This is a genomic window from Pseudomonas sp. NCCP-436, from assembly GCF_019656335.1.
GTDB lineage: Bacteria > Pseudomonadota > Gammaproteobacteria > Pseudomonadales > Pseudomonadaceae > Aquipseudomonas.
Window position 1 is genome coordinate 115,042 of sequence record NZ_BPLZ01000008.1, and the last position, 55,618, is coordinate 170,659.

At 62.3% G+C, this 55,618-nt stretch carries 54 protein-coding genes (2 of these 54 running past the window's edge); 25 read left to right on the forward strand and 29 right to left on the reverse strand.

The genetic code is table 11. The annotated features are described in order from the left end of the window. Window positions 1–760, reverse strand: the start of a protein-coding gene (gene dnaG, locus NCCP436_RS10715; RefSeq protein ID WP_220803989.1) for a DNA primase. It extends 1,211 nt beyond the left edge of the window; the window shows 760 of its 1,971 coding nt (coding positions 1–760); the start codon lies at window positions 758–760; its stop codon lies beyond the left edge, outside the window. Window positions 761–905: 145 nt separating this feature from the next. Further along, window positions 906–1,121 carry a 30S ribosomal protein S21 gene (gene rpsU / locus NCCP436_RS10720; protein WP_003290642.1) on the reverse strand — a complete coding sequence of 72 codons (216 nt, stop codon included), beginning with the start codon at window positions 1,119–1,121 and terminating at the stop codon, window positions 906–908. A 199-nt stretch (window positions 1,122–1,320) separates the two neighbouring features. On the opposite strand from rpsU, the gene tsaD reads away from it, so the two are divergent. Next, window positions 1,321–2,346, forward strand: coding sequence for a tRNA (adenosine(37)-N6)-threonylcarbamoyltransferase complex transferase subunit TsaD (tsaD, locus tag NCCP436_RS10725; RefSeq protein WP_220803990.1), 1,026 nt, complete (start codon window positions 1,321–1,323; stop codon window positions 2,344–2,346). Here tsaD and plsY read toward each other — a convergent pair. After that, entirely contained in the window at window positions 2,339–2,911 is a 573-nt protein-coding gene (plsY, locus tag NCCP436_RS10730; RefSeq protein WP_220803991.1) for a glycerol-3-phosphate 1-O-acyltransferase PlsY, read from the reverse strand. The genes tsaD and plsY overlap by 8 nt on opposite strands. A 74-nt stretch (window positions 2,912–2,985) precedes the next feature. Between plsY and folB the strand changes: the two genes are divergently transcribed. Next, complete coding sequence (gene folB, locus NCCP436_RS10735) at window positions 2,986–3,342, forward strand: dihydroneopterin aldolase (protein WP_220803992.1); 357 nt, start codon at window positions 2,986–2,988, stop codon at window positions 3,340–3,342. Then, window positions 3,333–3,863, forward strand: coding sequence for a 2-amino-4-hydroxy-6-hydroxymethyldihydropteridine diphosphokinase (folK, locus tag NCCP436_RS10740; protein WP_220803993.1), 531 nt, complete (start codon window positions 3,333–3,335; stop codon window positions 3,861–3,863). Before folB ends, folK begins: the two co-directional genes overlap by 10 nt. Here the strand turns inward: folK and NCCP436_RS10745 are convergent. From NCCP436_RS10745 to NCCP436_RS10795, 11 genes are all read right to left on the reverse strand, one after another. Beyond that, complete coding sequence (locus NCCP436_RS10745) at window positions 3,860–5,119, reverse strand: multifunctional CCA addition/repair protein (RefSeq protein ID WP_220803994.1); 1,260 nt, start codon at window positions 5,117–5,119, stop codon at window positions 3,860–3,862. The genes folK and NCCP436_RS10745 overlap by 4 nt on opposite strands. 74 nt (window positions 5,120–5,193) lie before the next feature. Continuing rightward, window positions 5,194–6,756 (reverse strand): SpoVR family protein, encoded by a 1,563-nt coding sequence (locus NCCP436_RS10750; RefSeq protein ID WP_220804043.1) that lies wholly within the window; start codon window positions 6,754–6,756, stop codon window positions 5,194–5,196. A 16-nt stretch (window positions 6,757–6,772) separates the two neighbouring features. Further along, window positions 6,773–8,044, reverse strand: coding sequence for a YeaH/YhbH family protein (locus tag NCCP436_RS10755; RefSeq protein ID WP_220803995.1), 1,272 nt, complete (start codon window positions 8,042–8,044; stop codon window positions 6,773–6,775). A gap of 216 nt (window positions 8,045–8,260) precedes the next feature. Next, window positions 8,261–10,183 (reverse strand): PrkA family serine protein kinase, encoded by a 1,923-nt coding sequence (locus tag NCCP436_RS10760; protein WP_220803996.1) that lies wholly within the window; start codon window positions 10,181–10,183, stop codon window positions 8,261–8,263. A 279-nt stretch (window positions 10,184–10,462) separates the two neighbouring features. After that, window positions 10,463–10,792, reverse strand: coding sequence for a thiosulfate sulfurtransferase GlpE (gene glpE / locus NCCP436_RS10765; RefSeq protein ID WP_220803997.1), 330 nt, complete (start codon window positions 10,790–10,792; stop codon window positions 10,463–10,465). A gap of 40 nt (window positions 10,793–10,832) precedes the next feature. Then, window positions 10,833–11,651 carry a symmetrical bis(5'-nucleosyl)-tetraphosphatase gene (locus NCCP436_RS10770; RefSeq protein ID WP_220803998.1) on the reverse strand — a complete coding sequence of 273 codons (819 nt, stop codon included), beginning with the start codon at window positions 11,649–11,651 and terminating at the stop codon, window positions 10,833–10,835. After that, on the reverse strand, window positions 11,651–12,031 hold the full coding sequence (apaG, locus tag NCCP436_RS10775) for a Co2+/Mg2+ efflux protein ApaG (RefSeq protein WP_220803999.1): 381 nt from the start codon (window positions 12,029–12,031) through the stop codon (window positions 11,651–11,653). Before apaG ends, NCCP436_RS10770 begins: the two co-directional genes overlap by 1 nt. Window positions 12,032–12,058: 27 nt before the next feature. Next, on the reverse strand, window positions 12,059–12,868 hold the full coding sequence (rsmA, locus tag NCCP436_RS10780; RefSeq protein WP_220804000.1) for a 16S rRNA (adenine(1518)-N(6)/adenine(1519)-N(6))-dimethyltransferase RsmA: 810 nt from the start codon (window positions 12,866–12,868) through the stop codon (window positions 12,059–12,061). 104 nt (window positions 12,869–12,972) lie between these two features. Continuing rightward, window positions 12,973–13,968, reverse strand: a complete 996-nt coding sequence (gene pdxA, locus NCCP436_RS10785; RefSeq protein WP_220804001.1) for a 4-hydroxythreonine-4-phosphate dehydrogenase PdxA — start codon at window positions 13,966–13,968, stop codon at window positions 12,973–12,975. Window positions 13,969–14,142: 174 nt separating this feature from the next. After that, complete coding sequence (gene surA / locus NCCP436_RS10790) at window positions 14,143–15,435, reverse strand: peptidylprolyl isomerase SurA (RefSeq protein ID WP_220804002.1); 1,293 nt, start codon at window positions 15,433–15,435, stop codon at window positions 14,143–14,145. Beyond that, complete coding sequence (locus NCCP436_RS10795) at window positions 15,416–18,208, reverse strand: LPS-assembly protein LptD (protein ID WP_220804003.1); 2,793 nt, start codon at window positions 18,206–18,208, stop codon at window positions 15,416–15,418. The genes surA and NCCP436_RS10795 overlap by 20 nt, the downstream gene beginning before the upstream one ends. Before the next feature lie 123 nt (window positions 18,209–18,331). Between NCCP436_RS10795 and NCCP436_RS10800 the strand changes: the two genes are divergently transcribed. Genes NCCP436_RS10800 through NCCP436_RS10810 form a run of 3 tightly spaced genes read left to right on the forward strand, consistent with a single transcriptional unit; the run spans window position 18,332 to window position 20,786 of the window. Next, window positions 18,332–19,357, forward strand: a complete 1,026-nt coding sequence (locus tag NCCP436_RS10800; RefSeq protein WP_220804004.1) for an aminoglycoside phosphotransferase family protein — start codon at window positions 18,332–18,334, stop codon at window positions 19,355–19,357. Next, a complete protein-coding gene (gene murU / locus NCCP436_RS10805; RefSeq protein ID WP_220804005.1) occupies window positions 19,354–20,028 on the forward strand; it encodes an N-acetylmuramate alpha-1-phosphate uridylyltransferase MurU in 675 nt (224 codons plus the stop codon). Before NCCP436_RS10800 ends, murU begins: the two co-directional genes overlap by 4 nt. After that, window positions 20,025–20,786: a DnaJ domain-containing protein gene (locus NCCP436_RS10810; RefSeq protein WP_220804006.1), complete on the forward strand. Its 762-nt coding sequence runs from the start codon at window positions 20,025–20,027 to the stop codon at window positions 20,784–20,786. The genes murU and NCCP436_RS10810 overlap by 4 nt, the downstream gene beginning before the upstream one ends. Here the strand turns inward: NCCP436_RS10810 and NCCP436_RS10815 are convergent. Then, complete coding sequence (locus NCCP436_RS10815) at window positions 20,783–21,760, reverse strand: alpha/beta hydrolase family protein (protein ID WP_220804007.1); 978 nt, start codon at window positions 21,758–21,760, stop codon at window positions 20,783–20,785. The two genes, NCCP436_RS10810 and NCCP436_RS10815, sit on opposite strands and share 4 nt — an antisense overlap. Window positions 21,761–21,873: 113 nt before the next feature. Between NCCP436_RS10815 and NCCP436_RS10820 the strand changes: the two genes are divergently transcribed. The 10 genes from NCCP436_RS10820 (at window position 21,874) to trpE (ending at window position 33,867) form a co-directional block, all read left to right on the forward strand. Further along, window positions 21,874–24,276 (forward strand): PAS domain S-box protein, encoded by a 2,403-nt coding sequence (locus NCCP436_RS10820; protein WP_220804008.1) that lies wholly within the window; start codon window positions 21,874–21,876, stop codon window positions 24,274–24,276. Then, a complete protein-coding gene (locus NCCP436_RS10825; RefSeq protein ID WP_220804009.1) occupies window positions 24,273–24,902 on the forward strand; it encodes a response regulator transcription factor in 630 nt (209 codons plus the stop codon). Before NCCP436_RS10820 ends, NCCP436_RS10825 begins: the two co-directional genes overlap by 4 nt. A gap of 171 nt (window positions 24,903–25,073) precedes the next feature. Continuing rightward, window positions 25,074–26,171 (forward strand): ABC transporter ATP-binding protein, encoded by a 1,098-nt coding sequence (locus NCCP436_RS10830; RefSeq protein ID WP_220804010.1) that lies wholly within the window; start codon window positions 25,074–25,076, stop codon window positions 26,169–26,171. A 52-nt stretch (window positions 26,172–26,223) separates the two neighbouring features. Continuing rightward, the gene (locus tag NCCP436_RS10835; protein ID WP_375709486.1) at window positions 26,224–27,255 is read left to right on the forward strand and encodes an ABC transporter substrate-binding protein; all 1,032 of its coding nucleotides are present in this window, start codon (window positions 26,224–26,226) and stop codon (window positions 27,253–27,255) included. 65 nt (window positions 27,256–27,320) lie between these two features. Next, complete coding sequence (locus NCCP436_RS10840) at window positions 27,321–28,568, forward strand: ABC transporter permease (protein WP_220804011.1); 1,248 nt, start codon at window positions 27,321–27,323, stop codon at window positions 28,566–28,568. 82 nt (window positions 28,569–28,650) lie between these two features. Continuing rightward, the gene (locus NCCP436_RS10845; protein ID WP_220804012.1) at window positions 28,651–29,478 is read left to right on the forward strand and encodes an ABC transporter permease; all 828 of its coding nucleotides are present in this window, start codon (window positions 28,651–28,653) and stop codon (window positions 29,476–29,478) included. A 46-nt stretch (window positions 29,479–29,524) separates the two neighbouring features. After that, complete coding sequence (locus NCCP436_RS10850) at window positions 29,525–30,565, forward strand: ABC transporter substrate-binding protein (RefSeq protein WP_259651484.1); 1,041 nt, start codon at window positions 29,525–29,527, stop codon at window positions 30,563–30,565. A 218-nt stretch (window positions 30,566–30,783) separates the two neighbouring features. After that, window positions 30,784–31,458, forward strand: a complete 675-nt coding sequence (rpe, locus tag NCCP436_RS10855) for a ribulose-phosphate 3-epimerase (protein ID WP_220804013.1) — start codon at window positions 30,784–30,786, stop codon at window positions 31,456–31,458. Next, window positions 31,455–32,135: a phosphoglycolate phosphatase gene (locus NCCP436_RS10860; RefSeq protein ID WP_220804014.1), complete on the forward strand. Its 681-nt coding sequence runs from the start codon at window positions 31,455–31,457 to the stop codon at window positions 32,133–32,135. The genes rpe and NCCP436_RS10860 overlap by 4 nt, the downstream gene beginning before the upstream one ends. A 253-nt stretch (window positions 32,136–32,388) precedes the next feature. After that, the gene (gene trpE, locus NCCP436_RS10865; protein ID WP_220804015.1) at window positions 32,389–33,867 is read left to right on the forward strand and encodes an anthranilate synthase component I; all 1,479 of its coding nucleotides are present in this window, start codon (window positions 32,389–32,391) and stop codon (window positions 33,865–33,867) included. Window positions 33,868–34,048: 181 nt separating this feature from the next. On the opposite strand, the gene NCCP436_RS10870 is transcribed toward trpE, so the two are convergent. From NCCP436_RS10870 to NCCP436_RS10890, 5 genes are read right to left on the reverse strand one after another with little or no spacing between them, the layout of a single operon-like run. Continuing rightward, window positions 34,049–35,776: a biotin carboxylase N-terminal domain-containing protein gene (locus NCCP436_RS10870; protein WP_220804016.1), complete on the reverse strand. Its 1,728-nt coding sequence runs from the start codon at window positions 35,774–35,776 to the stop codon at window positions 34,049–34,051. Further along, on the reverse strand, window positions 35,773–37,386 hold the full coding sequence (locus NCCP436_RS10875; RefSeq protein WP_220804017.1) for a 5-oxoprolinase/urea amidolyase family protein: 1,614 nt from the start codon (window positions 37,384–37,386) through the stop codon (window positions 35,773–35,775). The genes NCCP436_RS10870 and NCCP436_RS10875 overlap by 4 nt, the downstream gene beginning before the upstream one ends. A gap of 9 nt (window positions 37,387–37,395) precedes the next feature. Next, window positions 37,396–38,202 carry a putative hydro-lyase gene (locus NCCP436_RS10880; protein WP_220804018.1) on the reverse strand — a complete coding sequence of 269 codons (807 nt, stop codon included), beginning with the start codon at window positions 38,200–38,202 and terminating at the stop codon, window positions 37,396–37,398. Beyond that, the gene (locus NCCP436_RS10885; RefSeq protein ID WP_220804019.1) at window positions 38,199–38,969 is read right to left on the reverse strand and encodes a LamB/YcsF family protein; all 771 of its coding nucleotides are present in this window, start codon (window positions 38,967–38,969) and stop codon (window positions 38,199–38,201) included. The genes NCCP436_RS10880 and NCCP436_RS10885 overlap by 4 nt, the downstream gene beginning before the upstream one ends. Before the next feature lie 16 nt (window positions 38,970–38,985). Then, a complete protein-coding gene (locus NCCP436_RS10890; protein WP_220804020.1) occupies window positions 38,986–40,221 on the reverse strand; it encodes an NRAMP family divalent metal transporter in 1,236 nt (411 codons plus the stop codon). Between the two features lie 281 nt (window positions 40,222–40,502). Between NCCP436_RS10890 and NCCP436_RS10895 the strand changes: the two genes are divergently transcribed. The 4 genes from NCCP436_RS10895 (at window position 40,503) to trpC (ending at window position 43,906) form a co-directional block, all read left to right on the forward strand. Next, a complete protein-coding gene (locus NCCP436_RS10895; RefSeq protein WP_220804021.1) occupies window positions 40,503–41,165 on the forward strand; it encodes a GntR family transcriptional regulator in 663 nt (220 codons plus the stop codon). A 304-nt stretch (window positions 41,166–41,469) separates the two neighbouring features. After that, window positions 41,470–42,066 carry an aminodeoxychorismate/anthranilate synthase component II gene (locus NCCP436_RS10900; protein WP_220804022.1) on the forward strand — a complete coding sequence of 199 codons (597 nt, stop codon included), beginning with the start codon at window positions 41,470–41,472 and terminating at the stop codon, window positions 42,064–42,066. Continuing rightward, window positions 42,063–43,109: an anthranilate phosphoribosyltransferase gene (gene trpD / locus NCCP436_RS10905; protein ID WP_220804023.1), complete on the forward strand. Its 1,047-nt coding sequence runs from the start codon at window positions 42,063–42,065 to the stop codon at window positions 43,107–43,109. The genes NCCP436_RS10900 and trpD overlap by 4 nt, the downstream gene beginning before the upstream one ends. Beyond that, window positions 43,106–43,906, forward strand: coding sequence for an indole-3-glycerol phosphate synthase TrpC (gene trpC, locus NCCP436_RS10910; RefSeq protein ID WP_220804024.1), 801 nt, complete (start codon window positions 43,106–43,108; stop codon window positions 43,904–43,906). The genes trpD and trpC overlap by 4 nt, the downstream gene beginning before the upstream one ends. 52 nt (window positions 43,907–43,958) lie before the next feature. On the opposite strand, the gene crp is transcribed toward trpC, so the two are convergent. Next, the gene (crp, locus tag NCCP436_RS10915; RefSeq protein ID WP_220804025.1) at window positions 43,959–44,603 is read right to left on the reverse strand and encodes a cAMP-activated global transcriptional regulator CRP; all 645 of its coding nucleotides are present in this window, start codon (window positions 44,601–44,603) and stop codon (window positions 43,959–43,961) included. A 233-nt stretch (window positions 44,604–44,836) separates the two neighbouring features. Between crp and NCCP436_RS10920 the strand changes: the two genes are divergently transcribed. Next, window positions 44,837–45,259, forward strand: a complete 423-nt coding sequence (locus NCCP436_RS10920) for an OsmC family protein (RefSeq protein WP_220804026.1) — start codon at window positions 44,837–44,839, stop codon at window positions 45,257–45,259. A 48-nt stretch (window positions 45,260–45,307) separates the two neighbouring features. On the opposite strand, the gene coq7 is transcribed toward NCCP436_RS10920, so the two are convergent. Further along, entirely contained in the window at window positions 45,308–45,955 is a 648-nt protein-coding gene (coq7, locus tag NCCP436_RS10925) for a 2-polyprenyl-3-methyl-6-methoxy-1,4-benzoquinone monooxygenase (RefSeq protein ID WP_220804027.1), read from the reverse strand. Between the two features lie 208 nt (window positions 45,956–46,163). Between coq7 and NCCP436_RS10930 the strand changes: the two genes are divergently transcribed. Then, window positions 46,164–47,645, forward strand: coding sequence for an AAA family ATPase (locus NCCP436_RS10930; protein ID WP_220804028.1), 1,482 nt, complete (start codon window positions 46,164–46,166; stop codon window positions 47,643–47,645). A 6-nt stretch (window positions 47,646–47,651) separates the two neighbouring features. Here NCCP436_RS10930 and NCCP436_RS10935 read toward each other — a convergent pair whose 3' ends face one another. From NCCP436_RS10935 to hemJ, 5 genes are all read right to left on the reverse strand, one after another. Next, a complete protein-coding gene (locus tag NCCP436_RS10935) occupies window positions 47,652–48,440 on the reverse strand; it encodes an SDR family oxidoreductase (protein ID WP_220804029.1) in 789 nt (262 codons plus the stop codon). A 23-nt stretch (window positions 48,441–48,463) separates the two neighbouring features. After that, complete coding sequence (locus tag NCCP436_RS10940) at window positions 48,464–49,411, reverse strand: DUF805 domain-containing protein (protein ID WP_220804030.1); 948 nt, start codon at window positions 49,409–49,411, stop codon at window positions 48,464–48,466. 127 nt (window positions 49,412–49,538) lie between these two features. Continuing rightward, entirely contained in the window at window positions 49,539–50,801 is a 1,263-nt protein-coding gene (locus NCCP436_RS10945) for an alanine racemase (RefSeq protein ID WP_220804031.1), read from the reverse strand. After that, complete coding sequence (locus tag NCCP436_RS10950; RefSeq protein ID WP_220804032.1) at window positions 50,798–51,760, reverse strand: nitronate monooxygenase family protein; 963 nt, start codon at window positions 51,758–51,760, stop codon at window positions 50,798–50,800. Before NCCP436_RS10950 ends, NCCP436_RS10945 begins: the two co-directional genes overlap by 4 nt. Window positions 51,761–51,770: 10 nt before the next feature. Further along, a complete protein-coding gene (gene hemJ / locus NCCP436_RS10955; protein ID WP_220804033.1) occupies window positions 51,771–52,199 on the reverse strand; it encodes a protoporphyrinogen oxidase HemJ in 429 nt (142 codons plus the stop codon). Window positions 52,200–52,399: 200 nt separating this feature from the next. Here hemJ and NCCP436_RS10960 point away from each other — a divergent pair, with 200 nt between their 5' ends. The 3 genes from NCCP436_RS10960 to erpA all read left to right on the forward strand — a co-directional run bounded on the left by NCCP436_RS10960 (window position 52,400) and on the right by erpA (window position 53,967). Beyond that, entirely contained in the window at window positions 52,400–53,143 is a 744-nt protein-coding gene (locus tag NCCP436_RS10960) for a DUF6776 family protein (protein ID WP_220804034.1), read from the forward strand. Then, window positions 53,133–53,543, forward strand: a complete 411-nt coding sequence (locus NCCP436_RS10965) for a polymer-forming cytoskeletal protein (RefSeq protein ID WP_220804035.1) — start codon at window positions 53,133–53,135, stop codon at window positions 53,541–53,543. Before NCCP436_RS10960 ends, NCCP436_RS10965 begins: the two co-directional genes overlap by 11 nt. A gap of 73 nt (window positions 53,544–53,616) precedes the next feature. Beyond that, a complete protein-coding gene (gene erpA / locus NCCP436_RS10970) occupies window positions 53,617–53,967 on the forward strand; it encodes an iron-sulfur cluster insertion protein ErpA (RefSeq protein WP_220804036.1) in 351 nt (116 codons plus the stop codon). 56 nt (window positions 53,968–54,023) lie between these two features. Here the strand turns inward: erpA and NCCP436_RS10975 are convergent, their stop codons facing one another. Continuing rightward, window positions 54,024–55,115 (reverse strand): anhydro-N-acetylmuramic acid kinase, encoded by a 1,092-nt coding sequence (locus NCCP436_RS10975; protein ID WP_220804037.1) that lies wholly within the window; start codon window positions 55,113–55,115, stop codon window positions 54,024–54,026. A gap of 3 nt (window positions 55,116–55,118) precedes the next feature. Next, on the reverse strand, window positions 55,119–55,618 hold the 3' portion of the coding sequence (locus NCCP436_RS10980) for a peptidoglycan DD-metalloendopeptidase family protein (protein ID WP_220804038.1). The gene runs 940 nt beyond the window's last position; the window shows 500 of its 1,440 coding nt (coding positions 941–1,440); its start codon lies off the right edge, out of view; its stop codon occupies window positions 55,119–55,121.

Sequence of the window (55,618 nt, forward strand, 5' to 3'; positions counted from 1 at the left end):
GCGCCTCATATAGGCCGTAGAGTTCCTGACCCTTGTGGAATACCGGGGTTTCCGGTGAGTTGAGGTACTTGGGTTTGTCATCGCCTAGCACTCGTCCGCCGAAGGCGATCACCCGTCCGCGGCTGTCGCGGATGGGGAACATGATGCGGTCGCGAAAGCGGTCGTAGCGCCTGCCGGTCTCGGCGTTTTCGATCAGCAGGCCGGCATCGATCATCACTTTCTGTTGCAGGGCGTCGGTACCCAGTTGCTTGAGCAGGTTGTCCCAGCCGGGCGGGGCGAAACCGAGGCCGAAGTCGCGAGCGATTTCCCCGCTCAGGCCGCGGCGCTTGAGATAGTCTACGGCGTATTTGCGCTGCGGGTGGTTTCTCAGAGCCTGGCGGTAGTGCTCGGCGGCGGCGTTGAGCAGCGGGTAGAGTGGCGAGTCGACCGGTTGTCGTGGTTTGTGGCCGCGACCGCTTTCCTCGCGGGGTACCTCCATGCCGGCGCGCTTGGCCAGTTCCTCGATTGCCTGGGGGAACTCCAGTTGGTCGTAATCCATTACGAAGCCGAGGGCGTTGCCGCCGGCTCCGCAGCCGAAGCAGTAGTAGAACTGCTTGTCGGGACTGACGGTGAAGGAGGGGGTCTTTTCCTTGTGGAAAGGGCAGCAGGCGCTGTAGTTCTTGCCGGTTTTCTTCAGTTGGATGCGCGAACTTACCACATCGACGATGTCGGTGCGGTTGAGCAGGTCATCAATGAAGGATTGCGGGATCAGGCCGGCCATAGCTGCTCAGCATAGCGCCCGGCGCAAGGGCAGGGCTAGAAGTTGCAAATGCAGAAAACTCCGCCTGCTCGCCGAGCGGCGAGGCGGAGTTCCGGAAATGCAATGCCCGGCCAAAGCCGGGCATTTGGGCGCTGCCTGTACGGGATCAGTACAGACGAACGCTGCGGCGTTGCTCGCGCTGAACTTTCTTGGCGTGACGCTTCACAGCGGCAGCAGCCTTGCGCTTACGCTCAGCGGTCGGCTTCTCGTAGAATTCACGGCTGCGAACTTCAGCCAGTACACCGGCTTTTTCGCAGGAGCGCTTGAAACGACGCAGGGCTACGTCGAAGGGTTCGTTCTCTTTAACTTTGACGGCTGGCATCCAGGTCGTACCTTCATCAATTACCGGGGTGAACGCGTTCCCGGCAGAAGGCTCGGGTTGCGTCGACTTTTAAGGGTTGCGGATGTTACCCGGTCGAGGCGAGGAATGCAAAGCCCCCTGGTCGAAAAGCGCTGGCCGGGCGGTTGGGGGGGGCTTATCATGCGCCCCTCTGTTCTAGCTGGTGAACCAAGGCTGCTGCATGCTCGTACTGGGACTGGAAACTTCCTGCGACGAAACCGGCGTCGCGCTCTATGACAGTGAACGCGGCCTGCTGGCCGATGCGCTGTTCAGCCAGATCGATCTGCATCGTGTGTATGGCGGGGTGGTGCCGGAGCTTGCTTCGCGCGATCACGTCAAGCGTATGCTGCCGCTGATCCGGCAGGTGCTGGATGAGGCCTGCTGCACGCCCGGCGATATCGATGCGCTGGCCTATACCGCCGGCCCTGGCCTGGTCGGCGCGCTGCTGGTCGGTGCCTCCTGCGCACAGGCCCTGGCGTTTGCCTGGGGTGTGCCGGCGGTGGGCGTGCATCACATGGAAGGGCATCTGCTGGCGCCGATGCTGGAGGAACAACCACCGACGTTCCCTTTCGTTGCGTTGCTGGTGTCCGGTGGTCATACCCAACTGGTGCGGGTCGACGGCATCGGCCGTTATCAGTTGCTCGGTGAATCGCTGGACGATGCCGCCGGTGAGGCTTTCGACAAGACCGCCAAGCTGATGGGGCTGAACTATCCCGGAGGCCCCGAGATCGCCCGGCTGGCCGAGCAGGGCTCTGCTGGCCGCTTCGTATTCCCGCGGCCGATGACGGATCGGCCCGGCCTGGACTTCAGCTTCAGTGGGCTGAAGACCTTCGCTCTCAACACCTGGCTGCAGTGCCGTGAGGTCGGCGACGACCTCGAACAGGCCCGTTGCGACATCGCTCTGGCCTTTCAGCAGGCGGTGGTCGAGACTCTCACCATCAAGTGCCGTCGAGCGCTGAAGCAGACCGGTCTGAACAGCCTGGTGATCGCTGGCGGGGTGAGTGCCAACAAGTCCCTGCGTGAGCAGTTGGAGCGCATGCTTGGCGAGCTGAATGGTGAGGTGTTCTACGCCCGGCCGCGCTTTTGTACCGACAACGGTGCGATGATCGCCTATGCCGGCTGCCAGCGTCTGTTGGCCGGGCAGCATGAGGATCTGGCGATCAAGGTGCAGGCGCGCTGGCCGATGGAGTCGCTGCCTGCTATTTGAAGCGGCGCTCGCGGCCAGCCAGCAGATCCTGCAGGTTGTTACGGTGGCGCCAGACAATCAGCCCGGTGAGCATGCAGACCGGCAGCAATGCTGCCGGCTGCTGCCAGGCCAGCATTGGCAGAGTCAGCGGTGTGGCGATCAGTGATGCCAGTGAGCTGGTGCGGGTGAGCAGGAAGATCAATGCCCAGGTGGCCAGGGCGAGCAGCGCGGCCGGTGGGTAGAGTCCGAGCAGCATACCGGCGGCAGTGGCCACGCCTTTGCCGCCACGGAAGCGGAAGTACAGCGGGTAGAGGTGGCCGACTACAGCGGCCAGTCCAATCCAGGCCTGCTGCTGCAGGCTGAAGTCGAGCAGTTTGGTGGCCAGCACTGGCAACAGGCCCTTGAGCAGGTCGCCAAGCAGGGTCATTACGGCCAGCTTGCGGCCAGCGACCCGCAGCATATTGGTAGCGCCGGGATTGCCCGAGCCGCTGGTACGTGGATCCGGCCCGCCGGCAAGGCGGCTGAGCAGGATGGCAAAGGACAGCGAACCGAGCAGGTAGGCGAGGATTGCCAGAAGCCAGAACATGGCGGTTATTCCAGGGCATGGGGTAGCCCGATTCTAACGAGGTGTTGCGCCCTTGTCGTGGCGCGGAGACAGTGGTGGACAGAGTATTTATCGAGGGGCTTGAGGTCGACACGGTGATCGGTGCCTATGACTGGGAGCGGAACATCCGCCAGTGTCTGGTGCTCGACTTGCAAATGGCCTGGGACAACCGTCCGGCCGCTGCGCGGGACGACCTGGCGCAGGCGCTCGACTATGCCAGTGTGTCCTCGCGAATCCAGGCGTTTGCCGCCGAGTCGCATTTCATTCTGGTGGAAACCTTTGCCGAGCGACTGGTGCAGACGCTGATGGAGGAGTTTCACATTCCCTGGATCCGCCTGAAACTGACCAAGCCGGGGGCGGTGCCGGCGGCGCGTGGTGGAGTCGGCGTGGAGATCGAACGCGGATGTCTCTGACTCGGGTATACCTCGGTCTTGGCAGCAATACCGAGCGGGAGGCCCATTTGACGGCAGGCCTTGAGGCGCTGGCGCAAATCCTTGAGCACATGCAGTGTTCGCCGGTGTTCGAGAGCCATGCGGTGGGCATACGCAGCAGCCATTTCTTCAATCTGGTGGTGGTCGGCGAGACACATCTGCCGCTACTGGAACTGGATCGGCGGTTGAAGTTCATCGAGGCTGACAACGGCCGCTATGCACCGGATCGCAAGGGGCTGCCGCTGGACATCGACGTACTGCTGTATGGCGAGACGGTAGGACATTTCAACGGACTGGTGCTGCCGCGTGCGGAAATCCTGAAGAACGCCTTCGTGCTTTGGCCGCTGTCATTGTTGGCACCGGAGCTGCCTCATCCGGTGGACGGGCGAACCTTCGCCGAGCTGTGGCGCAGTGCGCAGATCGACCAGCAACTGTGGCCGGTGGCCTTCCAGTGGCGGGGTCTTGAGCTGACGCCGCAGGAGTTGCTGCGCCCTTCCGCCTAGAGGCCCGGCCCCGAAGGCACGATTGACTCCTGCGACAGCTCCTGGCGGTAGATCTTGAGTGCCTTCAGACGTTCGCGGTTGAGTGCCTCACCGAGTTCCGCACCCTTGAAGCCTTTTTCCAGCAGGGGCCTGACCGGCACCTGGCGAGTAGCCTCGGCTGCGCCAAGCAGATAGGCAGCCTGTGGATAATCACGCTGCTCAAGGCCGAGTCGGCCGCGAGCGTCCATCTCGCAGGCTGCAACAAATTCGGCAAAGCGCTGCGGACGGCGGAACACGTCAAATCGTTGCAGCAGCTCCAGCAGGGTTGACGGGCGCAGTTCCAGCGCGCGGTGAGCATGGGTGTGGAATTCCCCGACCAGCAGAGCCAGTTCGGCGCACTCGCGGGGGGGCTTGCAGCGTTCGTTGACCGCCTTGATCAGCGGCACGCCGCGTTGCTCGTGGGCGATATGCCGGGGCCACTGATCCGCAGGCGTCAGCCCCTTGCCGAGGTCATGCAGCAGGCAGGCCCAGCGCACGTTCAGCGGCTGCTCGTGTTCGGCGCACTGCTGCAGCACGGCCAGTACGTGGATGCCGCTGTCGATTTCCGGGTGGTGCGCGGCTGGCTGTGGCACGCCGAACAGTGCATCGAGTTCCGGCAACAGGGCGGCCAGTGCGCCACAGTCGCGCAGAACCCGGATAAACACATCCGGCCGTGGCTCCATCAGCGCGCGGGAGATTTCCTTCCAGCTGCGCTCGGGGGTGAGGTGCGCCAGTTCGCCGGATTCGGCCAGTTGACGCATCAGTGCCAGGGTTTCTGCTGCGACGGTAAAACCTAGTGGAGCGTAGCGGGCGGCGAAGCGGGCCACCCGCAGTACGCGCAGGGGGTCTTCGGCAAAGGCCGGGGAAACGTGGCGAAGAATACGCGCCTCAAGATCCCGCTGGCCGCCGTAAGGGTCGATCAGGTTGCCGGCGTCATCCTCGGCCATGGCGTTGACCGTCAGGTCTCGCCGCCGCAAGTCCTCTTCCAGGGTGACCTCGGGGCTGGCATGGAAGGTAAAGCCGCCGTAGCCGTGGCCACTTTTGCGCTCGGTACGGGCCAGGGCATATTCCTCGCCGCTCTGCGGATGCAGGAACACCGGGAAGTCGGTACCCACCGGGCGGTAGCCCAGCTCAAGCATCTGCCCGGCGCTGGCGCCCACCACCACCCAGTCCACTTCGCTAACGCTGCGCCCCAGCAGGCGATCACGTACCGCACCGCCGACCTTGTAGATTTGCATGTCTGATCCTCCACGAAGTGCAGAGGATACCGGAGAACGTCTGATCCGGGCTGGCAGTTCTTGCCGGTTGAGACTCAGATGGGCGGCAGGTAGCGGCCGGGAGGAAGTGCCTCGTCGCCGCCATCGGCAGACGGACGCGGCGGAACGTGTTGAGTGCTGATCAACTGGTCGCCGCGGCAAACCTGCAGGTGGATGTCGAAGCCCCATAGACGGTGCAAGTGCTTGAGTACCTCGCCGGTGGATTCGCCCAATGGCTTGCGGTCGTGCTGCTGGTGGCGCAGGGTCAGCGAGCGATCACCACGGCGATCGATGCTCCAGATCTGCACGTTGGGTTCGCGGTTGCCCAGGTTGTATTGCGCTGCGAGCAGTTCCCGGATGGTGCGGTAACCGGACTCGTCATGGATAGCCGGCACAAGCAGATCGTCCTGCTGGTCGTCGTCGAGGATGCTGAACAGCTTGAGGTCGCGGATTACCTTGGGCGAGAGAAACTGCAGAATGAAGCTCTCGTCCTTGAAGCTGCTCATGGCGAACTTGAGGGTGCTCAGCCAGTCGCTACCGGCAATGTCCGGGAACCAGCGGTGATCTTCCTCGGTAGGCGACTCGCAGATGCGGCGGATGTCGCGGTACATGGCAAAGCCCAGGGCGTAGGGGTTGATGCCGCTGTAGTAGGGGCTGTCGAACGGCGGCTGGTAGACCACGCTGGTGTGCGACTGGAGGAATTCCATCATGAAACCGTCGGTGACCAGCCCTTCGTCGTACAGGTCGTTCATCAGGGTGTAGTGCCAGAAAGTGGCCCAGCCTTCGTTCATCACCTGGGTCTGGCGCTGTGGATAGAAGTACTGGGCGATCTTGCGCACGATGCGGATCACCTCGCGCTGCCAGGGCTCGAGCAGTGGCGCGTGCTTCTCCAGAAAGTAAAGGATGTTTTCCTGGGGTTCGGCGGGCCAGCGCTTGTTGTCCTGCTCGTGGCCTTTTTCGGAGGGCCTGGGAATGGTGCGCCAGAGGTCGTTGATCTGCCGCTGCAGGTGCTCCTCGCGCTCCTTCTGGCGTCGCCGCTCCTCTTCGGCGGAAATCGGATATGGCCGCTTGTAGCGGTCGACACCGTAGTTCATCAGGGCGTGGCAGGAGTCCAGCAGCTCCTCCACCGCATCGATGCCGTAACGCTCCTCGCACTGCATGATGTACTGTTTGGCGAACACCAGATAGTCGATGATGGAACTGGCGTCGGTCCAGGTACGGAACAGGTAGTTGCCCTTGAAGAAGCTGTTGTGGCCATAGCAGGCATGGGCGATCACCAGGGCCTGCATGCACATGGTGTTCTCCTCCATGAGATAGGCGATGCACGGATCGGAGTTGATCACGATCTCGTAGGCTAGGCCCATCTGCCCGCGCTTGTAGCCTTTCTCAGTGGCGAGAAAGTGCTTGCCGTATGACCAGTGGTGATAGCCCAGCGGCATGCCGACGGAGGCGTAGGCATCCATCATCTGCTCGGCGGTGATTACCTCGATCTGGTTCGGGTAGGTATCCAGCGCATAGCGCTCGGCCAGGCGGGCGATCTCGCGGTCGTAGGCGCGGATCAGCTCGAACGTCCATTCCGAACCGGTGGACAGCGGTTGGCGCTTCTTGGCGGGCGTCATGCTCATGGTCGGATCCTCAGCTAGACAGGCGGCGCTGGAACAGTTCGCGGAACACCGGGTAGATATCCGCTGCCGAGACCAGTTGCTGCTGCGCGAAGCTGTCGGCGAAGGCTGCGGCCACCTGTTCGTATTCGTACCACAGTGCCTGGTGTTCCCGTGGGGTGATCTCGACGTAGGTGAAGTACTGCACGAAGGGCATGATCTGATTGACCAGGATGTCCCTGCACAGTGGAGAGTCGTCGTTCCAGTTGTCGCCGTCGGAGGCCTGGGCGGCGTATATGTTCCACTCATTGACCGGATAGCGCTCAGCCATGATCTCCTGCATCAGCTTCAGGGCGCTGGAGACGATGGTGCCCCCTGTCTCGCGGGAGTAGAAGAACTCCTCTTCGTCCACTTCCTTGGCACTGGTGTGGTGGCGGATGAACACCACCTCGATCTTGTCGTAGTTGCGCCTGAGAAACAGGTACAGAAGTATGAAGAAGCGTTTGGCGATGTCCTTGGTGGACTGGGTCATGGAGCCGGAGACGTCCATCAGGCAGAACATCACTGCCTTGGAACTGGGGTTTGGCTGCTTGACCAGCAGGTTGTACTTGAGGTCGAAGGTGTCTAGGAAGGGCACTCGATGGATGCGTGCGCTGAGCCGCTCGATTTCCTCCTGAGTTGCCTGGATATCGGCGAAGTTGTCCGGCTCCTCGCGCCTGAGCCGCTCCAGCTCGGTTTTGGCCTCGCGCAATTTGGCGCGACTGGAGCCGGACAGGGCGATGCGCCGGGCGTGGGCCGAGCGCAGGGTGCGGATGATATTGATGCGCGACGGGTTGCCTTCGTTGCTGATGCCGGCGCGTACCGTCTTGAAGGTGTCGGCGCCAGTGAGGTGGCGCTTGACCAGGTTGGGCAGCTCCAGATCCTCGAACATGAAGTCGAGAAACTCTTCCTGGGTGATCTGAAAGACGAACTCGTCCATCCCTTCGCCGCTGTTGCTGGCATTGCCACTGCCGCGCCCGGCACCACCACCCTGCGGACGCGGGATGCGTTCGCCGGCGGTGAACTCGCGGTTGCCCGGGTGAATGATGGTCTGCCGGCCGCCGCGGCCGTGATGCAGCACCGGCTCGTCGATGTCGCGGCCGGGAATACTGATCTGCTCGCCGTGTTCCATATCGGTGATGGAGCGCCGGCTGACGGCTTCCTCCACGGCTTTCTTGATGTGTTCACGGTAACGCCGCAGGAAGCGCTGGCGGTTCACCGTGCTCTTGTTTTTGCCATTTGGGCGTCGGTCGATCACGTAGCTCATGACGTCTCCTTCGGCCCCGTTCAAACTCTGCTGCGCGTCGGCCCTGCTGTGTTAAAAACAGGCTCGGACTGCTCATTTACAGCTCGTAAACTCCGCGTCCTCGTCTGTTTTTGCCTTGCATGGCTCTAGCTCGCGAGACTTTGAACAGGTTCTTGCCTGCCCATGGTTACGGGCAGGCAGCGAATGACCCAGCGTGCGTTCAGCGCCGGGCAGGATCTACTGCGACTTGCGAACCCGCAGGTACCACTCCGACAGCAGGCGTACCTGCTTCTCGGTGTAGCCCCGCTCGACCATTCGCCTGACAAAGTCATTGTGTTTCTGCTGTTCCTCCTTGCTGCCCTTGGCATTGAAGCTGATGACCGGGAGCAGATCCTCGGTGTTGGAGAACATCTTCTTCTCGATGACCACACGCAGTTTCTCGTAGCTGAGCCAGCTGGGGTTCTTGCCGTTGTTGTTGGCGCGTGCGCGCAGCACGAAGTTGACGATCTCGTTGCGGAAGTCCTTGGGATTGCTGATGCCGGCGGGTTTCTCGATCTTCTCCAGTTCCTCGTTGAGGGCTACACGGTTGAGAATTTCGCCAGTTTCCGGGTCACGGTATTCCTGATCCTGGATCCAGAAATCGGCGTACAGCACATAGCGGTCGAAGATGTTCTGGCCGTATTCGCTATAGGACTCCAGGTAGGCGGTCTGGATTTCCTTGCCGATGAACTCGATATAGCGCGGCGCCAGGTATTCCTTGAGGTAGCGCAGATAGCGCTCGCGCAGCTCGGCGGGGAATTGCTCCTGTTCGATCTGCTGCTCCAGCACGTAGAGCAGGTGTACCGGGTTGGCGGCAATCTCGTGCGGATCGAAGTTGAAAACCTTGGAGAGAATCTTGAAGGCGAAGCGGGTCGACAGACCGTTCATGCCCTCGTCGACGCCGGCGGAGTCGCGGTATTCCTGGATCGACTTGGCCTTGGGGTCCGTGTCCTTGAGGTTCTCGCCGTCATAGACGCGCATCTTCGAGTAGATGTTGGAGTTTTCCGGCTCCTTCAGCCGCGACAGCACGGAAAACTGGGCGAGCATGCGCAGGGTGTCCGGAGCGCAGTGGGCACGTGACAGCGAGCTGTTGGTCAGCAGCTTGTCGTAGATTTTCACTTCATCCGTTACGCGCAGGCAGTAGGGTACCTTGACGATGTAGATGCGGTCGATGAAGGCCTCGTTGTTCTTGTTGTTGCGGAAGGTGTGCCACTCCGACTCGTTGGAGTGGGCAAGGAGGATGCCGTTGAAGGGAATCGCGCCAAGACCCTCGGTGCTGTTGTAGTTGCCCTCCTGGGTGGCAGTCAGCAGCGGGTGAAGCACCTTGATTGGCGCCTTGAACATCTCGACGAACTCCATCAGCCCCTGGTTGGCGCGGCACAGCGCGCCGGAGTAGCTGTAGGCGTCGGCGTCGTTCTGCGGAAACTCCTCCAGCTTGCGGATATCCACCTTGCCGACCAGGGCGGAGATGTCCTGGTTGTTCTCGTCGCCCGGCTCGGTCTTGGCTACGGCGATCTGGTTCAGAACCGAGGGGTAGAGCTTGACTACCCGGAACTGGCTGATGTCGCCACCGAACTCCTGCAGACGCTTGGTGGCCCAGGGCGACATGATCGAACTGAGGTAGCGACGCGGGATGCCGTAGTCCTCCTCGAGGATGGTGCCGTCCTCGTCGGCGTTGAACAGCCCCAGCGGTGACTCGAATACCGGCGAGCCCTTGATGGCATAGAACGGTACCTTCTCCATCAGCTGCTTGAGCTTCTCGGCCAGTGAGGACTTGCCGCCGCCTACCGGGCCGAGCAGGTAGAGGATCTGTTTCTTCTCTTCCAGGCCCTGGGCGGCATGGCGGAAGTAGGCGACGATCTGGTCGATGCATTCTTCCATGCCGTGGAAGTCGGCGAAGGCCGGGTAGCGGCGGATCACCTTGTTGGAAAAGATGCGTGACAGACGGGGATCGGCGGAGGTGTCCACCAGCTCCGGCTCGCCGATGGCCATCAGCAGGCGCTCGGCTGCGCTGGCGTAGGTGCTGCGATCCTGCTTGCACAATTCGAGGTACTCCTGCAGGGAGTATTCCTCCTGACGGGTCGCCTCGAAACGTTGCTGGAAGTGGCTGAAAATGCTCATGACTTCACCTCGCTCGATGCTGTAAGCCGGCTCGGGGTCGGTGGGCAGGTGCCGGGTTGCCCCGGCTCCAGAAAAGTCGGGAAAATCCCCCAGAAACCCTAAAGGTCGTAACCGATGGCCCGATGCCGGTTGGCCGGCTCTACTTTGAGTGGGATGGCCTGAGTAACAGAATAGTTCGTTCTGCCGTAGGTCAAGGGGCGGGCAACGATGTCCGGATGTTACCGGGGCCCGGCAACAGGCGGCAGGCCAGGGCGGGCGCGGCCTGCCGAGGGAGGGAAATTATTCTTCGGGACTCTGCTCTGTATCCTGTGGATAGAGCGTGCGCCAGAGTTCGAAGCCGCCATCCAGGCTGTAGACCTCGGAGAAGCCCTGGCCGGCCAGGTAGGCCGCCGCGCCCTGGCTGGAATTGCCGTGGTAGCAGGAGACGATCAGTGGGGCATCGAGATCGGCATGAGTGATGAAGTCATGCAGCGAGTGGTTGTCCAGATGCCGCGAGCCGATGATGTGCCCATTGGCAAAGCTGTGAGGGTCGCGGATGTCGACGACCACTGCGCCGCTGGCGCGCAGCACCTGTGCCTGTTGCGGGGAGATACGCTTGAAGTCGCTCATGTTCGGGCTCTTTGCTTGATGGTTGGAGAGGCTGTCGCCTCTACTCCTTGGGACAGGTACAGCGGTAGTAGGCACCGCTGTCGACATCCAGCAGCGTCATCGCGCCCCCCCAGACACAGCCGGTGTCGAGGGCGTACAGACCGGGTTCGCTGCAGTTGCCTTCGAGCGCCGCCCAGTGGCCGAAAATGATCTTCTCGCCGCGCATCCGGCGTTGCGGGTGGCTGAACCAGGGGGCAAAACCGGGAGGGGCGCTACCGGCGCCTTCCTTGCTCTTCAGATCCAGAGTGCCGTCGGCGGTGCAAAAACGCATGCGGGTGAAGTAATTGGTGATGACCCGCAGGCGTTCGATGCCCTGCAGATCCCTGGTCCAGCGCGCCGGTTCGTTGCCGTACATGCCGTCGAGGAACTGCGGCAGTAGGCTGTCGTCACGCAGTACCTGCTCCACTTCGGCGGCCCGGCGCAATGCCTTGGCCAGCGTCCACTGCGGGGGTATGCCGGCGTGCACCAGGGTCACCTGACGTTCGGCGTCGTGATGCACCAGCTTTTGCCGGCGCAGCCAGTCGATCAGTTGTGGACGATCCGGTGCCTCGAGAATCTCGCGCAGGGTATCGCCCTTGCGCAGACGCCCGGCGTTGTGGGCCACGGCCAGCAGGTGCAGGTCGTGATTGCCCAGTACGGTCGTTACCGCGTGGCGGATGGAGAACAAAAAGCGCAGTGTCTCCAGTGACTGCGGGCCACGATTGACCAGATCGCCGACCAGCCAGAGCTGATCGTGACTCGGATCGAAAGCCACCTGCTCAAGCAGGCATTTGAGCGGTCTGAGGCAGCCCTGCAGGTCGCCTACTGCATAGACCGCCATTAGTGCAGCGCTCCCGGCACGGCAAGGCGGAAAGGCGCGATGGGCGCCTCGAAGCGTGTGCCGTCCTCGGCCAGCATCTGATAGCTGCCCTGCATGATGCCTACCGGTGTGGTCATGACCGTACCGCTGGTGTAGGTGTGGCTTTCCCCCGGAGCGATATGTGGTTGCTGACCGATTACCCCGGCACCGCGGACTTCCTGAACCTGGCCGTCGCCATCGGTGATGATCCAGTGACGCGACAGCAACTGCGCTGAAAGCTCGCCGCTGTTGAGGATGCTGACGGTATAGGCGAAGGCGTAGCGACTCTGCTCTGGCTGCGATTGCGCGGCCAGGTACTGCGGAGTGACGCTGACGAGGATCTGGTAGCGGGGGTCGGACATGCGAGAACTCGTACTGGTGAGGGCGGGTCAGTCCCGCGCAGTTTGCAGGTGCAGGGCCAGCTGATCTGCCAGGCGGACGAAGGCCGCCAGATCCAGCTGTTCCGGCCGCAGGCTGCCGTCGACGCCGGCAGCCTCGATGGCTTCGCCCGGCAGCAGTTGTCTGAGCGTGTTGCGCAGGGTCTTGCGGCGCTGGTTGAAGGCCTCGCGCACCACTCGCTCAAGCAGCCGGTGATCCTTGGCCGGATGCGGCAGGGTCTCGTGTGGTACCAGACGCACGATGGCCGAGTCCACCTTGGGTGGCGGGTTGAAGGCACCAGGGCCGACATTGAACAGGTGTTCCACCCGGCAGTGGTACTGCACCATGATCGACAGCCGTCCCCAGTCACCACCGCCCGGGCCGGCAGCCAGTCGTTCGACAACTTCCTTCTGCAGCATGAAGTGCATGTCGCGGATCAGCGGGGCGTTGTCCAGCAGGTGGAAGATCAGTGGGGTGGAGATGTTGTAGGGCAGGTTGCCAACCACGCGTAGGCTGCGTGGCACGGCCTCGAGTCGGGCAAAGTCGAACTTCAGCGCATCGCCCTGGTTCAGGCGAAAGCGGGGGTTGTCGCCGAAGCGGGTCATGAGGATGGGGATGAGGTCGAGGTCAAGCTCAATCACATCCAGTGCTGCACCGCTGGCCAACAGCCCTTCTGTCAGGGCGCCCTGGCCCGGACCGATCTCCAGCAGGCGTTCGCCTTCCCGGGCGCGGATGGCGCGCAGTATGCGGTCGATCACTCCTGCATCGTGCAGGAAGTTCTGGCCGAAGCGCTTGCGCGCACGGTGTTGGTACTCGGACATGAGCTGCTCCGGGCAACGCCTCGCATGGGCGCGAGGCGGATATAAAGGGAAGTCGTGCAGTTTACCAGCGAATCACGCTGCAGGCGCACCCGGACGCAGGTGGTTCAGACGCTTCGGTTGGCTGCCATCTGGTAGGCGGTTTCCAGCGCTACCTGCAGACTGCCGGTGTCCACCTGGCCACTGCCTGCCAGATCCAGCGCCGTGCCGTGATCCACCGAGGTACGGATTATCGGCAGCCCCAGGGTCACGTTCAGTGCAGCGCCGAATCCCTTGAACTTCAGCACCGGCAGGCCCTGATCGTGATACATGGCCAGCACCGCATCGGCCTGATCCAGGTGTTTGGGGGTGAACAGGGTATCGGCCGGCAGTGGACCGGTCAGATTCAGCCCCGCATCACGCAGGCGCGCCAGCGCCGGTTCGATGATCTCCATCTCCTCGCGCCCGAGGTGGCCGCCTTCGCCTGCATGAGGGTTGAGACCGCAAACCAGTATGCGCGGCTCGGCAATGCCGAATTTGTCGCGCAGATCCTCATGAAGGATGCGTGTAACACGCTCAAGACGTTCGCCGGTGATGGCCGCAGGCACCTGGCTCAGTGGCAGGTGGGTGGTGACAAGTGCCACGCGCAGGCCACGGGTTGCCAGCATCATCACGACCTGCTCGGTGCCGGTCAGCTCGGCAAGAAATTCGGTATGGCCGGAGAAGGGGATGCCGCCCTCGTTGATCACACCCTTGTGCACCGGGGCGGTGATCATGCCGGCGAAAGTGTCGTCCAGACAGCCCCGGGCAGCACGTTCGAGGGTCTGCAGCACGTAGCCGGCATTGGCCGGATTCAGTCGTCCCGGTTCGGCTGCTTCTGTCAGCGGCGTATCCCAGACGTAGAGGCAACCGGCGTCTGCCGGAGTCTCCGGCCAGGCGCCGGGGCCGACCTCGATCAGGTGGATCTGAAGGCCTAGCAGCGCTGCGCGTTCGGCCAGCAGAGGGCGGCTGGCAATCGCCACCAGTGCCTCGGGTTGTGCCTGGCGCGCCAGCAGCAGGCAGAGATCCGGGCCGATACCGGCAGGTTCACCTGGTGTCAGGGCAAAGAGTCGTGATGCGGGCATGGGCAGTCTCGCGATAGGGCGGGGTGCACAGTGTACGCTGTCGGCGAGCTGGCCGAGCAAGGGAGGTGCGTGACGCTGCAGTGGTGCGGAAAGAAAAACGGCGCCGACCTTGTGGGTGGGCGCCGTGCTTCGCGGAGTACCGTCCGGGGATGGCCCGGGGCGGAAACTGCGGGCTTAAAGCTTGATTTCGACGTAAGCCTCGTCGCGGATCTGGCGCAGCCAGGTCTGCAACTCTTCCTCATACTTGCGGTTGCGCAGCAGGTTGGCCGCCTGCTGCTGGCGAAGTTCGGAGCTGCTGTCAGTGGCGCGACGTCCCAGCACCTGCAGTACGTGCCAGCCATAGGGGCTTTTGAACGGTTTTGACAGCTCGCCGTTGGGGGTATTGCTCATCACATCGCGGAATTCCGGTACCAGAGAATTGGGGTCGATCCAGTTCAGGTCGCCGCCATTGAGAGCAGAACCCGGGTCCTCGGAGAAGTTGCGCGCCAGCTCGGCGAAGTCCTCGCCAGCCTGAATGCGCTGGTACAGGCGCTCCACCAGGCGGCGGGTATCTTCCTCGCTGCGGATCTCGCTGGGTTTGAGGAGGATGTGGCGGACATGCACTTCATCGCGTACCAGGGTGTCGCCGCCGCGTTTTTCGATCAGCTTGAGAATGATGAAGCCGCCGGGAGTGCGAACCGGTTCGGTGACTTCACCCGGGGCCAGAGCACTTACCAGATTGTCGAACGGTGGTGGCAACTGACCAGCCTTGCGCCAGCCCATCTCGCCACCTTCCAGTGCGGTTTCGCTGGCCGACCGGGCAATCGCCAACTGGGCAAAGTCTGCCCCCTGGCGCAGCTGCTCGTAGATTTCACGAGCCTGGCGCTCGGCGGTCTGGATTTCACCCGAGGAAGCACCTTCGGAGACTGGGATGAGGATGTTGGCCAGACGGAATTCTTCCGACAGCTGCATTTTGCCCAGGTCCGAGGCCAGGAAATTCTGCACCTCCTGATCCGTGACCTGAATGCGCTCGGCTACCCGGCGCTGGCGCACGCGGCTGATGATCATCTCGCGGCGGATCTGCTCGCGGGCGTCGGCATAGGACAGGCCGTCGCGGGCCAGTGCTTCGCGGAACTGCTCGAGGCTCAGGCCGTTGCGCTGGGCGATGGTGCCCACGGCCTGGCTGAGTTCTTCTTCGCTGATGCGAATGCCAGAGCGTTCGCCCATCTGCAGCTGGATGTTCTCCACGATCAGGCGCTCAAGCACCTGCTGGCTGAGTACGTCGGCCGGAGGCAGGCTGCCGCCGCGTTTGTCGATGGTCTGCTGTACCTCCCGCAGGCGGGCATCGAGCTGGCTCTGCATGACTACGTCGTTATCGACGATGGCCACGACTCGATCCAGGGGGCGGACTTGGGCCTGAGCCGTCACCGCCAGCAGTGCTGCGCCCAGCAGCAGGGGGCGCAGGCAGTCAGAAAGCTTGGTCTTCACGTTCACGGTAACCTTCAATGCCTTGGTCGAGGAAAGATTCCACCTTGTTGCCGACAACGCCGCCGAGCCCTTTGAGGACGATCTGCAGGAAGATGCCGCGATCTGCCTCATCGTTGCGCGACGGGTTCAGGCTGACCTCGTCGTAGTCGATCCAGTAGCGGTTGATCAGACGCAGTTTCCAGCAGCAGCTGTCGTACTCGAAGCCGCCGAAGGCCTCCAGAGTGCGGTTGCGGCCGTAGTCGTACTGCCAGCGCGAGATCAGGCTCCACTGCGGAACCAGCGGCCAGATGACGGAAAAGTCATGCTGGTCGACCTTGTAGTAGTTCTTGATGTAGTTGGGGCTGCCTGGAGTGCCATAGTCTGGATTGGTGGTCCAGGCGCCACTGTCGCGGTCGTAGCGCAGCGTGTCGTTGCGATAGCGATAACCCAGGTTGACCACCTTGTTCGGATTGTCCTCCGGCTGGTAGTGGAACATGGCGCTGCCCGAGCGGGTGCGATGCTGATCCGGGTCCCAGTTGAAGGTGGAGCTGAAGCGCCAGTCGCGATTGAAGCGGTACAGGTACTCCAGTGCGTAGGGTGAGACATCGGCCGTGGCGTCCTTGCGGTCGCGGTAGCGCACGCCGGGCATCTGTACCTTGCGATCCTCGAAGTAGAATGCCTGGCCAATGCTGAAGCGCTGGCGTTCGAAGCCGTTGGGCTCGATCCAGCGGCTGGTCACGCCCAGCGACAGCTTGTTCTCGTCACCGATGCGATCTTTGCCGCTGAAACGGTTTTCACGCCACAGAGAGGAATAGCTGAAGGACGGTTCGCGGGTGTCGAACACCGGAATGGCGCTCTGGTCTTCCTCTGGTACGTAGAGGTAGAAGGCGCGCGGCTCCAGGGTCTGGCGGAACTGCTGGCCGAACAGTTGGGTGTTGCGGTCGAAGTACAGCCCGCTGTCGACGCTGAATAGGCCAACGCCACGATTCTGCGAGTCCTTGTAGTTGACGCCGTACCACTGGTTGGTCGGATCGTTGGCCGCATCGGCGATATTTTTCTTGCCGGTGCTGTCCAGGCTCAGATCGTAGTGGGTCTGGAAGTACTTGAGCTGCGGCTTGATATAGCCCCAGGTCCAATCCAGCGGCAGGGCAACGGCCGGCTCGATATGCAGGCGTTCGCCATTGGCACGGTTGAGACCTTTCAGACGAGCGTCATACCAGAGACCTTCCGGCTGGCCTTCTTTATTAATGAAGCTACCTGAGCGCAGGTTTCGGTCGAATTTTACGTACTCGGTCTTGTAACTGAACTCAAGGCCGCCCGGGTTGAACGGCAGCTTGCCGTCCAGGGTAAGCTGCGGCAGACGATTGTAGGGCGTCAGATCCGTGATATTGGCCAGCTCATAGGCGTGCAGATTCAGGCGGGCGCGGTAGCTGTCGCCACGGTAGGTGAGGGCGGCGCGCTGGTTGACGTAGGTCTGCCGTTCGATGCCCAGATCACTATTCAGATCCTGGAAATAGTACGGGTCGCTGATGTCGGTGTAGTCGACTTCAGCGAGCAGGCGCGAGTTCAGACCCTGTTTGTGCTGCCAGCTGTACAGCCAGCGCTGATCCTCGTACTCGGACTGCAGTTTGCGCTCGTCCTCGCGGTCGTCGAGATAGGCGGCGCCAACCTGACCTTCGCTGCTTTCGGTCAGGTAACGGAACTCACCTTCCATCAGCAGGCCGCGCTTGGTCATGTAGGTTGGGTACAGGGTGGCGTCGTAGTTCGGCGCCAGGTTGAAATAGTAGGGTGTCTGCAGGGAGAAGCCGGTATCGCTGGAGGTGCTGAAGCTCGGCGGCAGGAAGCCGGACTGGCGACGGTCATCGATCGGGAAGTAGATGTACGGCGTGTAGAACACCGGAATGTTCTTGACCCGCAGCGTCACGTTGGTGGCGGTACCGAAGCCGGTTTCCGGATTCAGGGTGACGTTGTTGCCCTTCAGGTGCCAGGCATTGTCACCGGGTTCGCAGCGGGTGTAGGTCCCGTCTTTGAGGCGAATGATGGAGCTTTCTTCGCGCTTGGCGTAGAGCGCGCTGCCACGGACATGAGCCTGGTGCAGGACGTACTCGGCGTTGTCGATACGGGCTTCGCCGTTGTCGAGCTGCAGCTCGGCGCGGTCGCCGACCACCAGCATGCCGCGGTCACGCAGACGCACGTTGCCGATCAGTTCACCACGATTTTCGGTTTGGTGCAGTTTGGCCTCATTGGCCTCGACCTGCATGCCGGACTGGCGCAGTACCACTTCGCCTGCCAGGGTGGCGACCTGCTGATCCTGCTCGTAGCGCGAGGCCCGGGCCGAGACGAACATCGGCGATTCGTCCAGCGGTGTGGTGTCGCCCATGCCCGGACGTTGCGGCTCGATATAGGCACCTGCGCAGTAAGGGCCGGCTTCGGCCAGTTGGGCAGGAGTCAACTGCTCGCGTGGCACCCAGTCCAGATGGCTGTAGTCGGCGCTGCGCGAGGCCAGGGCGCGGCCCTTGCTCTCGGTGACCAGCACCGGCTCGGCTTTCTTCTCGGCGACCGCCTTCTCACTGCCGACGGGGCTGCTGATGCTGCCGGCGCTGTGCTGTGGGCGCGGAGGCAAGGCGCTGGCGGCTGATTTTGGTGTACAGGCCCAGCCACCAGTGGCCGAGGCCTGGCAGTCGTACTGCTCGGCAGCATGGCTTTGTAGGCTGAGGGCAGGCTGTAAGGCCAGGAGGCTGCCACTTACCAGCAGCGGGAATTTCTTGCGGAACGCGGGGTGTTTTACTGCCATCTTGTTAGTCCGGGCTTCCTGCGCGCTACCGGCCCAGGGGCCGCACGCCTCTCGATGGGCTGAAAAAGATGCTGGATAATAAAGCATGACCCGCGGAACGGCTAGCGCCGTCGGAGACCCCTGATGCCTGATCAAGATGTACGCCTGCAACAGCTACAGAGCTGGCTCGACCAGCAGTTGCCGGACCTGTTCGACCAGCGTGGCTGGGGCCACGTGCCGCCTGCGCAGTTGAGCGCGGCCAGCAGTGATGCCAGCTTTCGCCGTTACTTCCGCTGGCAGGCGGGTGAACGTAGCCTGATTTTGATGGACGCTCCGCCTCCGCAAGAGAACTGCGCGCCCTTCGTCAGGGTGGCGTCGCTGCTGGCCGGCGCCGGTGTGCATGTGCCGCAAGTGCTGGTGGCTGATCTCGAGCAGGGCTTTCTGCTGCTTGATGACCTTGGCCGGCAGACCTATCTCGAAGTGATCAACACCGACAACGCCGATGCGCTGTTTGCCGACGCCATCGACGCTTTGCTCCGGCTGCAGCGCCTGCCGCTGCCGGAGGATCTGCCGCATTATGACGATGCCCTGCTGCGCCGTGAGCTGCAGTTGTTCCCGGAGTGGTACGTGCAGCGCCATCTGGGGGTGACCTTCAGTGCAGCGCAGCGGTCAGTCTGGCAGTGTGTCTGCGACCTGCTGGTGGAAAGCGCTCTGGAGCAGCCGAAAGTGCTGGTGCACCGTGACTTCATGCCGCGCAACCTGATGTACAGTACGCCAAATCCGGGTGTGCTGGATTTTCAGGATGCCGTCTGCGGGCCAGTGACCTACGACATTACCTGTCTGTTCAAGGATGCCTTCCTCAGTTGGCCCGAGGAGCGGGTGCAGGCCTGGCTGAGCGGGTACTGGAAGCAGGCGCGGCAGACCGGTATTCCGGTGCAGGCGTCGCTGCCGGAGTTCCTCCGCGCCAGCGATCTGATGGGGGTGCAGCGTCACCTCAAGGTGATCGGCATCTTCGCGCGCATCTGTCACCGCGATGGCAAGCCGCGCTACCTGGCCGATGTGTCGCGCTTTTTCGCCTACATCCAGGCGGTGCTGGCGCGCCGGCCAGAGCTGGCCGATCTGGGCGAGTTGCTGGCCGGCTTGCCGCAGCATGAGGCGCTGCCGGCATGAGGGTGATGATTCTGGCCGCAGGCAAGGGCGAACGCTTGCGACCGCTGACCCTGCACACCCCAAAACCCCTGGTGCGTGCCGCTGGTGTGCCGTTGATCGAATACCACGTTCGCGCTCTGGCCGCGGCCGGCTTCCGTGAGCTGGTAATCAACCATGCCTGGCTGGGGCAGCAGATCGAGGACTATCTTGGCGATGGTTCGCGCTTTGGCCTGCGCATCGCCTATTCGCCGGAAGGAGAGCCGCTGGAAACCGGCGGTGGCATCTTCCGGGCATTGCCGCTGCTGGGCGGCGAGCCCTTCCTGGTGCTCAATGGCGATATCTTCACCGACTACCCCTTCGCCTCCCTGCGACGTCCGTTGGCCGGGCTGGCGCACTTGGTGCTGGTGGATAACCCGGCACATCACCCGCAGGGAGATTTCACTCTGGCCGCAGGGCAAGTCAGCGATACTGCGGACACAGGCCAGAGACTGACCTACAGTGGTCTGGCAGTGCTGCATCCGGAGCTGTTTGCAGGCTGCCGCGCTGAAGCCTTCAGGCTTGCCCCGCTGTTGCGTCAGGCCGTGGAGGAGGGGATGGTCAGCGGCGAGCATTTCGGCGGCTGCTGGATCGATGTCGGTACTCATGAGCGCCTGGCAGAAGTAGAGCGCCTGCTGCAGAAGGCCCCTAGGTGATCTGGCCTGCAACCCTGGCCGGCGCGGTTGCCGGTTTTGCCCTGGCGAGCATCCCGGGAGCGCTGCTGGGCGGGCTGCTTGGGCAGGTGCTTGACCGTCGCCTACGCCTGAACGACTGGAACAGTCTGCGCGCGCGCCTGGCCCGCCAGCCGCAGCCGGCGGACGAGGACTTGCTGTTTCTTATGCTCGGCCGGCTGGCCAAGAGCAATGGCCGGGTGTTGCCGAGCCATATCCAGCAGGCCCGTGCGGAAATGCAGCGGTTGGCCCTCGACGAGGCCGGTCAGCAGCGTGCCATTGAGGCGTTCTCCCGTGGCAAGACCGCCCGTGACAGCCTGCGTGAGCCGCTGCAGCGACAGTCCGTGCGGGGTGAACAACTGCTGCGCGCCTGCTGGCGCATGGCCTGGGTGGATGGCCGGGTGACAGGGCAGGAGCAGGAGCTGTTGCACCTGTGGGGCAAGTGGCTGGGCTGGGATGGCGCGCGGGTGGAGCAGCTGGGCGAGGAATATGCGCCGCGTCGCAGCCAGCAACCGGCACCGGCGGGTGGCAGTTATCAGGAGGCGCTGCGTCTGTTGGGCATCAACGAAAGCAGCGAACCGGAGCAGATCAAGCGCGCCTACCGGCGCCTGCTCAGTCGCCATCACCCGGATAAGCTGGCGGGCTCCGGCGCTTCGCCTGAACGAATCCGCGAGGCGACCGAAACCACTCGCCAGCTGCATCAGGCCTATGCGCTGATCCGCCAGCGTCGAGGCTTGCGCTAGCTGCCGGTCGCGCGGATATGCAGTTGTAGCCAGCCGCGCAGACGGCGGTAGAGCTGCTCCTGCTGCACGTCGAGATTCCCCGGCAGAGCTTTCATCGACACCTGGATATAGGTGGGCAATTTGGCGCGTTTGCTCGCCTGCAGGCGTTTCAGGGCCGCAGTGCGGTCGGTGACCTGATCCTTGTAATAGAAGTCGCCGGTGGCCACTGGCAACTGCGCCACCAATTCGTCCAATGGTGGAGCGAAGCCTGCTGGCAACTCGGCTGCGACCATCAGCAGATTGTGCACGTTGTCCAGCTTGCGCTCGTTCAGGTAGCGCGCAGCCCAGTAAGCCCCGCTGCCGTGGCCCAGCAGCACGATTTCCTTGGCCTGCTGCTGTTCGGCAAAGGTGATGGCCGCCTCGATGCGGGCCATGACCCGCTCGACGTGTGCCTGGCGCCGCTGCTCGGAGCTGATTGCCGTAGCGGCGGGTGCGGCTGTCGGCTCCGGTGAACCCTCGGTAGCGTTTTCCGCCTCGGCGCTGGTGGCTTCGTCCTCAGTGGGGCTGGGTGTTTCGACGGCGGCGGTGCGTGGCGGTAGCGGGTCGCCGTCGGGATCGGGCAGGGTGATGCTCAGGCTGTGCCAGCCGGCATCGGGCAACTTGCGCCGTAGCGGGCCGACTGCGGCAGCGCCATCGGCGTTTTCCACGTCGCCAGGCAACAGGATCACCGCACCGCTGGGCTCGCCAACGTTGGCCGGCAGCCACAGGGCGAGAAAGCTCTCGGCACCAGCCTGCAGCATTTGCTGTTCACGCTTGTCCAGGCGTTGCTCCAGCGTCTGCGCCTCGCTGACGCTGCGTTCGGGCAGCAGCGGACGCTCGTTCGCAGCGGGGGCGTCGACGCTATCGGCCGGTGCGTCCTCGGGCGGCTCCTCGGCCCAGGCTGCGGGGCAGGAGAGAAGGCAGAAACCGAGCAGTGCTAGTGAATGAAGGCGCATCGATGAGGCTCCTGATCGTCTGCTACAGAGCCTAATGCCGCGCTCCGCTTTTGTCAGGCGACTCGGGCAAGACTGGAGTAAGGTATGGGATCGCGTCAGCGGATTCGCCGTGCATGAAATCCCTTCTTTCCTCTCTATCCCTGTTGCTGCTGTTGGTCATCTCCAATGCCTGGGCTGAAAACCCACGCATGCCGCTGCGCCCGGCTTTCGATGCCGAGCAGCGTGCCTGGCTCAGGGAGCATCCCGTGCTGCGCGTAGGCCTGGTGCAGCAGGCGCCCTGGGTTCAGCGCGGTCAGAATCGGCAACTGACCGGGGCCAATGTCGAGCTGATGCAGCGTCTGCTGGATGGCATGGGCGTCGCCCCTGATTGGCGCCTGTATGCGGATCACGAGTCGCTGGAGCGAGCGGCCAGCGCAGGTGAGGTGGACCTGGCACCGGGGCTGCAGCAGACCCCGGCCGGTTTGCGCGTCTGGCAGTACTCGATGCCCTACCTGCGGGTGCCTCATCTGGTGGTGGGCGAACGCAGTGGCAGCGCAGTGGACATCGACCAGTTGCCGCTTGAGCAACTGGTGGCTGTGCGTGCGTCGAGCCAGGCAGCGGAATACCTGCAGCGCACCCATGGCAACCTGCGCCTGCAACTGGTCAATTCCGAGCGTGCGGCGTTGCAGCAGGTGCTCAGCCAGAATGTCAGTTATGCGGTGGTCGATGAGGCCAGTCTCAGCCAGTTACTGCGTGAGCCGCGCTTTTCTGCGCTGAATGTGGTCGGCGACATTGGCCTGCCGCAATTGCTGCGTCTGGCCACGCGGCGCGATCTGCCTCTGCTGTCGGCCATAGTCGATCAGACGCTGGAGGCTCTGCCGGCGCGTGAGCTGGAGGAGCTGCGCGACACCTGGATGCCGCTGCGCTATCCGCAGGCCAGTGATTTCGTCGGTTTCTGGAAGACGCTGACCCTGTTCCTCGTGTTGCTGCTGTTGATCGGTGCCTCCGCGCTGTATCGCCAGCGCCGCCAGACCCGACAGTTGGAGCGACGGTTACTGGCCGCTCGCGGTGAGTTCGACCTGCACCGTCAGGCCGCCGAATCGCTGCGCCTGAGCCAGTTTTCCCTCGACAACAGCACGGTGGGCATTCTCTGGGTCAACTGGGACAGTCACCTGCGCTACGCCAACCGGGCTGCCGAAAGCATGCTCGGGTATGCCCCGGGAGCGCTTGTGGATAAGCCGCTCGGCTTGTTGGAGCCCGGTCTCGACATGGATCGCTGGCTGCATCTGTGGAAACGCGTGCGGGAGCGAGAGGGCGGCTCGCCCAGTGTCGAAATCGACTGCGTGCGTGCAGATGGCAGTCTGATGCCGGCCGATGTGTCGCTGAGCTTTCTGCGCTATGGTCAGGCCGAGTACCTGGTGGTGTTTCTCAGCGATATCACCGAACGACGCCGCGCCCGTGCTGCGCTGGAGGAAAGCGAGGCGCGTTTCAAGGGTATTGCCGGTAACGTTCCCGGTCTGGTGTTTCGCCTGGAGCGCGCCGCTGCCGGCAAGGCCGTGGATTTCGCCTATATCAGTGAGGCCAGCCAGGGAATGGTCGGCTGGCCGGCGAGAGAATTGCTGCGCGAGGATCGGGGGTTGCGCAGCCTGGTGCATCCGGACGATCTGCCGGCCTATCAGAGTAGCCAGAGTCGGGCGTTGGAAGCGGAGTGCGACTGGCGCTGGCAGGGGCGCATCCTTACCCGTGAAGGAGAGGTGCGCTGGGCCGACATTCGTTCCACCTCCCGTTCCCTGGGCAATGGCCGGGTAGTCTGGGACGGTATCCTTTGGGACATCACCGAGAACAAGCTGGCAGAGCTGGAACTGGCTGAGTCCCGGGCGCGGCTGCGTCAGTTGTCGGCGCACCTGGAGAGCGTGCGTGAGGAGGAAAAGGCTCGCATCGCCCGTGAGGTGCACGACGAACTGGGCCAGGTACTGACGGTGCTCAAACTGGAAACGGCTATGTGCGAATTGGTCTGCGCCGGGCAGATTCCGGAGCTGGACGAGCGTCTGGCGAGCATGAAGCGGCTGATCGCGCAGTTGTTCCAATTGGTGCGTGACGTGGCCACGGCACTGCGCCCGCCCATTCTCGAAGCGGGCATCGCCTCGGCCATAGAGTGGCAGGTACGGCGCTTTGAGGAACGCATGCAGATTCCCTGTCTGGTGGAGGTGCCGGAGCAGTCGCCGCGGCTGTCGGATGCCCGGGCCATCGGTCTGTTCCGCATCCTGCAGGAAGCCCTGACCAATGTCATGCGACACGCTCGCGCCGACAGCGTTGAGGTTCGTCTGTGGCTGGAGGACGGCATGCTGTGTCTGTCGGTGGTGGACGACGGTGTCGGTTTCGACCCTGCCCGGCGTCGGCCGGGCCAGTCCTTTGGGCTGGTCGGCATGCAGGAGCGGATCTTGATGCTGGGAGGGCAGCTACAGATTGACAGCCGGCCAGGCGAGGGCACTACCCTGTGTGCCCGCGTGGCTCTGGAACAGGAGGAAAATGCGTGATTCGGGTACTGGTGGCGGAAGACCACACCATCGTCCGCGAAGGCATCAAGCAGCTCATCGGCATGGCGCGTGACCTTGAAGTGGCGGGCGAGGCCAGCAACGGCGAGCAGTTGCTCGAAGTGTTGCGGCGCACGCCGTGCGAGGTGGTGTTGTTGGACATCTCGATGCCCGGGGTCAACGGTCTGGAGGCGATTCCCCGGATTCTGGCGCTGAGCGAGCCGCCAGCGATTCTGGTGCTGTCGATGCACGACGAGGCTCAGATGGCGGCGCGTGCGCTGAAGATCGGCGCGGCGGGCTACGCCACCAAGGACAGCGATCCTGCGCTGCTGATTACTGCCATCCGCAAGGTGGCTGCTGGCGGTCGTTATATCGATCCGGTGTTGGCTGACCGCATGGTGTTTGAGGTGGGGCTGACCGATTCGCGGCCGCCCCATGCGCAGTTGTCCGAGCGTGAATTTTCGGTGTTCGAGCGTCTGGTGCGTGGCGAGGGGGTCAACGATATCGCTGCCCATCTGGCGGTCAGCAACAAGACCATCAGTACTCACAAGGCGCGGCTGATGCAGAAGCTGGGCGCCAACTCGGTGGCTGATCTGGTGCGCTATGCCATGGAGCACCGCCTGCTCTGAAGATGCCCTGCCAGTTGTAAGGCCGGATGAGTTTGCGGGGCTTTTGTAGGGATATCCCTACAGCAAATCTCTCTTAGTCTGATGAGAAATCGTCATCACGCCTGATTTTTTCACGCCAGCTCTGAACCTACCCTGTCGTCATCAGCCAGCAACAAAAACAAGGGTGCGGTGATGGCAAACGATGTACTGGTGAGCTTCCGCGGCGTGCAGAAGAGCTATGACGGCGAAACGCTGATCGTCAAGGATCTCAATCTGGATATTCGCAAGGGCGAGTTTCTCACCCTGCTCGGACCGTCCGGCTCCGGCAAGACTACCAGCCTGATGATGCTGGCCGGTTTCGAAACCCCTACGGCGGGGGAAATTCTTCTCGATGGCCGTTCCCTGAACAAGTTGCCGCCTCACAAGCGTGACATCGGCATGGTGTTCCAGAATTACGCGTTGTTCCCGCATATGACGGTGGCCGAGAACCTGGCCTTCCCGCTCAGTGTGCGCGGCATGTCGCGCACCGACATCAGTGAGCGGGTCAAGCGCGCGCTGTCCATGGTGCAGCTCGATACTTTCCGCAACCGCTATCCGGGTCAGCTCTCCGGTGGTCAGCAGCAGCGTGTGGCACTGGCCCGGGCGCTGGTGTTCGAGCCGCAACTGGTGCTGATGGACGAGCCGCTGGGGGCGCTGGACAAACAACTGCGCGAACACATGCAGATGGAAATCAAGCATCTGCACGAGCGCCTCGGCGTGACGGTGGTGTACGTGACCCACGACCAGGGCGAGGCACTGACCATGTCCGATCGTGTGGCGGTATTCCACCAGGGCGAGATCCAGCAGATCGCCCCGCCACGCGAACTCTACGAAGCGCCGCACAACACCTTTGTTGCCCAGTTCATTGGTGAGAACAACCGTCTGGCCGGCACGTTGCTCAGCCGTGATGGCGCTGAGTGCGTGGTGCGCCTGGCGCGCGGCGAGGAAGTGCGTGCCACGGCGGTCAACGTCGGGGCGGTGGGTGAAGCAGTGAGCCTGTCGATCCGCCCCGAGCGCATTCGCCTCAACGGCCACAGCGAGGCCTGCCCGAACCGCTTTTCCGGGCGCATCGCCGAATTCATCTATCTCGGAGACCACGTGCGTATCCGCATGGAGGTCTGCGGGCAGTCCGACTTCTACGTCAAACAGCCGATTGCCGAGCTTGATCCGGCCCTGGCTGTTGGCGATCTGGTTCCGCTCGGCTGGTCTGTCGAGCATGTCCGCGCGCTGGATCCACTGCTGTCTGAGTGACCGCTTCGCGCAGTGCTTCACCCAACCCCGTAACACAGAGGAGCTGATAAGAATGATGAAATCCCTGAAGCTAGCGGCACTAGCGGTCGGCATAAGCTGCGCGATGCCAGCGTTGGCAGTGGACCTGACCGCGATCTCCTTCGGCGGTGCGAGCAAGGTAGCGCAGACCAAGGCGTTCTATGACCCCTTCGAGAAGGCGACCGGCCACAAGGTCCTGGGCGGTGAGTACAACGGTGAAATGGCCAGGGTCAAGGCCATGGTCGACACCCGCAGCGTGAGCTGGAACCTGGTCGAAGTCGAATCCCCGGAGCTCGCCCGTGGTTGCGACGAGGGGCTGTTCGAAGAACTGGATCCGAGCCTGGCAGGCAATGCCGATGATTTCATCGAGGGCGCCATCCAGCCATGTGGCGTCGGTTTCTTCGTCTGGTCCACCGTACTGGCCTACAACGCCGACAAGCTGGCCAGCGCCCCGCAGGGCTGGGTCGATTTCTGGGACGTGAACAAGTACCCGGGCAAGCGCGGCCTGCGCAAAGGCGCCAAGTACACCCTGGAGTTCGCTCTGATGGCGGACGGCGTGCCGGTCAAGGACGTGTACAAGGTGCTGGCCACCAAGGAAGGCCAGGACCGCGCATTCAGGAAACTCGATGAGCTGAAGCCGCACATTCAGTGGTGGGAGGCTGGTGCCCAACCGCCGCAATATCTGGTGAGCGGCGATGTGGTGATGAGCTCGGCCTACAACGGTCGCATCGCTGCGGTGCAGGATGAGAGCAACCTGCAGGTGGTATGGAACGGCGGTATCTATGACTTCGACTCCTGGGCCATCCCGCGCGGCGCGAAGAATATCGAGCTGGCCAAGGAATTCCTCTCCTTCACCCTCACCCCGGAAGCGCAGAAGACCTTTGCCGAGAACATCGCCTACGGTCCTGCCAACAAGCACGCCATCGACCTGCTGTCCCCGGAGCGCGTGAGTCTGATGCCGACCGCCCCGGAGAACATCGCCAACCAGGTGGCCATCGACGTGACCTTCTGGGCTGACTACGGCGAGCAGCTGGAGCAGCGTTTCAACGCCTGGGCCGCGCGTTAACCCGCCTACCCGGCCCCGCCCATGGCGGGGCCGTCAGAATTCCTAACTTGCTTGCGGAGTTGTCCATGGCCGCCGTACTACCTGCCAGCGATTTGCCTGGGCCCAGCCTGAAGCAGCGTCTGGCCCGCGCCGAGCGTCTCAATCGGCTGAAGTCGAAGGCGTTGATCCTGCCTTTGCTGCTGTTCCTCCTGCTCACCTTCCTGGTGCCCATCGGGGCGCTATTGCTGCGCAGTGTCGACAACCCGGAAGTGGTCGGCAGCCTGCCGCGTACGGTCGAGTCTATCGCCGCCTGGGATGGCCGCGGGCTGCCCGACGACGCTGTCTATCGCGCGATCGCCGAGGATATTGCCGACGCCCGCCGCAATCAGACGCTGGGCGACCTGTCCAAGCGCCTGAACATGGAAGTCGCCGGCTTCCGCAGTCTGGTCAGCAGTACTGCGCGCAAACTGCCGCTGCGTGAGGAACCGGCCTCCTACCAGGAAGCCTTCCTCGACATGGATGAGCGTTGGGGCGACCCCGCCTACTGGCAGGTGATCCGCCGCAATGCGTCGTCGGTGACGCCGTACTATCTGCTGGCTGCGCTCGATCACCGCATCGACGATCTGGGTGAGCTGGCCAAGGCCACGCCGGATCAGGCCATCTATCTGGATATCTTTGCCCGTACCTTCTGGATGAGCGTGGTGATCACCGCCATCTGCCTGGTACTGGCCTATCCGCTGGCCTACCTGCTGGCCAACCTGCCGACCCGTTCCGGCAACCTGCTGATGATTCTGGTGCTGCTGCCGTTCTGGACCTCGATCCTGGTGCGGGTGGCGGCGTGGATCGTGCTGCTGCAGTCCGGCGGCCTGATCAATAGCGCGCTGATATCGCTTGGCATCATCGAGCAGCCGTTGCAACTGGTGTTCAACCGCAGTGGCGTGTACGTGGCCATGGTGCACATCATGCTGCCGTTCATGATCCTGCCGATCTACAGCGTGATGAAGGGCATCTCGCCCAGCTACATGCGCGCCGCGGTGTCGCTCGGCTGCCATCCGTTCGCCAGCTTCTGGCGGGTGTACTTCCCGCAGACCCTGGCCGGTGTCGGCGCCGGTTGCCTGCTGGTGTTCATCCTGTCGATTGGCTACTACATCACCCCGGCACTGCTGGGCAGCCCGAATGATCAGATGATCAGCTACTTCGTTGCCTTCTACACCAACACCACCATCAACTGGGGCATGGCCACCGCGCTGGGTGGGCTGCTGCTGGCCGCCACCCTGGTGCTCTACGTGGTGTACAGCTGGCTGGTTGGCGCAAGCAAGCTGAGGCTTGGCTAAAAAGGCCTGCGCAGCAGGCCATCTGATGCCCCTCTCCCATTCATGGGAGAGGGGAGCTTGAAAAGCTCACTGGAGTAAAACCATGCTCAGCCCCTACATGTCACCCGTCGAGCGTCTCTGGTACTACGGCCTGCGCATCCTCTGCGGCCTGGTGCTGCTGTTTCTGATCCTGCCGGTGCTGGTGATCGTGCCGCTGTCGTTCAACTCCGGCACCTTCCTGGTCTACCCGCTGCAGGGTTTCTCACTGCGCTGGTATGAAGAGTTCTTCATGTCCGCCGACTGGATGCGTTCGTTGAAGAACAGCCTGATCGTCGCCCCGGCCGCGACCTTGCTGGCCATGGTGTTCGGCACCCTGGCGGCGATCGGCCTGACCCGTGGCGAGTTCCGCGGCAAGGCGCTGGTGATGAGCCTGCTGATTTCACCGATGATCGTGCCGGTGGTGATCATCGGTGTCGCCAGCTACCTGTTCTTCGCCCCGCTGGGGCTCGGTAACAGCTACCTGTCGTTGATTCTGGTGCATGCGGTGCTCGGCGTACCCTTCGTCATCATCACCGTGTCCGCGACCCTGCAGGGCTTCAACCACAACCTGGTGCGCGCGGCGGCCAGCCTGGGTGCCTCGCCGCTGACCACCTTCCGCCGGGTGACCCTGCCGCTGATCGCGCCCGGGGTGATATCCGGAGCCCTGTTTGCCTTCGCCACCTCGTTCGACGAGGTCGTCGTGACCCTGTTTCTCGCCGGCCCCGAGCAGGCAACCCTACCACGGCAGATGTTCAGCGGCATTCGTGAAAACCTCTCGCCCACCATCGCGGCGGCGGCGACGCTGCTGATCGGCTTTTCCGTTCTGCTGCTGCTGACGCTGGAGTGGCTGCGCGGGCGTAGCGAGAAGCTGCGTACCCAGCAGCCGGGCTGACTGGCTGGCACGGTCAGCCGCTGGTGGTTCATGCGAGGGAGGCGTTATGTGCAAGCAGATTCTGTGCGGTGCTTTGATGTTGGCCTGTACCACGGTCGTGCAGTCACTCTCGGCAGCCCAGATCAATGTGGTTACCTTCGGCGGTGTGGTGCGTGAGGCACAGCGCGATACGCTGTTCCGCCCGTTCCGCGAGGCCAGTGGCACCCTGGTGGTCAATGGTTCCTACAACGGCAGCTTCGATAAGCTGCGGCGCATGCAGGCCATGGAACACGTGACCTGGGATGTGCTGGAGGTGGAGTCCCCGGAATTGCACCGCGGCTGTGAGGACGGCCTGTTCCTGCCGCTGTCCGACGCGTTGCAGGTCGAGGCACGTGATCTGGTGCCGGGTGCCTTGCGGCCCTGTGGGGTCGGTACCTTCGTCTGGTCGATGGCGCTGGCCTACGATGCCGGACGCCTGTCCCAGGCGCCCCACAGCTGGGCGGACTTCTGGGACGTGCAGCGCTTCCCGGGCGGACGCGGTCTGCGTCAGGGGGCCAAGTACAACCTGGAGTTTGCGCTGCTCGCCGATGGCGTGCCGGCCTCCGAGGTCTACGCGCTTCTGGCCACTGAGGCCGGGGTCGAGCGGGCATTCGCCAAGCTCGAGCAACTGCGGCCGCACATTCGCTGGTGGCAGGCCGGCGAAGAGCCCCTGCGGCGCCTGGCCGACGGTGGCATGGTCATGAGTTCGGCCTACAGCGGGCGCATCGGCGTCGCTCAGGAGCAGGGCGTCAAGGTCGGGCTGGTGTGGGCCGGCAGCATCTACGACTTCGACTACTGGGCCATTCCGCGTGGTAGCGCCAATCGCGAGGAGGCCGAGCGCTTCATTCGCTTCGCCAGTCAGGCGCAGCAGCAGCAGGCCTTTGCCGAACGGATTCCGTATGGTCCGGTGAGTCGCGAGGCGGTGGCGAGCCTGGCCGCCGAGCGTGCGGCCCGCCTGCCTACCGCAGCGGCCAACATGCGCGACGCGCTGCCCATGGGGGTGGACTTCTGGGTCGAGCATGGCGAGGCACTGGAACGCCGCTTCGAGCAATGGCTGGCGCGTCGCTGAGATCATCGTGCGGGTAGCGAAGGGGGCCGCCTCGGGTACAATACGCGCCACCGTGATCCAGCACTACGAACCGTTTGCGATCTGCTGCGCGTCGGCCAGACGTCGTTAAAAACAGGCTCGGAATGCTCATTGACTTCAGTAAACTCCGCTTCCTCGCCTGTTTTTGCCTAGCCCGGCTCTAGCTTGCGAGATCCCAAACTGGTTCTCAGAGGTGCGCCATGCAACCCTTCGCCATCGCCCCGTCGATCCTTTCCGCTGATTTCGCCCGCCTGGGTGAGGAAGTGGACAACGTACTCGCCGCCGGGGCGGACATCGTGCATTTCGATGTCATGGACAACCACTACGTGCCCAATCTCACCATCGGCCCGATGGTCTGTTCGGCACTGCGCAAGTACGGCATCACTGCGCCCATCGATGCGCACCTGATGGTCAAACCGGTCGATCGCATCATCGGTGACTTCATCGAGGCCGGCGCCAGCTACATCACCTTCCACCCGGAAGCTTCCGAGCATATCGATCGTTCCCTGCAGCTGATCAAAAGTGGCGGCGCCAAAGCCGGTCTGGTGTTCAACCCGGCTACCCCGCTGGACGTGCTCAAGTACGTGATGGATAAGGTCGACATGGTCCTGCTGATGAGCGTCAACCCCGGTTTCGGCGGGCAGAAGTTCATCCCCGGCACCCTCGACAAGCTGCGCGAAGCGCGTGCGCTGATCGATGCCAGCGGTCGCGAAATCCGCCTGGAGATCGACGGCGGCGTCAACGTGCAGAACATCCGCCAGATCGCCGAGGCGGGCGCCGACACCTTCGTCGCCGGCTCGGCCATCTTCAACCAGCCGGACTACAAGGCCGTGATCGATGCCATGCGCGCCGAACTGGCCCAGGTGCGTGGATGAAGCCGCTGCGCGCGCTGTGCGCCGGTGAGCTGCCGCGCCTGGTGATGTTCGATCTGGACGGCACGCTGATCGACTCGGTGCCGGACCTGGCCGCAGCGGTGGACCGCATGCTGGTCGAGCTGGGGCGCGCTCCGGCGGGTGTGGAGCAGGTTCGCCAGTGGGTTGGCAACGGTGCCCGTGTACTGGTGCGGCGTGCCCTGGCCGGTAGCCTGGAACACGCCGCGGTCGATGAGGCCGAGAGCGAGGCGGCGCTGGCGCGTTTTCTCGATATCTACGGCGAGTGTCATACGCTGACTACACTCTACCCCGGCGTTCACGAACTGCTGGAGGCGCTCAGCACTGCTGCGGTAGAGCTGGCGGTGGTGACCAACAAGCCGGAGCGTTTCGTTGCACCGCTGCTGGAGCAGGTAGGTCTGGGTGGCTATTTCCGCTGGATCATCGGAGGCGACACTCTGCCGCAACAGAAGCCGGATCCGGCGGCATTGCTGCAGGTGATGCATCTGGCTGGCGTGAGCCAGAAGCAGGCAGTGTTCGTCGGTGACTCACGCAACGATGTGCTGGCTGCTCATGCCGCCGGCGTGCCCTGCGTGGCCGTCAGCTACGGCTACAACCACGGTCGCCCGGTTGTCGAGGAGTGCCCGGAGCTGCTGGTCGACTGTCTCACCGAGCTGCTCTAGGCGCTGGCGCACCCCAACGGTGCGCCGGACTGAATCGCTCTATCCGAGGTTGCCTGAAGGCAGCGTCTGCGCTACCTTGGCGACCTACGTTTTCTTGCCCGCCTGTCGAGATCAAGCCGTGGTGGTTAGCTGCAAACTGTGGATGAAAGTCATCAAGGCCCTGGCCCGTTGGCGCTGGCGCGCCTGATTCTGTCCTGCCGCCGCGTGCGGCCCGTTTGCACCCGACCGATACTCTCAAGCCACGAGGCTGATCATGAACCATGAAGAATTCCTGCGTTTGGCCGCTGAAGGCTACAACCGCATTCCGCTCGCCTGTGAAACCATTGCCGACTTCGACACGCCGCTGTCGATCTATCTGAAACTGGCCGATGCGCCCAACTCCTACCTGCTTGAATCGGTGCAGGGGGGGGAGAAGTGGGGGCGCTACTCGATCATTGGCCTGCCGGCGCGCACCGTGCTGCGCGTGCAGGGCCATGAAGTGGTGATCACTACCGACGGGGTCGAAGTGGAGCGGCACCAGTGCGAGGATCCGCTGGCCTTTGTCGAGGAATTCAAGGCGCGTTACAAGGTACCGACCATCTCCAGTCTGCCGCGTTTTAACGGTGGCCTGGTGGGTTACTTTGCCTACGACAGCGTGCGTTATGTGGAGCCACGCCTGGCTGCCGGGGTAAATCCCGATGCACTGGGCACGCCGGATATCCTGCTCAACGTTTCCGATGCTGTGGTGGTGTTCGACAACCTGGCTGGCAAGATGCACGCCATTGTCCTGGCCGATCCGGCTGAAGCCGACGCTTTTGAGCGCGGTCAGGCGCAACTGCAGTCCATCCTGGAGAAGCTGCGTCAGCCCATGGCGCCGCGCCTGGGCGTGGATCTGAGCCGGCCTGCCGGCGAGGAGCCGGCATTTCGTTCCAGCTTCAGCCGTGAGGACTTCGAGCAGGCGGTTCGGGCGATCAAGGACTACATCCTGGCCGGTGACTGCATGCAGGTGGTGATATCCCAGCGCATGTCTATCCCGTTCAAGTCTGCTCCCATCGATCTGTACCGCGCGCTGCGCTGTATCAACCCGACGCCCTACATGTACTTCTTCAATTTTGGTGATTTCCACGTAGTGGGCAGCTCGCCGGAAGTGCTGGTGCGGGTCGAAGACAATCTGGTCACCGTGCGACCGATCGCCGGTACCCGCCCGCGCGGCGCCACTGAGGAGGCCGACCTGGTGCTTGAACAGGATCTGCTGGCCGATGCCAAGGAGATCGCCGAGCACCTGATGCTGATCGACCTGGGGCGCAACGACGTTGGTCGTGTTTCGGAGGTCGGCTCGGTGAAGCTGACCGAGAAGATGGTCATCGAACGCTATTCCAACGTCATGCACATCGTCTCCAACGTTACCGGTGAGTTGCGCAGTGAACTTAGTGCGATGGACGCTCTGCGCGCCATCCTGCCGGCCGGCACACTGTCCGGTGCGCCGAAGATCCGTGCCATGGAGATCATCGACGAGCTCGAACCAGTCAAGCGTGGCGTCTACGGTGGCGCAGTCGGCTATTACGCCTGGAACGGCAACATGGATACCGCCATCGCCATCCGCACCGCAGTGATCAAGGATGGTGAGCTGCATGTGCAGGCCGGCGCCGGTATTGTTGCCGACTCGCAACCGGCGCTGGAGTGGGAAGAAACCCTGAACAAGCGCCTGGCGATGTTCAAGGCGGTGGCCTTGGCGGAACAGGGCTCGCTCTGATCCGAGCGTATAACAGGAAGGGCAGCTTAGGCTGCCCTTCCTGTTTCCGATTTGCTGGGTATCGCTGCGCCTAAACCCAAACCCTAGGGCGGACGTCGCTTTATCCGTCCACCAATAGCCTGGCAGGGTAGCGGATGAGAAGAACGTCGGTTAAGCGCCCCCGACGTGGCTGTTGTGCGCCCTAGTCCAGCTTGGCCAGCGCTGCCCCGGCATCCAGATAGCCCCCGGCCTGTTCACGGATGCGCAGGATGCCGTCCGTAGGGGCGGTGACCTGGGTTTCCATCTTCATGGCTTCCATCACTGCGATCACTTCGCCGGCCTTCACCTGGGCGCCGTCCTCAACCAGCCAGGCGTGCAGGTTGCCGGAGATCGGTGCACTGACCAGACCTTCTGTGTCGGCCGGTGCTGTGGCCTGAGACGTCGCCTGAACATTGCTGCTCAACGGCGCCAGGCCTTGCAGCAGCGCACTGGGCAGGCCCAGCTCATGGCGCTTGCCGTCGATCTCGATGAAGGTGCGCAGCACCGCCTCGTCGGCCACCGGCAACGTGCGCGGTGCCAGGGTGATCTGCTCGGTGAAGTCGGTCTCGATCCAGCGTGTGTGAACGGCAAAGCGCTCGCCAGTGAAATCGGCGTGGTTCATCACCGCGCGGTGGAAGGGCAGTACCGAAGCGATACCTTCGATATGGAATTCGGCAAGGGCGCGGCGGGCACGGGCAATGGCCTGCTCGCGTGTGGCGCCGGTGACGATCAGTTTGGCCATCATCGAGTCGAATGTGCCGGGCACCGTAGAGCCGGTCTCCACGCCGCTGTCCAGACGCACGCCGGGACCGTTTGGTGCGCGGAACTCGCTGATCTTGCCGGGGGTGGGCAAAAAGCCCTTGCCGGCATCTTCTGCGTTGATGCGGAACTCGAAACTGTGGCCGCGTGCTGTCGGTGTCTCGTGCAAGGACAGCGGCAGGCCTTCGGCGATGCGCAACTGTTCGATGACCAGGTCTATGCCGGCGGTTTCCTCGGTCACCGGGTGCTCCACCTGCAGGCGGGTGTTCACTTCCAAGAACGACAGGGTGCCATCGGCGCTGAGTAGGTATTCCACTGTGCCGGCACCTACGTAACCGGCCTTGGCGCAAATGTCGTGGGCGGACTGGTGAATGCGCTGGCGCTGCTCATCGGTGATGAAGGGGGCCGGCGCTTCTTCCACCAGCTTCTGGTTGCGACGTTGCAGCGAGCAGTCACGGGTGCCGACCACCACTACATTGCCATGAGTATCGGCGAGCACTTGGGCTTCGATATGGCGCGGGCGGTCGAGGAACTGTTCGACAAAGCACTCGCCACGGCCGAATGCAGCCTCGGCTTCGCGCACTGCCGACGCGTACAACTCGGCCACTTCGTCCATGCGCCAGGCAACCTTCAGTCCACGTCCACCGCCACCAAAGGCGGCCTTGATGGCGATCGGCAAACCGTGCTGCTCGGCAAAGGTCAGTACCTCGGCGGCGCTCTGCACCGGGCCCGGGGTGCCGGCTACCAGAGGTGCGCCGACCTGCTCGGCGAGTTTGCGGGCTTCAACCTTGTCGCCGAGCATATCGATGGTTTCAGGGGGCGGGCCGATCCAGATCAGCCCGGCGGCCAGTACCGCACGAGCAAAATCGGAGCGCTCGGAGAGAAAACCGTACCCGGGATGTACGGCATCGGCACCAGCGCGCCTGGCGATGGTCAGCAGTTTGTCAATGTTCAGGTAGCTGTCGGCTGGACGCTCGCCGTCCAGCGCGTAGGCTTCGTCGGCCAGGCGCACGTGCAGGGCGTCTATGTCGCTATTGGCGTACACGGCAATGGAGGCCACACCATAGTCGCGGCAGGCGCGAGCGATGCGTACGGCGATTTCACCACGGTTGGCGATCAGGACTTTTTTCATGAGATATCTTTCGCGGCGGCAGTGGAAAAGGAGGTGTTGGCCTGCAGTTCGGCAAACTTCCGGATGGGGTTGAAGCGAATCTTTGCGTTGATCGGTATCTGTCCGGCCAGATCCAGGTGGTAACTGGCAACCGAGGCGATCACCGGATAGCCGCCGGTCAGTGGATGGTCGGCGAGAAACAGAACCGGCTGGCCGTTTGCAGGAACCTGGATAGCGCCCACAGAAGTGCCTTCGCTGGGCAGTTCGTCATGCTTGCAGCGCTGCAGTGCTACATCGCCTTCCAGGCGGATGCCAACCCTGTTGGACTGCGCAGTAACGCGCCACGGCTGGTTGCTCAGCAGCTCAATGGCTGCCTCGGTGAACCAGTCACTGCGCGGGCCCATGACCACATCCAGGGTGACTACGTCAATAGTGGTAGGCAGCGCGAAGGTTGGGTTTTCCGTCACGGAAACGCTGCTTCCGCCGCTGACTTCGTTGAAGCCCAGGCGGTCACCGGCCTTGAGCGGCAGTGGGCCAATTTGCGCCAGGCTATCGTAGGACAGACTCCCCAGCACGGGATCAACCTGGAAGCCGCCGCGAATCGCCAGGTAGCTGCGCAGCCCGGCTTGTGGCGCTCCGAGGCTAACACGGTCGCCGCGATCCAGCTCGATGGGCTGGTAGTTGTCCGCTTGCCACTGCAGACCGCAGGCACTGGTCACTCTGATCGGTGTCTGCGCGCCGGTGATGGCGATGATGGTGCGGCCGTGGCAGACGAAACTCAGGCCGCCGAGCACCACTTCCAGGCAGGCGCAGGCCGAGTCGTTGCCGACCACCCGATTGGCCGCGCGCAGTGCGCTGCGATCCAGAGCACCGGACTCTGACACGCCCTGATCGCTATGACCGGCACGGCCAAGATCCTGCAGCACCGTTTGCAGGCCCGGGCTGAGTACTTCGAGATAGTGGGGGCCGACAGCAACTGTATTTTCAGGCTGGCGCGGTGCCGGCAAGCCGCCTGGCGGCAGGGCGCCGGCATCACGAAAGCGAACCTTGTAGCCCGGGCGCAGCAACGCCGGTTCCGGGCGAGCCAGATCCCACATCTGCAACGGTGTGACGCCGATGATCTGCCAGCCGCCGGGGCTGGCTTTGGGGTAGACGCCGCTGAATTCACCGGCCAGAGCCACAGCACCAGCGGGAATACGGGTACGCGGTGTTGGCCGCCGTGGCACCAGAAACCCGGCGCCACCGGTGAGGTAGCCGAAACCGGGAGCAAAGCCGCAGAAAGCCACCTCGTAATCCGCGCTGGTGTGACGCTGAATCACCTCTTCACGGCTGATGCCAAGCAGCGCGGCAACTTCATCGAGATCCTCGCCGTTGTAGTACACGGGGATTTCCACGCGACGGCTATCTTGCGCTTGGCGTTGACTCAGGTCGCGCTGGGCAATGGCGTCGACCAGCGTCTGGCGGTCGATGGCGCTGGGCCGGTAGCGGATGAGCAGGGTGCGCGCTGCGGGGATCATTTCCTCGACTCCGGCAATAGGCTCGGCCTGCAGCGCGGTGAAAAGTGCCAGGGTTTCGTCGAGATTCGCCAGTTCGACGAGCAGGGCATCCAGGTTTACGGGAAGAAAACGCAAAACCGCCTCCTAGACCTGATAGGTGCTGTCAGGCACGTCGGTGATGAACATATGACCCGGCGAATGGGTAATCGCGAAGGGGACCCCGGAGGCCATGAGCGCAGCCTGGGGGGTAACGCCACAGGCCCAGAACACCGGAATTTCACCAGGCTCGATGCGTACTGCGTCGCCGAAGTCCGGCGTCTGCAGATCCCTGATACCGAGCAACTGTGGCTCGCCGATATGCACCGGAGCACCGTGTACCGAGGGGTAGCGCCCGGAAATACCGGCTGCCTCGGCCACGCGATCAGCCGGGATGGGGCGCATCGATACCACCATCTCGCCATGCAGGCGACCCGCCGGGCGGCAGGCGCGGTTGGTGCGGTACATCGGCACGTTGCAGCCGTCGGTGATATGTCGTACGTCGATGCCAGCCTCCTGCAGGGCAGTCTCGAAGGTGAAGCTGCAGCCGATCAGGAAGGTCACCATGTCGGCGTGTTCGGCCCAGGCGGCGGTGGCATCGCTGACTTCTTCGGCCAGCTTGCCGTCACGCCAGATTCGGTACAGCGGCAGATCGGTACACAGGTCGGCGCCTTCGGCCAATACCGTGTGTGGGCTGCCGGCATCAGTCACGTCGAGCACCGGGCAGGCTTTGGGGTTGCGCTGGGCGTATAGCAGAAAGTCATAGGCCCAGTCGCGGGGCAGGGCGATCAGGTTGGCCTGGGTCATGCCCGGCGCGATGCCTGCCGTGGGCGCGATGTGGCCGTTGCGGTAATTGGCTCGGGCCTGGCGGGCGGCGGCAATGGCGGTCTGCTGGGCACGTTGGATGGCGTTCATCGGGTACTCCCGGCGAAGGATTGCAGAGATACGCCGGAGTGCTCCAGCAACTGGCGCACTTCGCGAGCCATCTGGACGGCGCCGGGGCTGTCGCCGTGCACGCAGATGGAATCGGCTTCGATGCGGGCGACGCTGCCATCGACTGCCTCAACCTCGCCGCTCTGCACCAGGCGTAACATGCGCTGGGCCACCTGTTTGGCGTCGTGCAGCACGGCGCCTGGCTCGCGGCGCGATACCAGGGTGCCTTGCGGCGTGTAGGCGCGGTCGGCAAAGGCTTCGGCGATGCAGGTCAGACCTTCGCTACGTGCCAGCTCAATCAGTGGCGAGCCGGCCAGGGCCACCAGCACCAGGCGCGCGTCGACGGCGCGAATCGCTTCGATCACTGCCAGCGCCTGACGCTTGTCGTGGGCGATGGTGTTGTATAGCGCGCCATGCGGTTTCACGTAGCGCACCGAGGTACCGGCGGCAGTGGCCAGGGCCTGCAGGGCGCCGATCTGATAGATCACGTCGGCGGTTAGTTCATCGCTAGCGATATCCATATTGCGGCGGCCGAAACCGACCAGGTCCGGGTAGGCGACGTGGGCGCCGATGGTCACGCCCCTGGCAGCTGCCGCCTTGAGAGTGCGCAGGATGCCGGCGGGATCACCCGCGTGGAAGCCGCAGGCGACGTTGGCACTGGTGACGATGTCGAGCATCGCCGCGTCGTCGCCCATCGACCATTGGCCGAAGCTTTCACCCATATCGCTGTTGAGATCGATGATTGGCATGGTTGATTTCCTTGGATCAGGCAGCATTGAGGAACGCGAAGATCGGGCCGACCGACATCGCGCCCATGTACCAAGTGAGGGCGCAGACAATGGCGCCCAGTGCCAGCAGCCAGCGCGGATAGTGATAGCCATCCATCAGGTCCGCACGGCGCCAGCCCACATAGATGAATATGGTCAGGCCGATAGGCAGGATCAGCCCATTGAAACCACCGGCAAAAACTAATAGCGCAGCGGGCGGGGTGCCCAGAAGAAGGTATGTCAGCAGTGACAGCGAGATAAAAACCACAGTGGCCAGGTTACGACCACGTTCGCTGATCGACGGCCGGAATACGGTGAGGAAAGACATCGAAGTGTAGGCTGCTCCGATTACGCTGGTGATGCCGGCAGCCCAGAGGATGAGACCAAATGCACGCAGTCCGAACTGGCCTGCCGCAGCCTGAAATGCCTGCGCAGCCGGGTTGGCTCCATGGCCGGAAGTATCGATGGCAACGCCGCTGGCGACCACGCCGAGAATGGCCAGGAACAATATGTAGCGCATTACTCCAGTGACGATAATGCCGTTGAGAGCAGCCTTGGAAACCGACTCGATGTGTTCTACGCCAACTGTGCCGCGATCCAGCAGACGGTGCGCACCGGCATAGGTGATATAGCCGCCGACAGTGCCGCCAACGATAGTGGTAATGGTGGCGAAGTTGACCTCGTCCGGCCACACCGTTTGGCGCAGGGCCTCAGCCACCGGAGGGTTGGAAGCAAAGGCGACGAAAAGGGTCAGGGCAATCATCAGTATGCCCAGTACGATCATGATGCGATCTACGGCGATACCGGCTCGGTGTGACAGGAAAATGCCGATCGCCACCAATGCGCTGAGAGCGCCGCCCCACTTGGCATTCAGCCCGGCCAGAGCGTTAAGGCCAAGACCGGATCCGGCGATATTGCCGATGTTGAATACCAACCCGCCGAAGATCACCAGTACTGCCAGCAGATAGCCGCTTCCGGGGATCGCCGCGTTGGCAACATCCGATGCACGCATGCGGGTAAGGGTGACAATTCGCCACACATTCAGTTGCACGACGAAATCTATGAGGATCGAGGCGAGGATTCCGAAGGCGAAGGCTGCCCCCATGGTTGCGGTAAAAGTCGCAGTTTGAGTGATGAAGCCGGGACCGATGGCAGATGTAGCCATCAGAAATATGGCAGCTAGCAGGGAGGAGCGACGTGAGCGTGCGAAGTCGCTGGGCGTCTGGGATTGCATAGGGCACTCCTGAAAGGTGGGCGGGTTCTTTTTTTACGCAAGCACTGTGCCATGTAATTCAATCTAGGTATTTTTGTCGGGCTTAGACAGTTAAATTGTTCAACAATAAATATAATATCGATGGGGTATTTGCACTATTTTGTTACCTTAATACCCATGGATGTTTCATTCTGGTGCGACAGGTTACGCTTGCGGCTTGCCTGAGTGGTTACTCTGGTAGACCATCTGTCGGCATTAATGGGCCCGCTCCAACAAGCGGCACCACGCTAACGGATTGATACATGACGAAGACTGCTGCAGATAATCCCCGCACTCTGGGCGAAACCGTCACAGCCGAGATCCGCCGAAAACTGGTTGACGGGGAGCTAGTGCCTGGGCAGCGCTTGTCCGAGGCTGCGTTGAGCGAAAGCCTGAATATTTCACGCAATACCCTGCGTGAAGCCTTTCGCGTGCTAACCCAGGAGGGGCTGCTCAAGCATGAGCCCAATCGAGGAGTGTTCGTGTCTGTGCCCGACATGGCCTCGATCATTGACATCTACCGAGTACGCCGCTTCATAGAGTGTCAGGCGCTTGCCCAGGCCTATCCCAAGCATCCGGCGGTTAAGCGCATGGCCAGTGCTATGGCGAGTGCCAGGCAGTGTCGGGAAGCCAGCGACTGGAGTGGGGTGGGTACAGCCAACATGGCGTTTCATGCGGCAATCGTTGAGCTGGCTGACAGCGAGCGCCTCAATACCTTTTATGCGCAGCTGTCTGCAGAGTTGCGTCTGGCGTTTGGGCTGCTTAACGATGCCGAGTTTCTGCATTCGCCCTATATAGATCTGAACGCCAATATCCTCGAACTGCTTGAAGCCGGCCGGCCGGATGAGGCCTCGCGGGCGCTGGATGCCTACCTCGTGCAGTCGGAACGAACCGTACTGGCTGCCTATGCCCGGCGCCTGCGCTGATGGCTTGCTTTGCAGGGTTCATGGTTGCGTGCTGCCAGCAGCTGGGCTACTGTGGCAGCATCGTAACGAGAGACTTTCCCGTGACTTTCAGCAGCACCCTCCTGATGCGTGTCCTCAAGGCCCTGGCTCGTTGGCGCTGGCGCGCCTGATCCTTCTCCAGACCGGTTTCGCCGGTCAATCCTCGTTTGTCCGCTATCAGATCTTCACGCCGGCGCGCCCGCAGAGCACTTCAGTTTGTGCAGCCATAGGTGTCACGAAGACTGGGGCCCAGAGACCAAGGCAGTTCTGCAAGAGGTGATGCGACATGCTGCTGATGATCGATAACTATGATTCTTTTACCTACAACGTGGTGCAGTACTTGGGTGAGCTGGGTGCAGATGTCCATGTGATCCGCAACGACGAGTTGAGCATCGCCGAGATCGAGGCACTCAAGCCTGAGCGTATTGTTGTATCTCCCGGTCCCTGTACGCCAAGTGAGGCAGGGATATCCATCGAGGCGATCCTGCACTTTGCCGGCAAGCTGCCGATCCTCGGCGTCTGCCTTGGTCACCAGAGCATTGGTCAGGCCTATGGCGGTGAGGTAGTGCGCGCCCGTCAAGTAATGCACGGTAAGACCAGCCCGGTATTTCATGAGGATAAAGGCGTGTTCGCCGGCCTCAACAATCCGCTCACAGTGACCCGCTATCATTCTCTTGTTGTCAGGCGCGAAAGTCTGCCGGACTGTCTTGAGATCACCGCCTGGACCCAGCACGAAGATGGCTCGGTCGACGAGATCATGGGCCTGCGGCACAAAACCCTGAACATCGAGGGCGTGCAGTTCCACCCCGAATCCATTCTGACCGAGCAGGGGCATGAGCTTTTCGCCAACTTCCTCAAGCAGACTGGAGGCGTGCGCCCATGAACATAAAGGAAGCTCTCAACCGGATCGTCGCCCAGCTCGACCTGACTACCGAGGAAATGCAAGCCGTCATGCGTGAAATCATGACCGGCCAGTGTACCGATGCGCAGATCGGTGCTTTCCTCATGGGCATGCGCATGAAGAGCGAGACCATCGACGAGATCGTTGGCGCTGCCAGTGTTATGCGCGAGTTAGCCGCCCCGGTACGCATCGAGGCCGAACGCCTGGTTGATACTTGCGGTACTGGCGGCGATGGCATGAATATCTTCAACGTCTCCACCGCCGCGGCCTTCGTCGTTGCTGCAGCTGGCGGCAAGGTAGCCAAGCACGGCAACCGTGCCGTATCCGGCAAGAGTGGCAGCGCCGACCTGCTGGAAGCTGCCGGGGTTTATCTGGGACTTGAGCCTGCGCAGGTGGCGCGCTGCGTGGAGTGCGTGGGTGTCGGCTTCATGTTCGCTCCATCCCATCACGGTGCGATGAAGCACGCCATTGGCCCGCGTCGCGAGCTGGGGCTGAGAACCATCTTCAACATGCTTGGACCTATGACCAATCCTGCCGGTGCCCGTCACCAGGTAATTGGCGTGTTCAGTCAGGCGCTCTGTCGGCCCATGGCTGAGGTGCTGCAGCGCCTGGGTAGCAGGCACGTGCTGGTGGTGCATGCGCAGGATGGTCTCGACGAGATTAGCCTGGCGGCACCGACCTACGTTGCCGAGCTCAAGGATGGCCAGGTTCGCGAGTACCATATCCAGCCTGAGGAGTTCGGCATTAAGAGCCAGAGTCTGATCGGCCTTACCGTTGAGGGTGCCACCGACTCGCTGGCACTGATCCGTGATGCCTTGGGTCGGCGTCAGACCGAGAGCGGCCAGAAGGCAGCGGATATGATCGTGCTTAACGCTGGGGCGGCTCTCTACGCTGCCGACGAGGTCATGAGCCTGAAGCAGGGGGTAGAGCTGGCGCACGATGCGTTGCACTCCGGCTTGGCCTGGGAGAAGCTGCAGGAGCTGGTGTCCTTTACCGCAGTGTTCAGACAGGAGAATGAAGGGTGAGCGTGCCGACCGTTCTGGAGAAAATTCTGGCCCGCAAGGCCGAGGAGGTAGCGGCAAGGCGGGCGGTCATCACGCTTGACGAACTTGAGCGTCAGGCTCGCCAGGCCGATCCGGTGCGCGGATTTGCTCGTGCCTTGACCGAGCGCGCACAGCAGAAGCGAGCAGCCGTGATTGCCGAGATCAAGAAGGCTTCACCGAGCAAGGGGGTTATCCGTGAGTACTTCGTGCCGGCCGAGATCGCCCAGAGCTATGAGGCTGGCGGTGCGGCCTGTCTCTCGGTATTGACCGACGTCGACTTCTTTCAGGGTGCCGATCTTTACCTGCAGCAGGCGCGTGCCGCTTGCAGCCTGCCGGTGATCCGCAAGGACTTCATGATCGACCCATACCAGATCGTCGAGGCTCGGGCACTGGGGGCCGACTGTGTACTGCTGATCGTCGCCGCGCTGGACGACGCTCGTATGCTGGAGCTGGCGCAGGTGGCTCGGGAGCAGGGGCTTGACGTACTGGTTGAGGTGCATGACGGCAATGAGCTGGAGCGAGCGCTGACGCAGCTTGATACGCCGTTGCTGGGCATCAACAACCGCAATCTGCACACTTTCGAGGTCAGTCTGGATACCACCCTGGATCTGTTGCCGCGGATTCCTCGGGATCGCCTGGTGGTCACCGAAAGCGGCATTCTGAATCGGGCCGACGTCGAACTGATGCAGATCAATGAGGTATTCACCTTCCTTGTGGGGGAGGCTTTCATGCGTGCCGAGGATCCGGGTAGCGAGCTTGCCCGACTGTTCTTTCCCTGATCCTGAATGAACAAAGCCGGCTGATGCCGGCTTTGTTCATTCAGGGGACGAGTTAGCGGGTGCCAAATACCACCATGGTCTTGCCCTTGACGTGTACCAGGCCCTGCTCTTCCAGTGACTTGAGTACGCGACCGACCATTTCCCGCGAGCAACCGACAATCCGGCCGATTTCCTGGCGGGTGATCTTGATCTGCATGCCGTCCGGGTGCGTCATGGCGTCTGGCTGTTTGCACAGATCCAGCAGCGTGCGGGCCACCCGTCCGGTTACGTCGAGGAAGGCCAGGTCGCCCACTTTGCGCGTGGTGTTGCGCAGGCGCTCGGCCATCTGGCTGCCCAGTGCGAAGAGAATGTCCGGATCCTGCTGAGTCAGTTCGCGGAACTTGGCGTAGCTGATCTCTGCGACCTCGCACTCTGTCTTGGCGCGCACCCAGGCGCTGCGTTCCTTTTCCGCGCCCTCTTTCTCGAACAGCCCCATCTCGCCGAAGAAATCCCCGGAGTTGAGATAGGCGATGATCATTTCGCGACCATCATCGTCTTCGATCAGGATGGTGACCGAGCCCTTGACGATGAAGAAGAGCGTTTCACAGCGGTCACCCGCATAGATGATGGTGCTCTTTGCCGTGTAGCGTCGGCGGTGGCAGTGAGCGAGCAGTTTGTCGAGATTCTTGATTTTTGGTGTAAGGGTAATAGCAACCATGCCCGAGTCCCGGAAAATAAATGGAAGGCCTTTGTCCCGCAGGCAAGTTCTTATTGGTTATCCGTACCAGTGTGCCAGCATTCTGGCTCCAGCTTAATAATTCGTCCGTTATCAGGACGTGTTTTGCGACCTGGATAACATACGTATAGGAACCATAGCGCAAAAGCCGGTCGGCGGAAGGTTTACTGCTTGTGGTAATCTGCCGCACATTTCCACCTTGGGAGCCTGGATTGATGAAAGCGCGCGTACAGTGGGCCGGTGAAGCCCTGTTCCTTGGTGAATCCGGCAGTGGCCATGCTGTGGTGATGGACGGCCCGCCCGAGGCCGGTGGCCGTAATCTCGGTATTCGTCCGATGGAGATGGTGCTGATCGGCCTGGGGGGCTGCAGCAACTTCGACGTGGTCAGCATCCTGCGCAAGGGACGGCAACCGGTGGAGAGCTGTGAGGTATTCCTGGATGCTGAACGCGCCTCCGAAGAGCCCAAGGTATTCACCAAAATCCACCTGCACTTCGTGGTCAAGGGGCGCGGCCTGAAGGAAGCTCAGGTCAAACGGGCGGTGGATTTGTCGGCCGAGAAGTACTGCTCGGCTTCGATCATGCTGGGCCGTGCAGGCGTTGAGATCAGTCACGATTACGAAATCGTTGAACTGGGCTGAATCGCCATATGGAAAAGAACAAGGGCGCCGATGGCGCCCTTGTTCTTTTCAGATGCGGTAGGTGCTCTTGGTCATGACCTTCGATAGCAGGGTCATGCCGAACTTGACAGGTGCCGGGAAGCGCAGGCCACCGGCGGCCAGAGCGCTGTCGGCATGCTGCTCTTCGTCGATGCGCATCTGTTGGAGAATGGCGCGGGACTTGGCGTCGTGTTCGGGGATCTGCTGCAGATGCTCGTCGAGGTGTTTGCACACCTGATCCTCGGTGGCTGCGACGAAGCCCAGACTGACTCGGTCGCTGACCAGCCCGGCGATCGCGCCGACGCCGAAAGAGAGGCCGTAGAACAGCGGATTGAGCACGCTGGGGTGGCTGCCGAGTTCACGGATGCGTTGCTCGCACCAGGCCAGGTGGTCGATTTCCTCGTCGGCTGCCTGTTCCATGGCGCTGCGCACTTCCGGTAACTTGGCGGTCAGTGCCTGGCCCTGATACAGCGCCTGGGCGCAGACCTCGCCGGTGTGGTTGATACGCATCAGTCCGGCAATGTGACGGCTTTCCTCGGTGCTGAGTTCGGCCTCGGGCAGCACGACGGCCGGCGACGGGCGGCCCGAGGCTCCACTGAACGGCAGCAGCGTGCGCAGGGCAGCATCGGCCTGAAGTAGCAGGCGGTCGATGGGGGAGTAGTGGCGTTCGCTGGTCATGGGGCCTCCGGAACAGACAATGGTGCAGTTTACTGCATGCCGCCGGTGCGCGGCGAAGGTTGCGCCGAATGGACGCAGATTAATAAAAAGTGAAGGACGACCAGCGCATGTCTGCCGACCAAGCCATCATTGTTGGCCGCGTAGGCGTGCGGGGAGGGGGGCAGTCCAGCGCAGTGAATTGCCTGCCTGTTTGCACAAGGAGCAATGTTTGAAGAACGATATTCACGATCTGGGCCTGGTGCTGGACTCGAAGGTCAAGCTGGTAGTGATCGAGTCCTGGGATGAGATGCGGGTGCTGGAGACCCTGACCAGTCTGGCGATCCGTCGTGGCGTCGGGCTGCATACCTGGTCGATCACCGGGGGCCTGCAGCGCCCTGGCTTTGCCGGCGGCACGAGCATCGATACGGCGACACAGGCGCCGGAAGACGCTTTGCGGCTGGTCAGGGCGGATACACAACCCAATCTCTACGCCATGTGCGACCTGCACCCTTTCCTTTCGGACAATCCGAAGCTGGTGCGTCTGCTCAAGGAAGTAGCGATGCAACAGGAGACCTACCGGCCAACGCTGATCCTGGTATCCCATGCCTTGCGTCTGCCGCCCGAGGTACAGCGCCACTCGGCGCGTTTCCAGCTGTCTCTGCCATCGGAGGACGAACTGCTGGCCATAGTGCGGGAGGAGGCTACGCGCTGGAGTGAGCGCAATCGTGGAGCAAGGGTTCGTACCGATAACCGCACTCTGCAGCAGGTGGTGAAGAACCTGCGTGGGCTGAGTCATGTTGAGGCGCGGACACTGGCCCGCAACCTGATTGTCGACGATGGGGCGATCACCCAGGAAGACCTGCCTGAGCTGAACCGAATCAAGTTCCGTCTGCTCGACCTCGATGGAGTGCTCAGTTTCGAGTACGACACGGCACGCTTTGCCGATGTGGGTGGATTGGTGAATCTCAAGCGCTGGCTGGGCGAGCGGCAGGCGGCCTTTATGTCCGGCAGCGGGCCTGACCCTCTGCGCGGGGTGATGCTGGTCGGGGTACAGGGTGGTGGCAAGAGCCTGGCGGCCAAGGCGGTTGCCGGCCTTTGGGGGCTACCGCTGCTGCGTCTGGACTTTGCTTGCCTGTACAACAAGTTCTTCGGTGAAACCGAGCGCAACCTGCGCGAAGCATTGCGTTTGGCTGAGCAAATGGCGCCCTGTGTGCTGTGGATGGACGAGGTGGAGAAAGGCCTGGCCACCGGTGACCACGATGGTGGTGTCAGTCAGAGGGTGCTGGGGACGCTGTTGACCTGGATGGCCGAGCGCAAGTCGCCGGTATTCGTGGTCGCTACCGCCAATGCCATCGATCGTCTGCCTCCGGAGCTGGTGCGCAAGGGACGTTTTGACGAGCTGTTCTTTGTCGATTTGCCCAATAGCCAGGTACGTGCCGAGATCTTTCGTATTCATCTGCAGCGGCGCGAGCTGGATCCAGCCGGATTCGATCTGGTTGAGCTGGCGCTGGCCAGTGAAGGCTTTTCCGGAGCGGAAATCGAGCAGGCGGTGGTCAGTGCCCTTTACGCTGGACAGGCCCGGCAGCAGGCTGCCAGTCAGGCGCTGGTGTTGGAGGCGATTCGCAATACCGCGCCGTTGTCAGTGGTGATGGGCGAGAGGCTGGCGGCTCTGCGGCAATGGGCTGACGGACGGACCGTGAAGGCCGGCTGAGGTCGTTCAGAGTCCGCCATAGGTGCGCGTTAACCGGCCGCTGAGCCAGCGCACCAGCCAGCGTGGTGTAAAGCGTGGCAGAAACGTCAGCAGTCGATTACGCCAGCCGGGGATGATGATCGCGCGGTTTTTCGCCAGCCCCTTCAAAGCGATCAGCGCTACCTCCTCAGCCTTCATCAGCAGCGGGCTGTTTTCCAGACGCGAGATGTCCATTTGCGCGTCGCGGAAGAACGCGCTACGAGTCGGCCCCGGACAGAGGGTGCAGACATGTACGCCGAGGGGGCGCAATTCTTCCCGCAAACCTTCGGAAAAGTGCAGCACATAGGCCTTGCTGGCGTAGTAGCTACTCATCCAAGGGCCGGGCTGGAAAGCGGCCAGAGAGGCCAGGTTGAGGATCTGACCGCCCCCCCGCTGTGCCATGTGCTGGCCCAGTGCGTGGCACAAACGGGTCAGGGCCAGTACATTGACCTCCAGTTGCCGTTGCTCGCGCCCCCAGTCCTGTTGCAGAAAAGCACCTGCACAGCCGAGACCGGCGTTGTTGACCAGCAGATCGATACTCCAGGGGCCGTGCTCTAGTTCATGCAGCAGGCCGGAGAGTTGCAGCGGCTCGCTGAGATCGCAGATACGAAACAGCACCTTGATACCGAAGCGCTGTGTCAGCTCGCTGGCAATGCTGTCTAGCGCCTCTCGCCGGCGTGCTACCAGGATCAGGTTGTGTCCCTGGCGGGCGAGAGCCTCGGCGATGGCCAGGCCGATGCCGCTGGAGGCTCCGGTTATCAGAGCGTAACCGCTCAAGGCTATTTCTCCTGAAACTGCTGCTACTGAGCGTGCTCAAGGTAGCCTTGGTAGGCTGGAACTGTGATGGCGGCCAGAATGCCGATAAAGGCGAAGATGCCGAGCAGCAGGCCGCCCCAGGCCAGGACTGTGACTCCGCGGCTGTTGGGTGGCGCTGGCGGGCCGTAACGGTTGGCACCGCTGGTGCCGGGTATCAGGAACATCAGCAGGGTAAAGACGAAGCCGATGAGCGGCACGAAGTTAATCAGCCAGAGCCAGCCGGACCAGCCGATGTCATGCAGCCGCTGTACACCGATCATCACGCTGACCGCGAAGACTGTGATCCCTATCGGGAGCATCAGGACGCCGCCGAGCACTGGCAGGAAGGCCATGACGCCCATGGCGATTGCATAGGCCAGCATGGCCAGCAACATCAGTCCCATGGACCAGCCCAGGTAGCGGAGCCGGCCGATTCGACCGCTGATACTGAACACCTTCAGCTCGCCAAATTCCGGCAGGTGTTCGGCAACATCGGCCTGAGGTGGCGAATAGGGAGATACGGCCGGGGTCGGACTGGGTCGCTGCTCCGCTAGTTGCGCCTGGCGGGCCAGGTACTTCTCGATGATGATGCCACAGGCCGTGCATTCACTATTCCTGGGCTGCTCGTGACCACACTTGGGGCAGTTCATGGGGGGCTGTTCGGTCGGCGTGGACTGTTGCAATTGCTCGTCGGTTGGCACCAGGCTCAGGCTGGCGACCTGATCCACTTCCTTGCGCACGCGGGCACCTGCTTTCTGCAAGGCGGCAAGGTACTGGTCGGCCTGGCTGTCGCTAAGATCGCGCTTGAGCACAACCAGGGGGCCACTGAACAGGCTGTCGATGCGTGCCGGAGTGCTCTTGAACAGACGGGTCAGGTTTTCCTTGACTGTTTCCAAGGTGGTATCGGGCATCAACTGGCCGTCGAAGACGATCTTGTAGCGTGGTGAGCTCATGCGGGCTTCCTTGTCGGCGGAAAAAGGAAAGGGAGCGGCCTGCTCCGGGAATGGTCGGGCTAGTGGTTAGCCTAGAGTGTCAACTGGTTCGGGCACAAGCTGCCTGGCGTACGGTGTGGGTTGTCGCTCATCCTCCACGCCAGGTGCTCCAGCGGCCGACCAGTTGGCCCTTGCGCAACAGGCGTATTTCGCTGAACTCGCCGAGCAGCCTTTCACTGATTGCCGGGCGCAGAAATACCCAGTCACCCCGTTGTAGGTTACTGGCCGTGCTGCCCAGCAAGCGTTCCTGATTGGCACTGCGTCCGTAGAATCGGTCGTAATCAAGTCCGCCAGGGGAGACTGGCTGGGCTGGCCAGCGTCCACCATAAAGGTAGTAGGCCTGCTGGCGATTGCGATCCCAGCCGGCAATCAGTGATTGCAGGGGTTGCAGGTAGGGAAGTGCGCCATCCTCGATTTTCAGCAGTGGGCTGGCGATCCACAGCGCAGGTTGGTGCCGATGCAGTAGTGCTGTGTCGAACTCGGCAGGTTTGAGTAGTGCGGAACCTACCGCTACCTCGTTTAAGACGGTTTCCAGTTGGCTGTGCAAAGGGTAGGTCAGGCTGCCTGCGCCATTGAGCAGGGGGGATGAAGGCCACTGATCGGTAAAAGTCTGGGCGCACTCCAGAAAGGCGTGGTAGCGGGCATTGGTCTGGCCGAATGCCTGTTCCTGCGACAACCAGAACGGCGTATGAGCAATATGGGCGTCGTATCCCATTAGCCCCTGTAACTGCAGAAACGGATGCTGACGCAGTTGCAGCATGGCCTCTCCAAGTGCTGCGGGCGTGGCAAAACCACCGCGATGCAGGCCAACGTCTATCTCCAGGGCGATGCGCAGTGGCTGATTCAGTGCCTGGCCCAGTTCAGCATACTGTTGTAGGCGCTCGTTACTATCGATAAGCCAGGTCAGTTGGAGACTCGGTTTGAAGGCCAGGTGCTGCGGCAACTGGCGGTAGAACGCCAGGGCAGCCTGCACGGGTAACGGCTTGCCGAGCAGCAGGTCTGCTTGCGGGAAGTTGCGTGCCAGCTGGTTGAGCTGAGGTTGGTGAAAAACCATGAAGCGCTGGCTGTTCAGGCGTTTGGAAAGGTATTCGAGCAGCCCGGGACTGGCCAAAGATTTGACCACCAGACGCAGCGCCAGGCGTCCGTGCAACTGGGCGGCGAGCAGATCCGCGTTGGCGTCCAGCCGGTCCAGGTCGATCAGCAGCACGGGAGTGCCGTCGCCATCAGCCTGCAGCTGTCGGTTGAGGGAGGCGAAATATCCCTCATGCGGACGACCGCGATTAGACGGGCGCAAGGTCCAGCCACCCAGCAATGCGAGTGCGCCCAGCCCTACCAGGTGGCGGCGCTTCATTGCGGCCAGTGCTCTCCCAGTTGCCGAGTGCGAGCCAGAGCAGCGCGGTATTCGTGATCCAGTCGTGCCACCAGTGTCTGCACTGTGGGTAGATCGTCGATGTCGCCGGCTCCCTGACCTGCCGACCATACGGTTTTCCAGGCCTTGGCCTCGTCATCCACCGGCTTGAGTTTCTCACCGTAGTTGATGCTGGCTTTGTCCTGCAGACGTTTCAGATCGTAGCCCGCCTGTTCCAGACTCTGCCGCATGAAACTGGCCGGCACGCCGGAAACCGCCGGGGTGTGGATGATGTCGGCAGCCCGGGTATTGAGCAGCATGTCCTTGTAGGTCCGTGAGGCGGCGCTCTCGACGGTGGCGATGAAGCGAGTGCCCATATAGGCCAGGTCTGCGCCGAGTAGCTGGGTGGCCAGGATCTCGTGACCATGATTGAGGCAGCCGGCCAGTAGCACGGTCTTGTCGAAGAACTGGCGGATCTCGGCGAGCAGGGCGAACGGGCTCCAGGTGCCGGCATGGCCGCCAGCACCAGCCGCCACTGCGATCAGTCCGTCGACACCGGCCTCGGCAGCCTTCTCGGCATGGCGACGGGTAGTCACGTCATGGAATACCAGTCCGCCATAGCCGTGTACCGCATCGACCACCTCCTTCACCGCCCCAAGACTGGTGATGACGATGGGAACCCGGCGTTCGGCGCAAATGGCCAGATCCGCCTGCAGACGCGGGTTGCTCTGGTGAACGATCAGGTTGACGGCATAGGGTGCGGCGTCCTCGCTCAGACCGGCTTTCAGTTCGTCGAGCCAGGTCGCGAAGCCTGAAGTCTCACGCTGATTCAGTGCCGGGAAACTGCCGACGATGCCGCTGTTGCAGCAGGCCGTGACCAGTGCAGGATCCGATACCAGGAACATGGGGGCGGCGACCAGCGGCAGGCGCAGGCGTTGTTCAAGCAGGGCGGGCAAGGACATGGCAGGTTCCTCAGAAGGGGCGAACGACAACCAGGATGACAATGCCCAGCAGGGCCAGTACTGGGGCTTCGTTGAACCAGCGGTAGAACACGTGGCTGTGGCGATTCTCGCCACTAGCGAAGCGTTTGAGCTGCGCACCGCAGATCAAGTGGTAGACAACCAGCGCGCTGACCAGAAGCAGCTTGGCGTGCAGCCAGCCCTGGCTGAAATAGTAGGAGGGGTTGAGACTCAGCAGGCCAGCGCCCAGCGCCAGGGTGAGAACCATCGACGGTGTCATGATGCCGCGATAAAGCTTGCGCTCCATGACACAGAAGCGTTCGTGGCTGATGTTGTCATGGCTCATCGCGTGGTAAACAAATAGGCGTGGTAGATAGAAGAGTCCGGCGAACCAGCAAACCAGCGCGATGATGTGCAGGGCCTTGAGCCAGAGATAGAGCATTGTAGATCCTTGTGCGGAAAACCTGTTCCGATAGTAGAGTGGCTGCGCTCTGGCGTCACCCTCGCGGTTGGAGCCTGGTCGATGCGAACTTATCATCGAAACCTTTGCGGTGTTTCAAGAGGGCGGGCGATGAGCCGAGTAACGGATGGCGCTTGGGCTATCAACGGTAACAGGTGGGCACTGTCACAGAGGTGGCTGGTATGACACCGCGCTGGGAGGTTCGCCTGAGCGATCCGGCGCGTGAGCGCAGGCACTTCTGGCTGGCACTGTTGGGCTGGCTTTTGATTCCGCTGGCGTTCGGGTTCGGTCTGTATTGGCCGCAGCCAGTCGAATTGCCGGCCGCTGACGACAATCGGGCATTGCAGATGCAACTGGTTGAGCAGGAACAGGAGCTGGAGCTGTTGCGCCAGCGTCTGGCGGTCTTTGACAGTAGTGAGCGAGTCGGCCAGCAGACCCTTGAGCAGACGCGGCGTACCATCAAGCTGCTTGAGGATCAGATCTTCAAGCAGCAACAGGAGTTGGCTGCCTACAAGGCGGTACTGGCCCCGGACAGTCGTCGGGAAGGGTTGCGGATTCGAGCCTTTGAGCTGCAGGCCACGGATGATTCACGGCTTTTTCGCTACAAGGTACTGATGAGCCGGGACGGTGTCGGCGACGATCCGTTGCAGGGGCTGCTGCATGTCAGCGTGGAGGGTCGCCAGAACGGAGAGGATGCCAGTATCCCGCTCTCGGTGCTCTCTACGGAGTTGGAGGAAGCGACCATTCCCTTTTTCTTCAAGCAATTTCAGGCTTTCCCGGAGGCTGGTCGCTTCGGTGAGATACGCCTGCCTGATGCCTTTGAACCTCATCAGGTGAAGGTCGTGGCGGAGGTCAAAGGTGAGGCGCCGCAGGAGCACAGGTTCGATTGGATCAAATCAGGAGAGACAGCCACGCATGTGGAATAAAGACAAGGCCAAGCCGAATTTGCAGCGTTTCAGCGGCAAGACCAGCCTGATTGCTGCAGGCGCCGAGTTGTTGGGGGATATGCGCTTTCAGGGGGCGGTCCAGATTGATGGTCGGGTGATCGGCAATCTGCAGGCTAGCGAGGGGCTGGTACGTGTCAGTGTTGGGGGACTGGTTGAAGGTGAGATACGTGCACCCCATATAGTGATTGATGGCGAAGTGAGTGGTGACGTATTCGCCAGTGATCATCTGGAACTGGGCGCCCGTGCCCGGGTGCGTGGCAACCTGCACTACGGTCTGATGGAAATGGCTATGGGCGCGCAGATCGAGGGCTGTTTGTGCCCGCTGAAGGATGATGGGCGTCCGCTGGAACTACCGGCTTCGGTGGATGTTGAGCAATAGTTGACCGGTTTCGTCGGGCAAGCGGATAATGCCTGCCGTAACGCAGTATGGCGCATGGCGCCGGGAGTACAGCATGAGCGTCGAAACCTTCACCCCTGCCCCGATGCACTTTACCCAGGGTGCTGCCAGTAAGGTGAAGACCCTGGTCGATGAAGAGGGCAACCCTCGCCTGAAATTGCGCGTATTCGTCACAGGCGGCGGTTGTTCGGGTTTTCAGTACGGTTTCACCTTCGATGAGGAGGTGGCCGAAGACGACACCATCATTGAGCGAGAGGGTGTCAGTCTGGTGGTCGATGCGATGAGTTTTCAGTACCTGGTGGGATCAGAGGTTGACTATCAGGAAGGTCTGGAAGGCTCGCGCTTTGTCATCAAGAACCCTAACGCTACCACCACCTGTGGCTGCGGGTCCTCGTTCTCGATCTGAGGACAAGTTTTTTCTTTGAAGGAACGCCGCGCATTGCGCGGCGTTTTCATTGAGGCCTAGGCCGGATAGATGGCGCCGAGAACACGCAGCCCGCGTGCACCGGTAACGCTGGGACGGTTACCGGGAATGCTACTGAGGGCGCAGTGAGCGAGCCAGGCAAAGGCCATGGCCTCGATCCAGTCCGGGTCATGTCCCAGAGCCGCAGTACTACGAACTTGGGTGTCCGGTAGCAGTGCCGCCAGACGCTTCATCAGGCAGGTATTGTGGGCGCCGCCGCCGCATACCAACAGCTCGTCGGTGTGGGGCTGGGCACTGCGCAGGGCGTCTGTAATGCTGCAGGCAGTCAGCTCAACCAGGGTGGCTTGCACATCCTCGGTGGGCATTGGTGGCAGCCTCTGCAGATGAGCAAGCAGCCAGTCGAGGTTGAACAGCTCACGCCCTGTACTCTTCGGCCCGCGAGTTGCAAAGAACGGATCTTCCAGCAGGCGGGACAGTAGTGCCGGGTTAATCTGCCCAGTGGCGGCCCAATTGCCATCGCGGTCATAGTGGCTGCCCTGGCAATGCTGGATCCAGGCATCGAGTAGTACGTTGCCCGGGCCGCTATCGAAGCCGAGTACGTCTTGGCCTGGAGCAAGCAGGCTGAGGTTGCTGAAACCGCCAATATTGAGCACTGCCACATATCCACTGCTGTCGCCGAACAATGCCTGGTGAAAGGCAGGAACCAGCGGTGCTCCCTGGCCGCCGGCGGCCACGTCGCGTCGGCGGAAGTCAGCTACCACGCATATGCCGGTCAGTTCAGCGAGAAGCGCCGGGTTACCAATCTGGATAGTGAAATGGCGTGCAGGCTCATGACGGATGGTCTGGCCGTGACTGCCGATTGCGCGGATATGGCCGGGCTCAAGGCCTTGTTGTTGCAGCAGTTCGGCAATGGCGATGGCGGCCAGCTCGACCCAGCGCTGTTCGGCGAGCGCGGCTCGGGCCAGTTCGTCATCGCCAGGTGAGCACAGCGCCAGCAGCTCCTGACGCAGTGACTCGGGCATCGGTTGGTAGAAGGTCGCCAGCAGGCGGGTGTGCTGCCCCTGTTCGATCAGCGCGATGTCCAGGCCGTCCAGGCTGGTACCGGACATCACGCCAAGATAGAGAGGCACTGCTTATTGCTGCCGGTTGGCGGCCAGCAGGGTGGCCTTTTCCTGATCCATTCGTGCCATCAGCGGCTTGCTCAACTGCATGAAGCGCTTTTTCTCGCTGGCGGCGATGGGGTCAGCCATAGGCAGCTTCTGGCTCAGTGGATCGACATGTACCCCGTTGACCTGGAACTCGTAGTGCAGGTGCGGGCCAGTGGAAAGGCCGGTGGTGCCGATATAGCCGATAATCTGTCCTTGCTTGACATTGACGCCATTGCGAATGCCCTTGGCGAAACCCTGCATATGTGCATAGAGGGTGCGGTAGCGCTGGCCGTGCTGGATGATCACGGTATTACCATAACCGCCGTTACGTCCTGCCAGGGTAACACGGCCATCGCCGGCAGCCTTGATCGGGGTACCGCGGGGAGCCGCGTAGTCCACCCCCTTGTGGGCGCGGATCTTGTTCAGAATCGGGTGTTTGCGACCAGTGGAGAAGCGAGAGCTTATACGGGCGAAGTCTACCGGCG

What these genes read in the sequence shown, in the direction of transcription:
- rpsU (WP_003290642.1), bottom strand. Translation starts at nt 1,121, where the DNA reads ATGCCAGCCGTCAAAGTTAAAGAGAACGAACCCTTCGACGTAGCCCTG.
- tsaD (WP_220803990.1), top strand. Translation starts at nt 1,321, where the DNA reads ATGCTCGTACTGGGACTGGAAACTTCCTGCGACGAAACCGGCGTCGCG.
- plsY (WP_220803991.1), bottom strand. Translation starts at nt 2,911, where the DNA reads ATGTTCTGGCTTCTGGCAATCCTCGCCTACCTGCTCGGTTCGCTGTCC.
- folK (WP_220803993.1), top strand. Translation starts at nt 3,333, where the DNA reads ATGTCTCTGACTCGGGTATACCTCGGTCTTGGCAGCAATACCGAGCGG.
- NCCP436_RS10745 (WP_220803994.1), bottom strand. Translation starts at nt 5,119, where the DNA reads ATGCAAATCTACAAGGTCGGCGGTGCGGTACGTGATCGCCTGCTGGGG.
- NCCP436_RS10750 (WP_220804043.1), bottom strand. Translation starts at nt 6,756, where the DNA reads ATGACGCCCGCCAAGAAGCGCCAACCGCTGTCCACCGGTTCGGAATGG.
- NCCP436_RS10755 (WP_220803995.1), bottom strand. Translation starts at nt 8,044, where the DNA reads ATGAGCTACGTGATCGACCGACGCCCAAATGGCAAAAACAAGAGCACG.
- NCCP436_RS10760 (WP_220803996.1), bottom strand. Translation starts at nt 10,183, where the DNA reads ATGAGCATTTTCAGCCACTTCCAGCAACGTTTCGAGGCGACCCGTCAG.
- glpE (WP_220803997.1), bottom strand. Translation starts at nt 10,792, where the DNA reads ATGAGCGACTTCAAGCGTATCTCCCCGCAACAGGCACAGGTGCTGCGC.
- NCCP436_RS10770 (WP_220803998.1), bottom strand. Translation starts at nt 11,651, where the DNA reads ATGGCGGTCTATGCAGTAGGCGACCTGCAGGGCTGCCTCAGACCGCTC.
- apaG (WP_220803999.1), bottom strand. Translation starts at nt 12,031, where the DNA reads ATGTCCGACCCCCGCTACCAGATCCTCGTCAGCGTCACTCCGCAGTAC.
- rsmA (WP_220804000.1), bottom strand. Translation starts at nt 12,868, where the DNA reads ATGTCCGAGTACCAACACCGTGCGCGCAAGCGCTTCGGCCAGAACTTC.
- pdxA (WP_220804001.1), bottom strand. Translation starts at nt 13,968, where the DNA reads ATGCCCGCATCACGACTCTTTGCCCTGACACCAGGTGAACCTGCCGGT.
- NCCP436_RS10795 (WP_220804003.1), bottom strand. Translation starts at nt 18,208, where the DNA reads ATGGCAGTAAAACACCCCGCGTTCCGCAAGAAATTCCCGCTGCTGGTA.
- NCCP436_RS10800 (WP_220804004.1), top strand. Translation starts at nt 18,332, where the DNA reads ATGCCTGATCAAGATGTACGCCTGCAACAGCTACAGAGCTGGCTCGAC.
- murU (WP_220804005.1), top strand. Translation starts at nt 19,354, where the DNA reads ATGAGGGTGATGATTCTGGCCGCAGGCAAGGGCGAACGCTTGCGACCG.
- NCCP436_RS10815 (WP_220804007.1), bottom strand. Translation starts at nt 21,760, where the DNA reads ATGCGCCTTCATTCACTAGCACTGCTCGGTTTCTGCCTTCTCTCCTGC.
- NCCP436_RS10820 (WP_220804008.1), top strand. Translation starts at nt 21,874, where the DNA reads ATGAAATCCCTTCTTTCCTCTCTATCCCTGTTGCTGCTGTTGGTCATC.
- NCCP436_RS10830 (WP_220804010.1), top strand. Translation starts at nt 25,074, where the DNA reads ATGGCAAACGATGTACTGGTGAGCTTCCGCGGCGTGCAGAAGAGCTAT.
- NCCP436_RS10835 (WP_375709486.1), top strand. Translation starts at nt 26,224, where the DNA reads ATGATGAAATCCCTGAAGCTAGCGGCACTAGCGGTCGGCATAAGCTGC.
- NCCP436_RS10840 (WP_220804011.1), top strand. Translation starts at nt 27,321, where the DNA reads ATGGCCGCCGTACTACCTGCCAGCGATTTGCCTGGGCCCAGCCTGAAG.
- NCCP436_RS10845 (WP_220804012.1), top strand. Translation starts at nt 28,651, where the DNA reads ATGCTCAGCCCCTACATGTCACCCGTCGAGCGTCTCTGGTACTACGGC.
- NCCP436_RS10850 (WP_259651484.1), top strand. Translation starts at nt 29,525, where the DNA reads ATGTGCAAGCAGATTCTGTGCGGTGCTTTGATGTTGGCCTGTACCACG.
- rpe (WP_220804013.1), top strand. Translation starts at nt 30,784, where the DNA reads ATGCAACCCTTCGCCATCGCCCCGTCGATCCTTTCCGCTGATTTCGCC.
- NCCP436_RS10860 (WP_220804014.1), top strand. Translation starts at nt 31,455, where the DNA reads ATGAAGCCGCTGCGCGCGCTGTGCGCCGGTGAGCTGCCGCGCCTGGTG.
- trpE (WP_220804015.1), top strand. Translation starts at nt 32,389, where the DNA reads ATGAACCATGAAGAATTCCTGCGTTTGGCCGCTGAAGGCTACAACCGC.
- NCCP436_RS10870 (WP_220804016.1), bottom strand. Translation starts at nt 35,776, where the DNA reads ATGAAAAAAGTCCTGATCGCCAACCGTGGTGAAATCGCCGTACGCATC.
- NCCP436_RS10880 (WP_220804018.1), bottom strand. Translation starts at nt 38,202, where the DNA reads ATGAACGCCATCCAACGTGCCCAGCAGACCGCCATTGCCGCCGCCCGC.
- NCCP436_RS10885 (WP_220804019.1), bottom strand. Translation starts at nt 38,969, where the DNA reads ATGCCAATCATCGATCTCAACAGCGATATGGGTGAAAGCTTCGGCCAA.
- NCCP436_RS10890 (WP_220804020.1), bottom strand. Translation starts at nt 40,221, where the DNA reads ATGCAATCCCAGACGCCCAGCGACTTCGCACGCTCACGTCGCTCCTCC.
- NCCP436_RS10895 (WP_220804021.1), top strand. Translation starts at nt 40,503, where the DNA reads ATGACGAAGACTGCTGCAGATAATCCCCGCACTCTGGGCGAAACCGTC.
- NCCP436_RS10900 (WP_220804022.1), top strand. Translation starts at nt 41,470, where the DNA reads ATGCTGCTGATGATCGATAACTATGATTCTTTTACCTACAACGTGGTG.
- trpD (WP_220804023.1), top strand. Translation starts at nt 42,063, where the DNA reads ATGAACATAAAGGAAGCTCTCAACCGGATCGTCGCCCAGCTCGACCTG.
- crp (WP_220804025.1), bottom strand. Translation starts at nt 44,603, where the DNA reads ATGGTTGCTATTACCCTTACACCAAAAATCAAGAATCTCGACAAACTG.
- NCCP436_RS10920 (WP_220804026.1), top strand. Translation starts at nt 44,837, where the DNA reads ATGAAAGCGCGCGTACAGTGGGCCGGTGAAGCCCTGTTCCTTGGTGAA.
- coq7 (WP_220804027.1), bottom strand. Translation starts at nt 45,955, where the DNA reads ATGACCAGCGAACGCCACTACTCCCCCATCGACCGCCTGCTACTTCAG.
- NCCP436_RS10940 (WP_220804030.1), bottom strand. Translation starts at nt 49,411, where the DNA reads ATGAGCTCACCACGCTACAAGATCGTCTTCGACGGCCAGTTGATGCCC.
- NCCP436_RS10945 (WP_220804031.1), bottom strand. Translation starts at nt 50,801, where the DNA reads ATGAAGCGCCGCCACCTGGTAGGGCTGGGCGCACTCGCATTGCTGGGT.
- NCCP436_RS10950 (WP_220804032.1), bottom strand. Translation starts at nt 51,760, where the DNA reads ATGTCCTTGCCCGCCCTGCTTGAACAACGCCTGCGCCTGCCGCTGGTC.
- hemJ (WP_220804033.1), bottom strand. Translation starts at nt 52,199, where the DNA reads ATGCTCTATCTCTGGCTCAAGGCCCTGCACATCATCGCGCTGGTTTGC.
- NCCP436_RS10960 (WP_220804034.1), top strand. Translation starts at nt 52,400, where the DNA reads ATGACACCGCGCTGGGAGGTTCGCCTGAGCGATCCGGCGCGTGAGCGC.
- NCCP436_RS10965 (WP_220804035.1), top strand. Translation starts at nt 53,133, where the DNA reads ATGTGGAATAAAGACAAGGCCAAGCCGAATTTGCAGCGTTTCAGCGGC.
- erpA (WP_220804036.1), top strand. Translation starts at nt 53,617, where the DNA reads ATGAGCGTCGAAACCTTCACCCCTGCCCCGATGCACTTTACCCAGGGT.